Origin of the sequence: Nitratireductor indicus C115, assembly GCF_000300515.1 — a bacterium.
GTDB classification, from domain to species: domain Bacteria; phylum Pseudomonadota; class Alphaproteobacteria; order Rhizobiales; family Rhizobiaceae; genus Nitratireductor; species Nitratireductor indicus.
On the sequence record NZ_AMSI01000008.1, the window covers coordinates 1 to 57,671 of the forward strand.

50 protein-coding genes (1 of these 50 running past the window's edge) are annotated in these 57,671 nt (G+C 62.5%); 39 read left to right on the forward strand and 11 right to left on the reverse strand.

Annotated elements, in window-relative coordinates; translation table 11 throughout:
- Positions 1-226: 226 nt before the first annotated feature.
- The 13 genes from rplU (at position 227) to NA8A_RS12535 (ending at position 12,005) form a co-directional block, all read left to right on the forward strand.
- Entirely contained in the window at positions 227-838 is a 612-nt protein-coding gene (gene rplU / locus NA8A_RS12475; protein WP_009450662.1) for a 50S ribosomal protein L21, read from the forward strand.
- Positions 839-918: 80 nt separating this feature from the next.
- Positions 919-1,188, forward strand: a complete 270-nt coding sequence (rpmA, locus tag NA8A_RS12480) for a 50S ribosomal protein L27 (protein ID WP_009450663.1) — start codon at positions 919-921, stop codon at positions 1,186-1,188.
- 121 nt (positions 1,189-1,309) lie between these two features.
- Positions 1,310-1,897 (forward strand): GNAT family N-acetyltransferase, encoded by a 588-nt coding sequence (locus tag NA8A_RS12485; protein ID WP_009450664.1) that lies wholly within the window; start codon positions 1,310-1,312, stop codon positions 1,895-1,897.
- Between the two features lie 209 nt (positions 1,898-2,106).
- On the forward strand, positions 2,107-3,144 hold the full coding sequence (obgE, locus tag NA8A_RS12490) for a GTPase ObgE (protein ID WP_009450665.1): 1,038 nt from the start codon (positions 2,107-2,109) through the stop codon (positions 3,142-3,144).
- Between the two features lie 19 nt (positions 3,145-3,163).
- Positions 3,164-4,318 carry a glutamate 5-kinase gene (gene proB, locus NA8A_RS12495; RefSeq protein WP_009450666.1) on the forward strand — a complete coding sequence of 385 codons (1,155 nt, stop codon included), beginning with the start codon at positions 3,164-3,166 and terminating at the stop codon, positions 4,316-4,318.
- A 6-nt stretch (positions 4,319-4,324) separates the two neighbouring features.
- The gene (locus NA8A_RS12500; protein WP_420864577.1) at positions 4,325-5,605 is read left to right on the forward strand and encodes a glutamate-5-semialdehyde dehydrogenase; all 1,281 of its coding nucleotides are present in this window, start codon (positions 4,325-4,327) and stop codon (positions 5,603-5,605) included.
- 55 nt (positions 5,606-5,660) lie between these two features.
- Complete coding sequence (locus NA8A_RS12505; protein WP_040672573.1) at positions 5,661-6,251, forward strand: nicotinate-nucleotide adenylyltransferase; 591 nt, start codon at positions 5,661-5,663, stop codon at positions 6,249-6,251.
- Positions 6,252-6,453: 202 nt separating this feature from the next.
- Positions 6,454-6,828: a ribosome silencing factor gene (gene rsfS / locus NA8A_RS12510; protein ID WP_040672574.1), complete on the forward strand. Its 375-nt coding sequence runs from the start codon at positions 6,454-6,456 to the stop codon at positions 6,826-6,828.
- A 65-nt stretch (positions 6,829-6,893) separates the two neighbouring features.
- A complete protein-coding gene (gene rlmH, locus NA8A_RS12515) occupies positions 6,894-7,376 on the forward strand; it encodes a 23S rRNA (pseudouridine(1915)-N(3))-methyltransferase RlmH (protein WP_009450670.1) in 483 nt (160 codons plus the stop codon).
- A gap of 195 nt (positions 7,377-7,571) precedes the next feature.
- Positions 7,572-8,876: a murein hydrolase activator EnvC family protein gene (locus NA8A_RS12520; RefSeq protein WP_009450671.1), complete on the forward strand. Its 1,305-nt coding sequence runs from the start codon at positions 7,572-7,574 to the stop codon at positions 8,874-8,876.
- Positions 8,866-10,191 (forward strand): S41 family peptidase, encoded by a 1,326-nt coding sequence (locus NA8A_RS12525; RefSeq protein ID WP_009450672.1) that lies wholly within the window; start codon positions 8,866-8,868, stop codon positions 10,189-10,191. Before NA8A_RS12520 ends, NA8A_RS12525 begins: the two co-directional genes overlap by 11 nt.
- Positions 10,192-10,289: 98 nt before the next feature.
- The gene (locus NA8A_RS12530; RefSeq protein WP_009450673.1) at positions 10,290-11,468 is read left to right on the forward strand and encodes a divergent polysaccharide deacetylase family protein; all 1,179 of its coding nucleotides are present in this window, start codon (positions 10,290-10,292) and stop codon (positions 11,466-11,468) included.
- A 24-nt stretch (positions 11,469-11,492) separates the two neighbouring features.
- Positions 11,493-12,005 (forward strand): RNA pyrophosphohydrolase, encoded by a 513-nt coding sequence (locus tag NA8A_RS12535; protein ID WP_009450674.1) that lies wholly within the window; start codon positions 11,493-11,495, stop codon positions 12,003-12,005.
- Positions 12,006-12,163: 158 nt separating this feature from the next.
- On the opposite strand, the gene acs is transcribed toward NA8A_RS12535, so the two are convergent.
- Positions 12,164-14,119 (reverse strand): acetate--CoA ligase, encoded by a 1,956-nt coding sequence (gene acs, locus NA8A_RS12540; protein WP_009450675.1) that lies wholly within the window; start codon positions 14,117-14,119, stop codon positions 12,164-12,166.
- Positions 14,120-14,414: 295 nt separating this feature from the next.
- Between acs and NA8A_RS12545 the strand changes: the two genes are divergently transcribed.
- Entirely contained in the window at positions 14,415-14,687 is a 273-nt protein-coding gene (locus tag NA8A_RS12545; protein WP_009450676.1) for an usg protein, read from the forward strand.
- Positions 14,688-14,751: 64 nt separating this feature from the next.
- Here NA8A_RS12545 and NA8A_RS12550 read toward each other — a convergent pair whose 3' ends face one another.
- Complete coding sequence (locus NA8A_RS12550; RefSeq protein WP_009450677.1) at positions 14,752-15,786, reverse strand: aldo/keto reductase; 1,035 nt, start codon at positions 15,784-15,786, stop codon at positions 14,752-14,754.
- Between the two features lie 34 nt (positions 15,787-15,820).
- Positions 15,821-17,005: an MFS transporter gene (locus NA8A_RS12555; RefSeq protein ID WP_009450678.1), complete on the reverse strand. Its 1,185-nt coding sequence runs from the start codon at positions 17,003-17,005 to the stop codon at positions 15,821-15,823.
- Between the two features lie 120 nt (positions 17,006-17,125).
- On the opposite strand from NA8A_RS12555, the gene NA8A_RS12560 reads away from it, so the two are divergent.
- On the forward strand, positions 17,126-18,034 hold the full coding sequence (locus NA8A_RS12560) for a LysR family transcriptional regulator (RefSeq protein WP_009450679.1): 909 nt from the start codon (positions 17,126-17,128) through the stop codon (positions 18,032-18,034).
- Between the two features lie 151 nt (positions 18,035-18,185).
- Entirely contained in the window at positions 18,186-18,569 is a 384-nt protein-coding gene (locus NA8A_RS12565) for a hypothetical protein (protein WP_009450680.1), read from the forward strand.
- A gap of 49 nt (positions 18,570-18,618) precedes the next feature.
- On the opposite strand, the gene NA8A_RS12570 is transcribed toward NA8A_RS12565, so the two are convergent.
- Positions 18,619-19,239, reverse strand: coding sequence for a TetR/AcrR family transcriptional regulator (locus tag NA8A_RS12570; protein WP_009450681.1), 621 nt, complete (start codon positions 19,237-19,239; stop codon positions 18,619-18,621).
- Between the two features lie 67 nt (positions 19,240-19,306).
- Between NA8A_RS12570 and NA8A_RS12575 the strand changes: the two genes are divergently transcribed.
- Together NA8A_RS12575 and NA8A_RS12580 are read left to right on the forward strand one after the other, a co-directional pair.
- Entirely contained in the window at positions 19,307-19,762 is a 456-nt protein-coding gene (locus NA8A_RS12575) for a cupin domain-containing protein (RefSeq protein WP_009450682.1), read from the forward strand.
- Complete coding sequence (locus NA8A_RS12580) at positions 19,763-20,146, forward strand: hypothetical protein (protein ID WP_009450683.1); 384 nt, start codon at positions 19,763-19,765, stop codon at positions 20,144-20,146.
- Positions 20,147-20,169: 23 nt separating this feature from the next.
- Here the strand turns inward: NA8A_RS12580 and NA8A_RS12585 are convergent, their stop codons facing one another.
- Entirely contained in the window at positions 20,170-20,832 is a 663-nt protein-coding gene (locus NA8A_RS12585; RefSeq protein ID WP_009450684.1) for a YggS family pyridoxal phosphate-dependent enzyme, read from the reverse strand.
- A gap of 154 nt (positions 20,833-20,986) precedes the next feature.
- Between NA8A_RS12585 and leuS the strand changes: the two genes are divergently transcribed.
- The 3 genes from leuS to NA8A_RS12600 all read left to right on the forward strand — a co-directional run bounded on the left by leuS (position 20,987) and on the right by NA8A_RS12600 (position 25,325).
- Positions 20,987-23,617 (forward strand): leucine--tRNA ligase, encoded by a 2,631-nt coding sequence (gene leuS, locus NA8A_RS12590; protein ID WP_009450685.1) that lies wholly within the window; start codon positions 20,987-20,989, stop codon positions 23,615-23,617.
- Between the two features lie 46 nt (positions 23,618-23,663).
- Complete coding sequence (locus NA8A_RS12595; protein WP_009450686.1) at positions 23,664-24,209, forward strand: LPS assembly lipoprotein LptE; 546 nt, start codon at positions 23,664-23,666, stop codon at positions 24,207-24,209.
- A gap of 204 nt (positions 24,210-24,413) precedes the next feature.
- Complete coding sequence (locus NA8A_RS12600; RefSeq protein WP_009450687.1) at positions 24,414-25,325, forward strand: 1-acyl-sn-glycerol-3-phosphate acyltransferase; 912 nt, start codon at positions 24,414-24,416, stop codon at positions 25,323-25,325.
- Between the two features lie 113 nt (positions 25,326-25,438).
- On the opposite strand, the gene fsa is transcribed toward NA8A_RS12600, so the two are convergent.
- The gene (fsa, locus tag NA8A_RS12605; RefSeq protein ID WP_009450688.1) at positions 25,439-26,092 is read right to left on the reverse strand and encodes a fructose-6-phosphate aldolase; all 654 of its coding nucleotides are present in this window, start codon (positions 26,090-26,092) and stop codon (positions 25,439-25,441) included.
- A 93-nt stretch (positions 26,093-26,185) separates the two neighbouring features.
- Here fsa and NA8A_RS12610 point away from each other — a divergent pair, with 93 nt between their 5' ends.
- From NA8A_RS12610 to NA8A_RS12645, 8 genes are all read left to right on the forward strand, one after another.
- Positions 26,186-28,372, forward strand: coding sequence for a primosomal protein N' (locus NA8A_RS12610; protein ID WP_009450689.1), 2,187 nt, complete (start codon positions 26,186-26,188; stop codon positions 28,370-28,372).
- A gap of 55 nt (positions 28,373-28,427) precedes the next feature.
- Positions 28,428-28,904 (forward strand): hypothetical protein, encoded by a 477-nt coding sequence (locus NA8A_RS12615; RefSeq protein WP_143087985.1) that lies wholly within the window; start codon positions 28,428-28,430, stop codon positions 28,902-28,904.
- An 87-nt stretch (positions 28,905-28,991) separates the two neighbouring features.
- Positions 28,992-29,384, forward strand: coding sequence for an AGROH133_08824 family phage infection protein (locus NA8A_RS12620; protein ID WP_009450691.1), 393 nt, complete (start codon positions 28,992-28,994; stop codon positions 29,382-29,384).
- Positions 29,385-29,639: 255 nt separating this feature from the next.
- Entirely contained in the window at positions 29,640-30,170 is a 531-nt protein-coding gene (locus NA8A_RS12625) for a F0F1 ATP synthase subunit delta (protein ID WP_375295341.1), read from the forward strand.
- A complete protein-coding gene (gene atpA / locus NA8A_RS12630; RefSeq protein WP_009450694.1) occupies positions 30,170-31,699 on the forward strand; it encodes a F0F1 ATP synthase subunit alpha in 1,530 nt (509 codons plus the stop codon). Before NA8A_RS12625 ends, atpA begins: the two co-directional genes overlap by 1 nt.
- A gap of 12 nt (positions 31,700-31,711) precedes the next feature.
- Positions 31,712-32,596, forward strand: coding sequence for a F0F1 ATP synthase subunit gamma (locus tag NA8A_RS12635; RefSeq protein WP_009450695.1), 885 nt, complete (start codon positions 31,712-31,714; stop codon positions 32,594-32,596).
- Between the two features lie 80 nt (positions 32,597-32,676).
- Positions 32,677-34,251: a F0F1 ATP synthase subunit beta gene (gene atpD / locus NA8A_RS12640; protein ID WP_009450696.1), complete on the forward strand. Its 1,575-nt coding sequence runs from the start codon at positions 32,677-32,679 to the stop codon at positions 34,249-34,251.
- A gap of 94 nt (positions 34,252-34,345) precedes the next feature.
- Positions 34,346-34,753, forward strand: a complete 408-nt coding sequence (locus NA8A_RS12645; protein WP_009450697.1) for a F0F1 ATP synthase subunit epsilon — start codon at positions 34,346-34,348, stop codon at positions 34,751-34,753.
- 439 nt (positions 34,754-35,192) lie between these two features.
- Here the strand turns inward: NA8A_RS12645 and NA8A_RS12650 are convergent, their stop codons facing one another.
- From NA8A_RS12650 to NA8A_RS12660, 3 genes are all read right to left on the reverse strand, one after another.
- A complete protein-coding gene (locus NA8A_RS12650; RefSeq protein WP_009450698.1) occupies positions 35,193-35,459 on the reverse strand; it encodes an excalibur calcium-binding domain-containing protein in 267 nt (88 codons plus the stop codon).
- A gap of 65 nt (positions 35,460-35,524) precedes the next feature.
- A complete protein-coding gene (locus NA8A_RS12655) occupies positions 35,525-35,965 on the reverse strand; it encodes a thermonuclease family protein (RefSeq protein ID WP_009450699.1) in 441 nt (146 codons plus the stop codon).
- Between the two features lie 160 nt (positions 35,966-36,125).
- Positions 36,126-36,404, reverse strand: coding sequence for a DUF1674 domain-containing protein (locus NA8A_RS12660; protein ID WP_009450700.1), 279 nt, complete (start codon positions 36,402-36,404; stop codon positions 36,126-36,128).
- 62 nt (positions 36,405-36,466) lie between these two features.
- Between NA8A_RS12660 and htpX the strand changes: the two genes are divergently transcribed.
- From htpX to NA8A_RS12675, 3 genes are all read left to right on the forward strand, one after another.
- Positions 36,467-37,483, forward strand: coding sequence for a zinc metalloprotease HtpX (gene htpX / locus NA8A_RS12665; protein WP_009450701.1), 1,017 nt, complete (start codon positions 36,467-36,469; stop codon positions 37,481-37,483).
- Entirely contained in the window at positions 37,474-38,859 is a 1,386-nt protein-coding gene (locus NA8A_RS12670; RefSeq protein WP_009450703.1) for an RsmB/NOP family class I SAM-dependent RNA methyltransferase, read from the forward strand. The genes htpX and NA8A_RS12670 overlap by 10 nt, the downstream gene beginning before the upstream one ends.
- A gap of 220 nt (positions 38,860-39,079) precedes the next feature.
- On the forward strand, positions 39,080-40,801 hold the full coding sequence (locus NA8A_RS12675; RefSeq protein WP_009450704.1) for a heparinase II/III family protein: 1,722 nt from the start codon (positions 39,080-39,082) through the stop codon (positions 40,799-40,801).
- 54 nt (positions 40,802-40,855) lie between these two features.
- Here NA8A_RS12675 and NA8A_RS12680 read toward each other — a convergent pair whose 3' ends face one another.
- The gene (locus NA8A_RS12680) at positions 40,856-41,569 is read right to left on the reverse strand and encodes a DNA helicase (protein ID WP_040672578.1); all 714 of its coding nucleotides are present in this window, start codon (positions 41,567-41,569) and stop codon (positions 40,856-40,858) included.
- Between the two features lie 243 nt (positions 41,570-41,812).
- Positions 41,813-44,284: a membrane-bound PQQ-dependent dehydrogenase, glucose/quinate/shikimate family gene (locus NA8A_RS12685; RefSeq protein WP_051018006.1), complete on the reverse strand. Its 2,472-nt coding sequence runs from the start codon at positions 44,282-44,284 to the stop codon at positions 41,813-41,815.
- A 213-nt stretch (positions 44,285-44,497) separates the two neighbouring features.
- Here NA8A_RS12685 and NA8A_RS12690 point away from each other — a divergent pair, with 213 nt between their 5' ends.
- From NA8A_RS12690 to NA8A_RS24360, 7 genes are all read left to right on the forward strand, one after another.
- A complete protein-coding gene (locus tag NA8A_RS12690) occupies positions 44,498-44,941 on the forward strand; it encodes a MarR family winged helix-turn-helix transcriptional regulator (protein WP_009450707.1) in 444 nt (147 codons plus the stop codon).
- A 125-nt stretch (positions 44,942-45,066) separates the two neighbouring features.
- A complete protein-coding gene (purH, locus tag NA8A_RS12695; RefSeq protein ID WP_009450708.1) occupies positions 45,067-46,683 on the forward strand; it encodes a bifunctional phosphoribosylaminoimidazolecarboxamide formyltransferase/IMP cyclohydrolase in 1,617 nt (538 codons plus the stop codon).
- Positions 46,684-46,946: 263 nt separating this feature from the next.
- Positions 46,947-52,412 carry an alpha-2-macroglobulin family protein gene (locus NA8A_RS12700; RefSeq protein ID WP_009450709.1) on the forward strand — a complete coding sequence of 1,822 codons (5,466 nt, stop codon included), beginning with the start codon at positions 46,947-46,949 and terminating at the stop codon, positions 52,410-52,412.
- Between the two features lie 31 nt (positions 52,413-52,443).
- Positions 52,444-54,525, forward strand: a complete 2,082-nt coding sequence (gene pbpC / locus NA8A_RS12705) for a penicillin-binding protein 1C (protein ID WP_009450710.1) — start codon at positions 52,444-52,446, stop codon at positions 54,523-54,525.
- Between the two features lie 195 nt (positions 54,526-54,720).
- On the forward strand, positions 54,721-55,695 hold the full coding sequence (locus tag NA8A_RS24355) for an AraC family transcriptional regulator (RefSeq protein WP_009450711.1): 975 nt from the start codon (positions 54,721-54,723) through the stop codon (positions 55,693-55,695).
- Between the two features lie 171 nt (positions 55,696-55,866).
- Positions 55,867-56,871 (forward strand): hypothetical protein, encoded by a 1,005-nt coding sequence (locus tag NA8A_RS12715; protein ID WP_009450712.1) that lies wholly within the window; start codon positions 55,867-55,869, stop codon positions 56,869-56,871.
- Positions 56,871-57,671: the start of a vWA domain-containing protein gene (locus NA8A_RS24360; RefSeq protein ID WP_009450713.1), read on the forward strand. Its footprint extends 1,599 nt past the window's final position; 801 of the gene's 2,400 nt are visible here — the first part of the coding sequence; its start codon is at positions 56,871-56,873; its stop codon lies beyond the right edge, outside the window. Before NA8A_RS12715 ends, NA8A_RS24360 begins: the two co-directional genes overlap by 1 nt.

Genomic DNA, 57,671 nt, shown 5'->3' on the forward strand with positions numbered 1-57,671 from the left:
GTGCCGGCGCGGCGCACTAGATAACCGGTGATCGCTTCCGATACAAGGCCCAATCTGCGTCTATTTCGGCTCGCGGCTTGACCTTGTAGACAGGTTCCGTTATGGACACGCGACCTGCGGCGTGGGCCAGTCCCTGCGCCGTTTGTCATTTAACCCTAAAGACTGACAAAAAGACGGCGCACCGCGAAGCGGTTCAAGCCGGACCGGACACCGAAAGGCAAGAAAAATGTTCGCAGTCATCAAAACCGGCGGAAAGCAATATCGCGTTGCCGCCAACGACCTCGTGCAGGTCGAGAGGGTCGTCGGCGAGCCCGGCGAGATCATTCAGTTCGCAGAAGTTCTGGCCGTCGGTCAGGGCGATGACGTTACCTTCGGCGCTCCCCTCGTGGAAGGCGCCGCCGTGGCCGCCGAGGTTGTCGAGCAGGGCCGTGGCAAGAAGGTCATCGCCTTCAAGAAGCGTCGCCGTCAGAACTCGCGCCGCAAGCGCGGCCATCGCCAGCTTCTGACCACGGTGCGCATCTCCGAGATCCTCACCGGCGGCGCGAAGCCCTCGAAGAAGGCCGCTGAAAAGCCGGCGAAGAAGGCAGAGACGAAGTCGGAAGCGCCCGCAGCGGCTGCTCCCCTCTTCACCGCTCCGGCCGGCGAGCCCGACGATCTGACCAAGATCAAGGGCATCGGCCCGGTTGCAGCCGGTCAGCTCGCCGAGCAGGGCATCACCACCTTTGCCCAGGTGGCCGCCCTTTCCGACGAGGATGTGGTGCGGATCGACGAAGCCATGCCGTTCAGCGCAGACCAGATCAAGGACTGGCGCGAGCAGGCCAAGGAACTGTCGAAATAAGCCGGAAGGCTGTTTGAACAACAACGCGCTAGCGCGCGGCGATAATTCAGGCGTCCTGAGGGGCGCAAAGGAGTAAGCAAATGGCACACAAAAAAGCAGGCGGTTCCTCGCGTAACGGTCGCGATTCGGAGTCCAAGCGCCTTGGCGTGAAGAAGTTCGGCGGCGAGAACGTTCTCGCCGGCAACATCATCGTGCGTCAGCGCGGCACGAAGTGGCATCCCGGCGTCAATGTCGGCATGGGTAAAGACCATACGCTTTTCGCCCTTATTCAGGGCGCCGTTTCGTTCGCCAAAAAAGCCAATGGTCGAACCTACGTATCGGTCAACCCGATTACGGAAGCCGCGGAATAGCCGGTCCGCTCACCAAATGCCGGCGACCCATCTCGGGGGCCGGTGTCTGGACAGTCCGGAAAAGGTTCAAAGGGGAGATGGGTCGCCATCTCCCCTTTTTATTTTGCCCGGAGGAAGAAAGATGGTTGCCGAAAGTGAAGAGGTCGAAAGCGAAAGTATAAGGATCGAGTGCCCGGTTCTCGTCACCGAGCGTCTCGTCCTGCGCATCCCGCGCGATGACGATGTGACGGAGCTGGTGGAGCTGGCCAACAATCGGCGCCTCGCCGAGATGCTGGCCCGCATGCCTCATCCCTATCGTCTGCAGGATGCCGATGCATTCCTGACGCGCGTGCGAAATGGCGGAATGAAGGGCTGTACCTATGCGATCACGCTTTCGGAAAGCGGCGCCTTCATCGGCTGTGCGGGGCTCGAGAACCGCGAGACGGGGCTGGAAATCGGTTACTGGATCGGTGAACCCTATTGGGGGAGAGGCTATGCCACGGAAGCGGCCCATGCCCTCGTGGACCTTGCCTTCCGGGCGACCGATATCGATCGGCTCAATGTTTCCTGCCGGGTGACCAACACGGCCTCGCGCCGGGTCATTCACAAATGCGGCTTCCAGTATGCCGGACAGGGCATGATGGATTCCGCGGTGGCCGGCAAGGTTCCCGTCGAGCGTTATCAGCTCGACCGCCGGACATGGGTGAGCCTCAGAAGCTGGGGCGCCTGACCGGCAATCGAAACGTGAGTGCGGGCGAAGCAGATCGTCCGCTCTCGCACTTCTGCGCGCGATGCTGTACAGGGTTGCCGCAGAAAGAGCTCGTCTCGCCTTTTCATGGAAAAGCGTGGGAGGATGCATCTCATTGTTTCTCCCCATTCGTGCGGGGGCCAGGTGAAACCGCCTGGCTTTAGAGTGCTCTAGGAAAGACGGCCGAACCCATGAAATTTCTCGATCAGGCCAAGGTCTATATCCGCTCCGGCGATGGCGGGGCAGGCTCCGTTTCGTTCCGGCGGGAAAAATACATCGAGTTCGGCGGGCCGGATGGCGGCGATGGTGGCCGGGGCGGCGATGTCTGGGTTGAGGCCGTGGATGGCCTCAACACGCTGATCGATTATCGCTACCAGCAGCATTTCAAGGCCAAGACCGGCATGCATGGCATGGGGCGCAACCGGACGGGTGCCAAGGGAGCCGATACTGTGCTCAAGGTGCCTGTCGGAACACAGGTCTACGAGGAAGACAACGAGACGCTGATCTGCGATCTGACGGAGGTCGGGCAACGCTTCCGTCTGGCTGCCGGCGGCAATGGCGGTTTCGGCAACCAGCATTTCAAATCCTCGACAAACCGCGCGCCGCGCCGCGCCAATCCGGGCCTGCCCGGAGAGGAGGCCTGGCTCTGGCTGCGGCTCAAGCTGATCGCCGATGCAGGGCTCGTCGGTCTGCCCAATGCCGGCAAATCGACCTTCCTTGCGGCCGTCACTGCGGCCAAGCCGAAGATCGCGGATTATCCCTTCACGACGCTGCATCCGAATCTTGGCGTCGTGCGTGTCGATGCACGGGAGTTCGTGCTGGCCGATATTCCGGGCCTGATCGAGGGTGCGCATCAGGGCGTGGGCATCGGGGATCGTTTTCTCGGTCATGTGGAGCGCACACGGGCGCTCCTGCACCTGGTCTCGGCGCGCGAGGAAGACCCGGCCGTGGCTTATGAGACCGTGCGTGGCGAACTCGAAGCCTATGGTCATGGCATCACCGACAAGACCGAGATTCTCGCGCTGAGCCAGGTCGATCTGATCGACGAGGAAACCCGCGTGGAAAAACAGGCGGCGCTTGAGGCGATTGCCGGTCGCAAACCGCTCATGCTTTCAGCGGCAACCGGCGAGGGCGTTCAGGAGGTGCTGCGCGCGCTTATGCGGGTGATCGAGGAAGAGCGCGCAGAAGAGCAAGCAGCCGACACGGTCGATGACCGGTGGCAGAAATAGGCATTCAGGCAAGACAATCATGACCCGTTCCGAGCTTAAGGCGCATCGGCGCATCACGGTCAAAATCGGCTCTGCGCTTCTTGTCGACCGCAAGACCGGGCTCAAGCGGGAATGGCTTTCCGCTCTGGTGGACGACATCGCCAAGCTGCGGGCAGCCGGTGTCGAGGTGCTGGTGGTCTCCTCGGGCGCCATCGCGCTGGGACGCACCATTCTGGGCATTGAGCGGCGCAGCCTGCGGCTTGAGGAAAGCCAGGCCGCGGCGGCGGTGGGGCAGATCGCCCTGTCGGCGGCATGGGATCAGGAATTGCGCAAGCGCGGCCTGAAGTCGGGCCAGGTTCTGGTCACGCTGGGCGATACCGAGGAGCGCCGCCGCTATCTCAATGCCAGGGCGACGATCTCCACGCTGCTCAAGATGGATGTGGTTCCCGTCATCAACGAGAACGACACGGTCGCGACCAGCGAAATCCGCTATGGCGACAATGATCGGCTGGCTGCGCGGGTTGCGACCATGCTGGGTGCGGATCTGCTCGTGCTTCTGTCGGATGTCGACGGTCTCTACACCGCGCCGCCGGCCAGCAACCCGGATGCCGAGTTCATTCCTGTCGTGAAAGCGATCACGCCCGAGATCGAGGCGATGGCGGGGGCGGCTGCATCGGAACTGTCGCGCGGCGGCATGCGCACCAAGCTGGATGCGGGCCGCATTGCCACGGCTGCCGGAACGGCGATGTTCATTGCTTCCGGCACGCGGCTTCATCCTCTGTCGGCAATCGATGAGGGCGCGCGGGCGACGCTTTTCATGGCGAGCGAGGCTCCGGTGCGCGCCTACAAGACATGGATCGCGGGTCAGCTTGAGCCGGCAGGCATGGTGACGGTCGATGAAGGCGCTGTGCGCGCGCTTTCTGCCGGCAAGTCGCTTTTGCCCGCGGGCGTGACGAGCGTGAGCGGCAATTTCTCGCGCGGCGACACGGTGGCGATCCTCGGGCCTGACGGTCGCGAGGCGGCGCGGGGGCTTGTTGCCTATGATGCGGCGGATGCCGTAAGAATTGCCGGGCTGAAAACCGGAGATATCGCCGAGGTGCTCGGCTATGACGCGCGCGCGGCGATGGTGCACCGCGACGATCTGGTGTTGTCATCCCATATACGGCAGGGCCAGACGGAACAGGCGGAGGGATAGATGTTGATGGAAAACAGGCAGGAAGGCGCGGATATTGCCGCGCTCATGAACGATATCGGCAAGCGCGCCCGCGCTGCAGCCGGTCCACTGTCCATCGCATCTTCTGAGCAGAAGAACCTGGCGCTTGCTGAAATGGCTGCTGCGTTGCTGCGCAACGAGGACAAGATTCTCGCTGCGAATGCGGTTGATATGGCGAATGGCGAAAGGGCAGGGCTTTCGCCGGCACTGCTCGACAGGCTCAAACTCGACATGGGCCGCATCGCCGGCATGGCCGACGGTATCCGCGCCATTGCGGCTTTAAAAGACCCGGTGGGCGACGTGATCGCGGCCTGGGAGCGGCCGAACGGGCTCTCGATAGAGCGGGTGCGCACGCCGCTGGGCGTTATCGGCGTCATCTATGAAAGCCGCCCCAATGTGACGGCGGATGCCGGTGCTCTCTGTCTCAAGGCCGGCAATGCGGTGATCTTGCGCGGTGGGTCGGATTCCGCCCATTCCTCCGCGGCGATCCATGCTTGCATGGTGGAAGGGCTTGAGAAGGCGGGGTTGCCCGCCGATGCGATCCAGCGCGTGCCCGTGACCGATCGCGCGGCCGTGGGCGAAATGCTCAAGGGATTGTCGGGAAATCTCGATGTGATCGTACCCCGTGGCGGGCGCAGCCTCGTGGAGCGTGTCCAGAACGAGGCGCGCGTGCCGGTTTTTGCGCATCTCGAGGGCATCTGCCATCTCTATCTCGACAAGTCCGCAAAACCCGACATGGCGGTCGCCATCGCGGTCAATTCCAAGATGCGCCGGACGGGCATATGCGGTGCGGCGGAAACCCTGCTGGTGGATCGTGCCGCAGCGGATGTGCTGCTTGTGCCCGTATTGACGGCGCTTGAGGCGGCAGGCTGCGAAATCCGCGGGGATGCGGAAGTTTGCGCACGTTTTTCTGCGGCCAGGCCTGCCGTGGACGAGGACTGGAGCCGCGAATATCTGGATGCCATCATCTCCGTGAAACTGGTCGACGGGGTGGGTGAGGCAATCAGCCATATCGGGACATGGTCCTCGCACCACACCGAAGCCATCGTGGCCGAGGACGATGCGGCGGTGGAGCGGTTCTTCAACGAGATCGATTCGGCGATCCTGCTGCATAATGCCTCCACTCAGTTCGCTGATGGCGGCGAGTTCGGCATGGGCGGGGAGATCGGCATTGCCACGGGCAAGATGCATGCGCGCGGTCCGGTTGGCGTCGAGCAGTTGACCTCGTTCAAATACCGCGTGCGCGGCAACGGCCAGCTGCGGCCTTGATCTGCGTTTCGCTATGAGCGGGGGGAACAGGCCAGTGGCCGAGCGCTATCTGCGCATGCCGTATGTGGAGAAGGGAATGGCCGTCGGACTTTTCGGCGGCTCCTTCAACCCACCTCATGCGGGACATGCGCTCGTTGCGGAGACGGCGCTGCGACGGCTTCACCTCGATCAGCTCTGGTGGATCGTGACGCCGGGCAATCCCCTCAAGAATCATCGCGAGCTTGCGCCGCTTGCCGAGCGGATCGCGCTTTCGGAGAAATGTACCACCGATCCCCGGATCAAGGTGACCGCCTTCGAGGCGCGGCATCGTATCCGCTATACGGCCGACACGATCCGGCTCGTACAGCACCGCAATCCGGGCGTCGATTTCGTATGGATCATGGGCGCCGACAGCTTACGCGACTTCCACCGCTGGGAACGCTGGCGGGAGATCGCACAGTCCATACCGATCGCCGTGATCGACCGGCCCGGAGATACGCTGGCATTTCTCTCTTCCACCATGGCCAAGACATTCGATCATGCGCGCATCGATGAGAACGATGCACCGGTCCTCGCGCATCGTCGACCACCCTCCTGGACCTTCATTCACGGACCGCGTTCCTCGCTGTCCTCAACCGCGATCCGCGATGCGGCGCGCGAGGTTTAGGGGCACGGTTTGATCGTGCGGCGGCTCCCTCGCCGCCCTATCGGGAATGGGCCGGGCAAAACATGTGATTGGCCCATGTCTTGAAAGTGTTAAGAGACTCTGCCTATCTAAAAGACGTCAGGCGGTATTAAGCGCATGACGAGCTTGTTCTTATGGGAAAGGAAAGACGCTGAGAACAGCACTTACGAAGAAGGCTGACATGATGCCTTCGCCGGCCGGAGCCAGCGGCAATCTGGTGGCCCGGGCCGTAGAAACAGCCATCGCGAGTCTCGAAGACTCCAAGGCGGAAAACATCGTATCCATCGATATCCAGGGCAAGTCGCCCCTCGCCGACCACATGATCGTGGCGTCGGGTCGTTCGCATCGCCATGTTGCGGCGGTGGCGGACCACCTGCTGCGTGCGCTCAAGGAAGCCGGTCTGGGCACGGCGCGCGTCGAAGGTCTTTCGGGCGCGGACTGGGTTCTGATCGATTCGGGCGACATCATCGTCCATATTTTCCGCCCCGAAGTTCGTGAGTTCTACAACATCGAGAAGATGTGGCAGGCTCCGGACCTGGAGGATGAGACGGTTCACTGATCGCCTGCCCGTAAGGGCGGCGGGACTTTGAGCCAGCTTTGCCCCCATGGGGCGGAGAGGCTGGAATGCGCGTTGGAATTTGCGCCGTGGGCCGGATGAAGGCCGGCCCCGAAAGGGATTTGGCGGGCCGTTATCTCGACCGTTTCGCCAAAAGCGGCCCGGCTGTCGGGCTGGAGTTTTCCGGCCTCAACGAGTTTGCCGAGAGCCGTGCGCGCGGCACCGACGAGCGCCGCCGCGAGGAAAGCCGCAAGATCAGGGAGATGCAGGCCGATGGCGCCGCGATCTTCCTTCTCGACGAGCGCGGGAAAAACCTGACCTCAGAGGCGTTCAGCACGGCCATCGCGGATTTGCGCGATCAGGGCCGGCGCCAACTCGTTCTGGTGATCGGCGGGCCTGACGGGCACGACCCGGAATTCCGCCAATCGGCCGAGCGTGCCATCTCGTTCGGTGCGCAGACCTGGCCACACCAGCTGGTGCGGGTCATGCTCGCCGAGCAGCTCTATCGCGCGGCCACCATTCTTTCGGGGCACCCCTATCATCGGGCGTGAGAAACGTCGCTCCATCTTCCCTCTGCCCCGCAATCATGCGGAGGGCGGACGATTTCAGCTTGATGCAAAATACTCAGATTGTTGACAGGTTGAAAAATACAACCGATGATTGATCTAAAGGCGCATCATGGTTGATGGTTCCTTAACGAAAGGGGCCTTAATGTCGCTCGTGGTTTCTTCCGGGAAAGACGAAGGATGATAAAGGCGCCGGATTCGGCAAAGCTTGGGTTCTCGTTGCGCGCGGCGCTGGCTGCGGCGCTGCTTCTGGGTTCGGCGCTTGGATCGCCGGCGCAGGACGGCATCGAGGTGCTGGAAAGCGAGCGGGAAAAAACCAGCGCGGAATATCAGGATGTCAATCGCGAGATCGAGCTTTCCCAGCAAAGGCTGGACGAGATCACGGCACAGATCGCCAGCATCAAGAATGACAACGCATCGATCACCGCAGCGCTGATCCAGGCGGCCAAGACCGAGCGCAAGCTCAGCGAAGACATCGACGAGATTTCCCTGCGCCTGACGACGCTGCGGCACGAGGAGGGATATCTGCGCGAATCGCTCCAGGCCCGGCGCGGTGTTCTTGCCGAGGTGCTGGGCGCTCTTCAGCGCATGGGCCTCAATCCACCTCCGGCCATTCTGGTGCGGCCCGAAGATGCGCTGGCTTCGGTTCGAAGCGCCATTCTTCTGGGCGCCGTCGTGCCGGAGCTGCGCGAAGAGACGGAGGTGCTTCTGGGGGACCTTCGCGATCTTTCGCGCATCGTCACTTCCATCGAGAGCGAGCGGGACAAGCTGCAGAAGACGGTGACCGAACAGGTTGAGGAAAAGGAGCGGCTGACGCTGCTGCTCGACGAGAAGAAACGCCTTCAGGACGAGGCGGAAAACCGCATGGCGGAGGAGCGCAAGCAGGCTGAGACGCTGGCCGCGCGTGCTGGAAGCCTGCAGGAACTCATCGGATCGCTTGAAACCGAAATCACGTCGCTGCAAACGGCTGAGGAAGAACGCAAGAAGCGCGCCAGCGAGCCAACTTCGCCTGAGCATCGGCTGGGAGAATCCGTGCCTTTCGCTCGCCGTGTGGGCGGATTGTCTTTGCCGGCTTCCGGCCAGTTCGCAGCGCGCTTCGGCGAGGATGATGACACGGGCGCTGCGCTCAAGGGCGACATTCTAAGAACACAATCGGGGGCAATCGTAACTGCACCAGCGGGGGCGACGGTGCTTTATGCCGGGCCTTTCCGTTCCTATGGTCAGCTATTGATACTGAATGCCGGCGACGGTTATCATATCGTGCTTGCAGGGCTGGGGAAGGTCAACGTTTCCCTTGGTCAATCGGTGTTGGCGGGCGAGCCTATCGGAACGATGGGTGAAACGCGGCTGGCAAGCATTGCAGGCCCGGTGGGCGAAGGCTCCATGCCGGAATTGTATGTGGAATTCAGGAAGAACGGGAAACCGATCGACCCCAAAGCCTGGTGGGCTCCGGGACACTCTGGAAGGACAGGAAATGAAACGTAACTTGTCGCTATTGTTTGCCGGCGCCCTGATGGGTGCGTCTGCGGTAACGCTTGTGCACAGCGTTGGCGGCTTCGCGGCAAACGCGGCCGGCTCCGACACCTACCGGGAACTCGCCATTTTCGGCGATATCTTCGAGCGTGTGCGCGCGCAGTATGTCACGCCGCCGGACGATAAGAAGCTGGTAGAGAGCGCCATTAACGGCATGCTCTCCTCGCTTGATCCGCATTCCTCCTATCTCAATCCCGAAGCCGCCAAGGACATGCGGGTGCAGACCAAGGGCGAATTCGGCGGGCTTGGCATTGAAGTCACCATGGACAGCGAACTGGTCAAGGTCGTTTCGCCCATCGACGATACGCCTGCCGCCCGTGCGGGCGTTCTGGCCGGCGATCTGATTTCCAAGATCGATGGCGACGAAGTGCGCGGCATGTCGCTCAACGATGCGGTCGACAAGATGCGTGGCGCCGTCAACACCCCGATCAAGCTGACGATCCTGCGCGAAGGCGCGGACAAGCCGATCGAGCTGACCATCGTGCGCGATATCATCAAGGTGAAGGCGGTGAAATTCCGCGCAGAGGGCGATGTCGGCTACCTGAAGATCACCTCCTTCACGGAGAAGACCTTCGACGATCTGATGAACGCCATCGACACCATCGGCAAGGACATTCCGAACGACAAACTGAAGGGCTATGTGCTCGACCTGCGGCTCAATCCGGGCGGTCTGCTCGACCAGGCGGTCAGTGTGTCCGACGCCTTCCTCGACCGGGGTGAAATCGTCTCCACCCGCGGGCGTGAAGCGAATGACATTTCGCGGTTCGATTCGCGGCCCGGTGACGTGGTCAATGGCAAGCCGATCATCGTATTGATCAATGGCGGCTCGGCGAGCGCTTCGGAGATCGTGGCCGGTGCGCTGCAGGATCACCGCCGTGCGACCGTGCTCGGTTCGCAGTCCTTCGGGAAAGGCTCGGTCCAGACGATCATTCCGCTCGGCGAGAGTGGCGCGTTGCGTCTGACGACCGCGCTTTACTACACGCCATCGGGTGAATCGATCCAGGGCAAGGGCATCACGCCGGACATCAAGGTCGACCAGCCGCTGCCCGAGGAATTGCAGGGGCGCGACCTGCGCCGTGGCGAATCGGATCTGCCGGGCCACATCAAGGGCGCTGAGGAGAACGACGAGGGATCGGGCTCCATCGCCTATGTGCCGCCGGATCCGAAGGACGATGTTCAGCTTGCAGCTGCACTTGAATTGCTGCGCGGCGAGAAAACAGATCCGGCCTTCCCGCCTAACCCTGACAAGGCGGTCATGAATCAGTAGAACAGGTGCATCGCCGGCGGGTTTCCTGCCGGCGATGACATCAGGGTTTCATGAAGGCCCTGCAGGATTTGTGACCTTGACGGTTGTCACGGGTGGGTATGACTTCGGGCAAAAAGGATATTGACCGGCCGCTTGGGCGCGATGCCAAGCCTTCCAGGAAGAGCCGTGGGCGCTCTTTCGGCAAGGGGAGCATTCTGCTTGGTCTTGCTGCCGTTGCAGTGGTTGGCGTTTCGCTTGCCGTTTCATTGCGTGAGCGTCCTTTCAGGACGCCGGTCCCGGTTGCGGTTACAGAGCCTGTCGAAACAACCACGGTGGCCGAGACCAAGCCGGAGGCGACCTCGGTGCGCACCGGGGCTCCAGACGCCGCCATCGTGAAGGTGACACCCCAGGAAAGCGAGCCAGCTTCAGGCAATGGCGTTATCGTCATTCGCGATCCTTCGGCGATGGGGCAGCACCCACGCCTTGCCCATCTGCCGGACCGCGCGCTTATCGAGGAATCGGAGGCCGGTCCTCTGCCGGTGCGCCAACCGGGCGGGCGTCGGCCGTTCGATGTTTATGCACGCAGCTGGTCGGGCGCTCGGGGCGCCCGCATTGCAGTTGTGATCGGCGGGCTCGGGCTTTCGCAGACGACGACGCAGCGGGCCATCGAGGCGTTGGGGCCTGAAGTAACGCTGGCCTTCGCGCCCGCAGGCAACAGCCTGTCGCGGTGGATGCAGACGGCGCGCAAGGCCGGGCACGAGATCATTCTTCAGGTTCCGATGGAACCCTTTGGGTATCCGAACGAGAACCCCGGGCGTAACACGCTGACCGTCGATTCCGGCGAGGGACAGAATCTCAGCCGTTTGCGCTGGGCGCTGTCGCGAATCACAAACTATACGGGCGTCATGAACTATATGGGCGGGCGCTTCACGGCCGATGAGGGCGCGCTTGAGCCGGTCATGGAAGAGCTTTCCAAACGGGGCCTGATGTATCTGGATGACGGCACCTCGGCGCGCAGCAAGGCGCAGGATCTGGCCAGCAGTCTCTCGGTACCGTTTGCTGCGGCCGATGTGCTCATCGACCCCATCGGCGGAAACCGCCGCCCGGCCCCGGCAGATATTTTGAAGAAACTCGATGAACTCGAGCGTATCGCGCGCGCCAAGGGCTATGCAATCGGTACGGGTTCAGCTTTCGACGAGACGATTGACACCGTGGCCGGATGGGCCAATGAGGTGGCCGGGCGCGGCATTGAGATCGTGCCGATTTCAGCCGTCGCCTTCGATCCAGAGGCGCGGTGAAACAAGGCGGGGCCAATCGACAGAATGAGCAAGAAATCAGGTGAACTCCCCTACCGGCCGTGTGTCGGCATCATGGTTCTGAATGGGGATGGACTGGCCTGGGCCGGTCGGCGCATTGTCAACGAAGGAACGGACGAGCTGTCGGGTTCAACACGCCTGTGGCAGATGCCGCAGGGCGGTATCGACAAGGGCGAGGAACCCCGCGATGCCGCCTATCGCGAGCTCTACGAGGAAACCGGCATGAAAAGCGTCGCGCTGCTTGCTGAAACACCGGACTGGATCACCTATGATCTGCCTGAGCATCTGGTGGGCGTTGCCCTGAAGGGCAAGTATCGCGGGCAGAAGCAGAAATGGTTCGCTTTCCGCTTCGAGGGCCGCGACAGCGAGATCGCCATCAACCCGCCACCCGGCGGACATGAGGCGGAGTTCGACGCCTGGGAATGGAAGCCGATGCTGGAGCTGCCGGAACTTATCGTTCCTTTCAAGCGGCCGGTCTATGACAGCGTCGTCGCCGCTTTCCGGCATTTGGTTCCGTAGATTGGCGGGTACCCTTCATCCCGCCCTCGTGGTTCGACAAGCTCACCATGAGGGCGGGATGAAGGATGAAGGCACGACCTCGGGATCAGGAGGAATGCGTGGCAAGACAGGCGGCGCGCCGCCTGCTTGCCCGTCCGCGTGAGGCCAACAGCGAACGGTCAGGCCTTCTTGTTCTGGCGATTGTCGATGAGGTCGTCGACGACGGCGGGATCGGCGAGTGTCGATGTGTCACCAAGCGCACCGTAATCGTCCTCGGCGATCTTGCGCAGGATGCGTCGCATGATCTTGCCGGAACGGGTTTTCGGCAGGCCGGGCGAGAACTGAATCTTGTCCGGTGAGGCGATGGGGCCGATCTCGTTGCGCACATGCGTGACCAGCTCCTTCTTGAGCTCGTCCGACCCCTTAACTCCGGCCATCAGGGTGACATAGCAATAGATGCCCTGGCCCTTCACATCGTGCGGGTAGCCGACCACGGCGGCCTCGGACACCTTGTCATGGCTGACGAGCGCGGATTCCACCTCCGCCGTCCCCATGCGGTGGCCGGACACGTTGATGACATCGTCCACGCGGCCCGTGATCCAGTAATAGCCATCCTCGTCGCGGCGGCAGCCGTCGCCGGTGAAATATTTCCCCTTGTAGGTGGAGAAATAGGTCTGGATGAAGCGCTCGTGGTCGCCATAGACGGAGCGCATCTGACCGGGCCAGGAATCGGCGATGCACAGATTGCCGCTGGTCGCACCTTCCAGAATCTTGCCGTCGCCATCCACCAGTTCAGGCTGAACGCCAAAGAAGGGGCGGGTGGCGGAACCGGCCTTCAGGTCGGTCGCGCCGGGCAGCGGGGTGATGAGGATGCCGCCCGTCTCCGTTTGCCACCAGGTGTCGACGATGGGCGACTTCTTCTCGCCGACCACGTTGTAATACCATTCCCAAGCCTCGGGATTGATGGGTTCTCCCACGGATCCGAGAATGCGCAGCGACTTGCGGGAGGTGCGGGTGACGAAGTCGTCGCCGGCGCCCATCAGCGCGCGGATCGCGGTGGGCGCAGTGTAGAAGATGTTGACCTTGTGCTTGTCGACCACCTGCCAGAAGCGGGAAGCATCCGGGTAGTTGGGTACGCCCTCGAACATGAGGGTGATGGCGCCATTGGCAAGCGGGCCATAGAGAATGTAGCTGTGGCCGGTGACCCAGCCCACATCGGCGGTGCACCAGTAGATGTCGCCTTCATGATAGTCGAAGACGTATTCATGCGTCATCGAGGCGTAGACCAGATAGCCGGCCGTGGTGTGAAGCACGCCCTTGGGCTTGCCCGTGGAGCCGGAGGTGTAGAGGATGAACAGCGGGTCTTCCGCTTTCATCTTCTCCGGCTTGCAGTCGGGCTTGGCCTTTGCCGTCTCCACATCGTACCAGAGATCGCGGTCCTCGAACCAGTTGATCTTGCCGGCCGTGCGACGGACCACCAGCACATGGCGAACCTTCACGCCCGCCTTCTCGGCGATGGCGATGGCCTTGTCGGTGTTTTCCTTGAGCGGAATCTTCTTGCCACCGCGCAATCCTTCGTCCGCGGTGATGACGAAGTCCGACTTGCAGTCCTCGATGCGGCCGGCAAGCGAGTCGGGCGAAAAGCCGCCGAAGACCACGGAATGGATCGCCCCGATACGCGCACAGGCGAGCATCGCGTAGGCCGCCTCGGGGATCATGGGCATGTAGATGGTGACGCGGTCGCCCTTCCTGACGCCGCGCGACTTCATCACATTGGCAAGACGGCACACATGCTCGTAGAGCTCGCGATAGGTGATCTTGCGGTCGTCATAGGGATTGTCGCCTTCCCAGATGATCGCCGTCTGGTCTGCGCGCTTCTTCAGGTGGCGGTCGATGCAGTTGTAGGCGACGTTGGTGACGCCGTCCTCGAACCATTTGATGGAAACCTTGCCCTTGAAGGAGGTGTTTTTCACCTTGGTGTAGGGCTTGAACCAGTCGATGCGCTTACCGTGCTTGTTCCAGAATTTCTCCGGGTCCTTGATGCTGTCCTTATACCACTTCAGATAGGTGTCGTTATCGATCAACGCGTTCTTCTTCCACGCGGATTTCACGCGGTGAACATGCACTTCGGACATTTGCTCCTCCCGGTATGCGCTCGCTGGAGACCGGGCACGCGCTGAACGGCGCGGGGCCTCCTGGCTCGCGCGCATTATTACCATTCTGTTGTCGTCGACAACATTAGACATTGGGTGGCGGCAAAAAGTGACGCGAAAATGCGACATGGATTGTGTTAGCACTTGTCGTAAATCGCTGCTAACATTCTGTATTTAAATAATAAATGATGGCTTTTAAGCTAGTTTACCATGGACCATCAAGTCCTTTCCCTGCAGAATTTCCCGGTGGCTTGAACGCGATTCGGAAAGGCAAGGCATGCAGCATGCGAGCGAATTCGAGCTGATGCTCAAGGGCTACGGGATGACAACGGCCGAGTTTCTGTACCACATGCCCGATCATCCTCATCTCCTGCAGAGTTTCATCTGGCAGGACTATGATCTTGCGCCGGATTTTCCGGCGCTTCATCGCTTTATCGGTTTCTGGAAAGCGAAACTCGATGGGCCCTTGCATTCAGTGGTCTACACGCATCGCCGTCTCATATCGGCGAGCGAGTGGCGCAGCGTGAAGGGTGAGCTCGCCCTTCACTGAGAACCGGCGTCGTGAAGGCAAGGTGCCGAAGGTTTTTCGCAACCCTCCGGCACCTGTCCTGTTTTCAAACGGCGGGCGGGTTGAGCTGTGCGAAAGCTGCCTGCCGGCGATAGGGGAAGTAGGGGTAAGGGGCATCCACCAGACTTGCCGCGTCGAGGCGGGCGACCTGCTCTGGAGTGAGCGACCAGCCGATGGCACCGAGATTCTGCCGAAGCTGTTCCTCGTTTCGGGCTCCGATGATGACGGATGAAACGCTCGGGCGCCCGATCAGCCAGTTTATGGCAATCTGCGGCACGGTCTTGCCCGTTTCGGCGGCCACTTCCTCAAGCGCGTCGACAACACGATAAAGCAGTTCGTTTGGAACCGGAGGGCCGAAGCTCGCCGTATCGTGCAGGCGGCTCTTTTCGGGCAGTTCTTCACCGCGGCGGACCTTGCCGGTGAGGCGGCCCCAGCCGAGGGGGCTCCAGACCAGCGCGCCCAAACCCTGATCCAGGCCAAGCGGCATCAATTCCCACTCGTAATCCCGACCGACAAGCGAGTAGTAGACCTGATGTGCCACATAGCGTTGCCACCCGTGGCGATCGGCAGCGGCAAGGGACTTCATCACCTGCCAGCCGGAGAAGTTGGAAATGCCCGTATAGCGGAGCTTGCCGGTGCGGGTGAGGTCATCGAGCGTGGACAGCACCTCCTCGACCGGTGTCGCGGCATCGAAGGCGTGAAGCTGGAGGAGATCGATATAATCGGTACCAAGCCGTGCGAGGGCCGCATCGACGGCGCGGATGAGACGAGCGCGCGAGGTGCCTGCTTCATTTGCCCCGTCACCCATCGGCAACGCGGTCTTGGTGGAGATCAGCACCTTGTCGCGCCTGCCCCGGATGGCCTCGCCGAGCACTTCCTCGGATGCGCCGTCCGAATAGACATCCGCGGTGTCGAAAAGATTGAGGCCGGCCTCGAGGCAGATGTCGATCAACCGTCGTGCTTCCGTGGCGTCGGTGTTTCCCCAGGCGCCGAACAATGGGCCTGTGCCACCGAAAGTGCCGGTGCCGAAACTCAATACGGGTACCTTGAGGCCGGACGCCCCCAGATTGCGGTATTCCATTGTCATTCTCCTTGTGTGTCGGGGTGAGACAGATTCAGTGTGCCTGCTCGCATGCGGGAGATGCGATGCGGGACGGGTGACCGAGGCGTCGGGCGAAGAGGGCAGTTGCAAGGGCTGCCAGCGGAACGAGCCCTGCAACCCAGATCACCGCATCGAGACCGGGACCCTTGTCGATCACCGTGCCGCCAAGCCAGGCGCCGATGGCGTTGCCGAGGTTGAAAGCGGCTATGTTGAATGAGGAAGCGAGGCCCTGGCCTGCGCCGTCGGCCTTTTCCAGTACCCACATCTGCAGGGGTGGAACCGTTGCGAAGGCTGCGGCGCCGAACAGGCCGATGGCAATTACGGCCGCGACCTTGTCGTGCATGGCAAAGCTCATGGCGAAGAGGACCGCCGAAAGGGCGGCGAGCGAGCCGAGCATCGCAGGCACCAGCCGCCAGTCGGCGAGGCGACCGCCGAGAAGGTTTCCGGCGATCAGGCCAGCGCCAAATACGAGCAGCACGGGGGAAACGGCACTCTCCGAAAAGCCGGTGATCCGGGTCAGGATCGGAGCGATGTAGGTGAAGGCGGCAAAGACGCCGATCCAGCTCAGAACCGTAGTGAGGAGGCCAAGCAGCACTTGTGGGCGGCGCAGAACGGCAAGTGAATTGTCTTCGGCCTCCTGGCTTTGGGGAGCGTCGTCGCGCGGCACGAGCAGGGCGATGACGGCAAAGGCTGCAAGGCCCACCAGCGTGACAGCCAGAAAGGTGGAGCGCCAGCCGAACGCCTGTCCGAGCCAAGTGCCGAACGGCACACCCAGAATGTTCGCCACGGTCAGGCCGGTGAACATGACCGCGATTGCCGAGGCTTTGCGGTCAGGGGCTACGAGCCCGGTGGCGACAAGCGAGCCGACGCCGAAAAATGAGGCATGCGCGAAGGCCGTCAACACTCTTGCAGCCATCAGTGACCAGTAATCGGGCGCCAGCGCACAGGCGAGGTTGCCAAGGGTGAACACCACCATCAGCGCCAGAAGCAACGTCTTGCGTGACCAGCGTCCGGTCAGGGCGCCGAGGATGGGGGCGCCGACAACGACCCCGAGCGCATAACCGGAAATGAGCAGGCCAGCTGCGGATATGGTGACGTCCAGATCGGCGCTCACCTCCAGAAGCAGGCCCATGATGACGAATTCGGTGACGCCGATGCCGAAGGCACCGGCGGTGAGCGCGTAAAGGGCGAGGGGCATATCTTGTCCTTGGTCGTGATGGCGCCGGTGACGGGACCGGCCTTCAAGGACTAGATGGACCTCACGTCACTGATGAAATAGATTGCGATAATTCAAAACACCTGGGATTTGATTTCAACAATGCCGCGCACGGACATCAATCGTTCCGGAGAGATGGAGGTTTTTACCCGGGTGGTGGAGCTGCAGAGCTTTTCGGCTGCGGCGCGTGACCTGAAAATGACGCCCTCGGCCGTGAGCAAGCTCATTGCCCGGCTGGAGGCGCGGCTGGGGACGCAACTTCTGCGCCGTTCCACGAGACGTTTGCAGATAACGCCCGAAGGCAATGCATTTTACGAGAGCGGGCTGCGGATTCTGGCGGATATGGAAGCGGCCGAGAAGGCCGCTGCAGCCGGCGCTGCGCCGCGCGGACGGTTGAAGGTCAACAGCAACGTGCCTTTCGGCCAGCACAGGCTGGTGCCGCTCGTGCCTGCCTTTCAGGAGCGCTATCCCGAAGTCGCGGTCGATCTTGTACTCACCGACCATGTGGTCGATCTCCTGGAAGAGCGTGCCGATCTTGCGATCCGCGCGGGGCCGCTGGCGGATTCCAGTCTCATCGCGCGCAAGTTGGGGGAGACGCGCATGGTGCTGGTGGCTTCACCCGCCTATCTTGCCAGACACGGCAAACCGGACGTTCCGGCCGATCTGGAAAAGCACAATCTTTTGGGTTTCTGCTTTTCGCGTATGCACGAAGGCTGGCCGTTTCTTGGAAAGGACGGGCAACCGTCTTCCATCAGCCCTTCGGGTCGCTCGCTTGTCAGCGACGGAGAGACCATGCGGCTGATGACGCTGGCAGGGGCGGGGATCGCTCGGCATGCACTCTGGCATGTGGGGGCGGATATCGCCGCTGGAAGGCTGGTTCCTCTGCTGGAGGCCTTTAATCCGGGCGATGTGGAGACGGTCCACGCCGTCTATGTGGGGCAGGGGCCGTTCCTGCCTGCCCGGGTGCGGGCGTTCCTTGATTTTCTCGTGGAGAGAATTCAGCTGGAATGAAGCCGGCTTATTTCTTTTGTTCAAGCCCTGACCTCCCGGGTGTATGATGCGACTTCGCCGAAACGGTTTCGAGGAGGCGGAAATCGGGAGGAGTCAAGCGGGCTCGGGCTCATCCCCTGGGGCAGGCCTTTATAGGCAAAAGGGGTTAAACATGAACGGATTGGCAAAAATCTGCTGGATTACGGCGCCCATCTACGCCGTGCTTGGAATGATCTTCGGTGTCGTGATGGCGGCGTCGGGCGACCATACGCTGGCGCCCGCGCACGGGCATCTCAACCTGCTCGGTTGGGCGACCATCGCGCTCTACGGCACATTTTACACGCTCGTTCCCAAGGCGGCGGAAAGCCGCGTTGCGAAATTGCAGGTTCTGTTGGCCGAGCTTGGGGTTCTGGTCATCGTGCCGGGCATCGCCATGGCAGTGATGGGGCAGGGCGAAGGGCTCGCCAAGGCAGGCTCCCTGCTGATACTTGCGGGAATGCTTTTATTTGCAGTGACGGTGATGCGTTCGGTGGGAAGTGGGCCGGTGCGCGCCTGATTTTCATCGCTGATGCGGCGGAGCGCCGGGATCTTTCCCAGCGCTCTTTTCATTCGCGCTCGATCTTTTCCCATATGGCATCGACGATCCATTGCATCGCCGGAACAATCTCCTTGCGTTCCATGTGGCAGCTGTCGACGCCTGAAATGAAAAGCTCGGGTCCCACAACCAACGCCAGCATGCGAATCAGCTTGCGCCGCTGTTCCTTCTCCAACTCCGTGTTCTCCAGCGCTTTTTCCAGGAGGCCGAAGCGACGGCCGCCACGCCGGTAGACGCGCTCGGAGCCCGTCGACAATGCATTGGCGCTGTCAAGCAGGGTGGCGGCCAGAAAGCGCCGAAACTTCACCTCATCGTTTTCAACGATGCCGAACAGGAGTTCGGGAACACGGTGCAGTCGCTCGCGCACGTCCGCCCCGGAAAGCTGGGCGAAAAAATCATCTGTCGCAGGCATCGCCGCATCGAAGCCTGCTTCAAGGATCATGGTTTCGATATTCGGATAATAGCGATAGGCCGTGGCGCGTGACACCAGCGCCCGGTCGGCGACTTCCTCCATGGAAGGCGCGCCACCCTTTTCGAGAATCTCACGCAGAGCAGCCAGAAGCGCGCGGCGGGTCCGCAGGCGCTGGTTCTGGCGCTTGTCGGTCGGCGGCTTCATCTTTTCAGTTGACATTTTTTCTCCTTGTGAGACAAAATCTCATTATAAGAACATGTATAGCACCGGTTGGGGGCAACCATCAATGACAATCCTGGAAATGAACGGCCTGACGGGGCCGGGCTTCGTGCTGGGGCATCGCGTGACGCTGTTGCCGTCGCCCGAAACGTTCTCGCTGCTTGAAGTCATCACGGATCCCGGCGTGGCGGGGCCGCCCATGCATCATCATCCCGATTTCAGTGAGTTCTTCTACATCTGCGAGGGAACGCTCGATGTTCTCCTGTCGGGCGGACGCAAGAGGCTCGATGCACGCATGGGGCTGAGCATCGGCCCCGGTGTGGCGCACAGTTTCATAAATCCCGGCGACCGGGCGGTGCGTTTCATCACCGGGTTTTCACCACGCGGTTTCGAAGCATTCTTCGAGGCGGCGCGGATACCGGCGCACGAACCCGCCGCGCAAAAACGCTCAATGGCCGCCGACCGCCTCGAATGGGTGGCGCGGCATGGCCGATCCTTTGGCATGATCATCTGTGAGGACTGAATGAACACCCTTTCCAAAACCTGCTGGCTGGGGGCGGCGATCTATGCGCTTCTGGGCATGATCTTCGGCATTGTCATGTCGGCATCCGGCGACCACACGCTTGCTGCTGCCCACGGACATCTCAACCTTCTGGGCTGGGCGTCGCTGGCATTGTATGGTGCTTTCTATTCACTTTACCCGCAGGCCTCGATGGGCCTGCTGGCGCGCGCGCAGGTAGCTCTAGCGCATCTGAGTGTCATCGTGCTGACCCCAGGCATTGCCCTGGCTGTCCGGGGAGAGGGTGAAACCCTCGCCAAGGCAGGCTCCATCCTCGTGCTTTTATCCATGGCGGCGTTTCTGGCGGTTGTCGCATTCCAGACGCGCCGCGCGGTGCGGCCCGCCTGACTGGAAAATGCGCCAGCCCAGCCTCAGCGCGTGCCGAAGATCGCCGATCCGACGCGCACGCTGGTGGCGCCGAAGCCGACAGCAATTTCATAGTCGCCGGACATGCCCATGGAGCATTTCTCGACGCCGGCTTCACGGGCGAGCTTTTCCAAAAGCGCGAAATGCGGGCCCGGGTTCTCGTCGAAAGGGGGAATGCACATAAGCCCCTCGATGGCCAGATCGTGCTCCTCTCGGCACCGCTTGACGAAAGCTACTGCCTCACGCGGGTCGATGCCCGCCTTCTGCTCTTCCAGACCCGTATTAACCTGGACATAAAGCCGCGGGCTCCGGCCCTGCTTCTTCATTTCGTCCGCCAGTGCGCGAGCGATCTTTTCGCGGTCGACCGTTTCGATCACGTCGAACAACGCCACGGCATCGGCGGCCTTGTTCGATTGCAGCGGGCCGATGAGGCGCAGCTCGATATCGGGGAAATCCGCCTGCATCGCAGGCCATTTGCCCTGCGCTTCCTGAACGCGGTTTTCGCCGAACACCCGCTGCCCTGCCTCGATCACAGGCCGGATTGCATCGGCGTCAAAGGTCTTGGAAACGGCCACCAGCGTTACCGAACCGGCGGGCCGGCCGGCGGCCGTTTCGGCCTTCGCGATTGCTTCCTTCACCGCACGCAGATTTTCGACGGCCTTGCTCATGATGCCCGTTCATTCCTCGCTTCTGGCCCAGACCGAGCGACAGGCGGGGCTTTCGCCGCCTGTCGCAAGAGTGCTTAGGAGTTGACGCTCCGGCGAAACCATGGTGAAGGTCCGCCGTCAAAGTTTCTGCTTCTTATCATGTGAAAATCCGGCCATGGCAACCGAACGTTACAACCCCCGCGTCTCCGAACCTCGCTGGCAAAAGGCCTGGGACGAAGCCAAGCTGTTCGAAGCCCGCAACGACGATGCGCGGCCGAAATATTATGTGCTTGAGATGTTCCCTTATCCGTCCGGGCGCATCCATATCGGCCACACGCGCAACTACACGATGGGCGACGTGGTGGCGCGCTACAAGCGGGCCAAGGGTTACAATGTGCTCCACCCGATGGGCTGGGATGCATTCGGCATGCCGGCCGAGAACGCGGCGATGCAGAACAAGGTGCATCCCAAGGAGTGGACCTACCAGAATATCGCGGTGATGCGCGACCAGCTGAAGACCTTCGGCCTGTCGCTCGACTGGAGCCGCGAATTCGCCACCTGCGACGTGGATTATTATCATCGCCAGCAGATGCTGTTCGTCGACTTTTTCGACAAGGGGCTGGTCGGCCGCAAGACCTCCAAGGTGAACTGGGACCCGGTCGACCAGACCGTGCTCGCCAACGAACAGGTGATCGACGGGCGCGGCTGGCGCTCGGGCGCGGAGGTGGAAAGCCGCGAACTGGCGCAATGGTTCTTCAAGATCACCGATTATGCCGAGGATCTGCTCGAAGCCATCGACGGTCTCGACCAGTGGCCGGAGAAGGTGCGCCTGATGCAGCGCAACTGGATTGGCCGCTCGGAAGGCATGCTGGTGCGCTGGGCGCTGGTTGCCGAAACCGCACCCGACGGGGCGAGCGAACTGGAAGTCTACACGACGCGGCCCGACACGCTGTTCGGTGCGTCCTTCATGGCGATTGCTGCCGACCATCCGCTTGCGAAGCAACTGGCCGAGACGAACGAAGCGCTCGCCAATTTCTGTGACGAGTGCCGGCGTATCGGTACCTCGGCGGCAGCGCTGGAGACCGCCGAGAAGAAGGGCTTCGATACGGGTCTGCGTGTGCGCCATCCGCTCGATCCGGAATGGACGCTGCCGGTCTATGTGGCCAATTTCGTGCTGATGGACTACGGCACGGGCGCGATTTTCGGCTGCCCTGCGGGCGATCAGCGCGACCTGGATTTCGCCAACAAATACGGTCTGCCGGTCATTCCTGTGGTAATGCCCGAGGGCGCGGATGCCGCGACCTTCCAGATCACCGAGGAAGCCTATGCCGATGACGGCGTGATGATCAATTCGCGCTTCCTGGACGGTATGACGCCGAAGGCAGCGTTCGATGAGGTGGCAAACCGCCTTTCCTCGATGGCCATCAACGGACGCCCGGTGGGCGAGCGCAAGGTGAATTTCCGCCTGCGCGACTGGGGTGTTTCGCGCCAGCGCTACTGGGGCTGTCCGATCCCGATGATCCATTGCGAGGCCTGCGGCATCGTTCCGGTACCCAAGGCGGACCTGCCGGTCAAGCTGCCGGACGATGTGGAGTTCGACCGTCCAGGCAACCCGCTCGACCGGCACCCCACATGGAAGCATGTGAAGTGCCCGAAATGCGGCTCCGACGCGCGCCGCGAGACGGACACGATGGATACGTTCGTGGATTCCTCCTGGTATTTCGCCCGTTTCACGGCCCCCTGGGAGAACAATCCGACCGACCCCAAGGCCGCCAATGAATGGCTGCCGGTGGACCAGTATATCGGCGGCATCGAGCATGCGATCCTGCATCTGCTCTATTCCCGCTTCTTCACCCGCGCCATGCGCGATACCGGGCATGTGGCCCTGGCCGAACCCTTCAAGGGCCTGTTCACGCAGGGCATGGTGGTTCACGAGACCTATCGCACGGCAGACGGGCGCTGGCTCGCGCCGGGCGAGATCCGCATCGAGGGTTCGGGCGATGCCCGCATCGCCACGGAGCTTGAATCCGGCAAGCCGGTGGCCATCGGTGCGCTGGAGAAGATGTCGAAATCCAAGAAGAACACGGTGAGCCCCGAGGACATCACCGAGTCCTTCGGCGCGGATACCGCCCGCTGGTTCATGCTGTCGGATTCGCCGCCCGAGCGCGATGTGGAATGGACCGACGATGGTGCGGCGGGCGCGCATCGCTTCGTCCAGCGCGTCTGGCGTCTGGTTGGGGAAGCCGCCGATCATATTCGCGGCGTGGCGCCTGAGGCTGCACACGAAGGTGCAGCACAGGCGACGTCAAAGGCCGCGCACAAGGCGCTGAAGGCCGTCGGCGAGGATATTGAACGCCTGGCTTTCAACCGCGCCATCGCGCGCATCCACGAACTGGTCAACGACCTGCAGGAGCCGGTTTCCGCGCTTGGCAAGGGGGCGGACGAGGGTGTGAACGAGCCTGCGCGCAAGGCTGCGCGCGAGGCGGTCGAGATTCTGATCCGCCTGGTCGCTCCTTTCATGCCGCACCTGGCGGAAGAGTGCTGGGTGGCCATGGGTGGAGAGGGGCTGGTGGCTGCCGGCGCCTGGCCTGAATTCGATCCCGCGCTTGTCGTCGACAATGAAATCGTGCTGCCGGTCCAGATCAACGGCAAGAAGCGCGGTGATTTGACAATTGCCCGCGACGCGGATCAATCTGCGGTCCAGGATGCGGTGCTGAAGCTCGATTTCGTGCAAAAAGCCTTGGACGGCGCGACGCCGCGCAAGGTCATCGTGGTTCCACAGCGTATCGTCAACCTGGTTGTGTGATTCGCTGCCGGTCTCTTACGAATTGGATTGCAAACAGGGGGTATCCTTGAACCCGACGTCTCGTGTCTCGCTTCTGGCCGGTCTGGCGCTCGCTCTCGCGGTGGCTTCCGGCTGCACGGTGCGCCCCCTTCTGGCAACGCCCGATGTGGCGCCGGGCAGCGCCGCCTCGACGCCGGCGCTTTCCTCGATTGCCATTTCGCCGGTCGACACGCGATATGGGCAGCAGGTTCGCAATCACCTGATCTTCCTTCTGAACGGTGGTGCCGGGCAACCCGCCAATGCGCGCTATACACTCGATCTGACAGTCACCCGCTCCACGTCCACCGCCGCACAAATCCAGGTCGGCACGGATAACGAGCCGACGGCTGCCACGCTCACCATGGTTGCAACCTATACGTTGAAAGACAGCGCTACAGCGCAGCCATTGGCTTCGGGAACGCGGCAGGTGACGTCCGCTTACGACGTTCCGCGGCAGGAATTTGCGGCGCTGCGCGCGGTTCGCAATGCCGAGGACCGTTCCGGGCGCGAACTGGCCGAATTGTTGCGCCTTGCACTGGGCCAGGACTTGGCGAAGGCCGGCGGGCGGCTTTAATATACTTGTCGGCAGCAATCCTTGCGGGAAGGAAATCTGCGGCCTGTTGCGTGGCGCGTCATTGCGGCGTCACACTCTTGGTCGAAACAGCCGCCTGAGGCTGGCGTTTGATTTCGAGTCCGCGCAGACGAAGCCGACCAGGAAGGGCGGGGGCAGAATGGCGGTTGATAGGGAAGCCACTATGCTTCAGGGAGCACATTGCCGATGGACCTGCACACTGCATTAACATCGGTTGCCGCAGTGCTTGGAAACCGGGTTCTGGGCCGCGAATTCTACGCGGCTGATACCCCGCACGTGGTCGATCAGCTTATCGCCGAGCGCACGACGCATCTTTCGCAGAGAGCGTTGTGGCCGCTCGCCCAGCCTTTTCTCTATCGCTTTTTTCACTATCGCCAGGCCGTTCGCATGGCCGACGAGGTTGGCGAATTATCGGGTTGGGACTCGTTCTCCTATATCAGCCGTCTGTTGTCTCTCGACGTGACATCACAGGGACTTGAGAACATTCCCGCAAAGGGCGGTTTCATTCTGGCGCCGAATCACCCGACCGGCATCGCCGACGGGATTGCCGTTTTCGATCTCATGAAAACGCTGCGCAAGGATCTGGCGATCTTCGCCAACCGCGATGCGCTTCGGGTCAATCCGCGGTTCCGCGATATCGTCATTCCCGTGGAATGGCGAGCGGCGGAAAAATCTCACGCAAAGAGCCGCGATACGCTGGAGATGACAGCCAAGGCCTTTTCAAACGGCAAAGCCGTCGTGCTGTTTCCGTCGGGGCGTATCGCCTACTGGAACAAGGACAAGCTGACGGAACGCCCCTGGCAGCCATCCGTGGTGGCGCTGGCGCGGCGCTATGAAGTGCCGGTCATCCCGGTCAATATCACGGCGCGCAATTCGGGATTGTTCTATCTTCTGTCACGCTATTCGACGGAATTGCGCGACATGACGCTGTTTCACGAGCTTCTGAACAAGAAGGGCCGGGCGATCAACATGATCATCGGCAAGCCCATCGAGCCGGACGCACTGGGAGGAGGGGAGCCGGCCGATGTGGCCGCGCGCCTTCAGGAGCACACAGTGCACCGGCTGCGCGAGGATGCCAGCGCAATGTTCGAAGGCTGACGGCTCGGCTACCTTGTCCAGATCATCCGGGCGGATGCTGTTGGGGGCTTGACCCGAGGATTCATGCCGGATCGCCGATGCAGTGCCGGCGATCCAACACATATGTCGTTTGCTCAGCCGATCTTCTGGCCGGTCTTCGCCCAGTCGGCGAGGAAGGCTTCGAGACCCTTGTCGGTCAGCGGGTGCTTGACCAGCGCCTTGAGAACGGACGGGGGAACCGTGGAAACGTCGGCGCCGATCAACGCGGCCTGCTTGACGTGGTTCACGGAGCGGATGGAGGCCGCGAGAATCTCGGTGCCGAAATCATAGTTGTCGTAGATGGTGCGGATTTCGGCGATCAGATCCATGCCGTCGATGCCCATGTCGTCGAGGCGGCCGATGAAGGGCGAGATGAAGGTGGCACCGGCCTTGGCGGCAAGCAGGGCCTGATTTGCCGAGAAGCAGAGCGTCACATTGACCAGACGGCCCGAGGAGGTGAGCGCCTTGCAGGCCTTGAGGCCATCCATGGTGAGCGGCACCTTGATGCAGATATTGTCGGCGATCTTCGACAGGACCTCCGCTTCCTTCATCATGCCGGCAAAGTCGGTCGCGGTGACTTCTGCCGAAACCGGTCCTTTGACCAGGTCGCAGATTTCCTTGGTCACTTCCAGGATGTCGCGGCCCGACTTCAGGATCAGCGACGGGTTGGTCGTGACGCCGTCGACGAGACCCGTTTCGCTCAGATCGCGAATTTCGTTCACATCGGCCGTATCGACGAAGAATTTCATGGCAAACTCCTTGGCAGGGAAACGCGGGGGAACTCATCCCCTCCATATGTTGGGTCTTTGCTCTAATGCAAGAACAGGGCAAGGTCACGCCCAATGAGAGAAGATTCGTCCGCAAAACGTGTCGTGCCCGTCATGGTGCCGATGCCGGCCGACCGGCCCTATTCCTATGCCGTTCCCGAAGGCGCGCGTGTCGTGCCGGGCTCCATCGTGCGTGTGCCGCTGGGTCCGCGCGAGGTGGCGGGCATCGTCTGGGACGGGCCGGGCGGTGAAGTGTCGGCAAAGAAGCTGCGGCCGATTTCCGAGGTGTTCGACTGTCCACCGGTCGGCGAGGAGGTGCGTCGGTTCGTGGACTGGGTGGCTGCCTACACGTTGTCGCCACCCGGCATGGTGGCGCGCATGCTGCTGCGCGCGCCGGCGGCCTTCGATCCGGAGCCTCCCATCGAGGGGATGCGGTTTGTCGACGGAGCGGGACCCGACCGCATGACGGCAGCGCGCGCGCGGGTTCTGGAAATGGCGCGTGACGGCCAGGCATGGACGCGGGCGGGGCTGGCCCATGCGGCAGGCGTTTCCGCAAGCGTTATCGAGGGATTGCGCGAGCAGGGTGTGTTCGAAACCGTCGCCATCCCGCCGCAACCGGTTGTGGCGCCGCCCGATCCGTCCTATGCCGGTGCGGAATTAACAGCGGACCAGGAGCGTGCGGCCGAGCGCCTGCGCGAAAAGGCCGGCGCGAACGCTTTCACCGTGACCCTGCTCGACGGCGTGACAGGCTCGGGCAAGACCGAAGTCTATTTCGAGGCGGTGGCGGCCGCGCTTGAGCGCGGCAAGCAGGTGTTGATCCTCATTCCCGAGATCGCGCTGACGCAAGCCTTTCTGGAGCGCTTCCAGGACCGCTTCGGGGCGAAACCCGGCGAATGGCATTCCGACCTTGCGCCGCGCAAGCGCGAGCGCGTCTGGCGGCAGGTGGCCGAGGGGCAGGTGCGGGTGGTGGCGGGCGCGCGCTCGGCACTTTTCCTGCCGTTTCGCGAGCTTGGGCTGATCGTCGTCGATGAAGAACATGACCCCGCCTACAAGCAGGAGGACCGGGTCTTCTACAATGCGCGCGACATGGCGGTGGTGCGCGGCCACATCGGCAATTTCCCGGTCGTGCTCGCCTCGGCCACACCATCGCTCGAAAGCCGGGTCAATGCCAACCAGGGGCGTTATGAGCGTATAGTGCTCTCGGCGCGTTTTGCGGATGCGGCCCTGCCGGACCTTGCCACCATCGACATGCGCAAGGCGCCGCCCGAGCGCGGCGGCTTTTTGTCGCCGGTGCTGATCGATCAAATGAAGAAGACGCTGGCGCGAAAGGAGCAGTCCCTGCTCTTCCTCAACCGGCGCGGCTATGCGCCGTTGACGCTTTGCCGGGTCTGCGGACATCGCTTCCAGTGTCCGGACTGTTCCAGCTGGCTGGTGGAGCACCGTTTTCGCGGGCAGCTCGTCTGCCATCATTGCGGCCACAACGAACCGCGCCCCGAAGCCTGCCCGGAATGCGGTGCGCTCGATCACCTCGTCGCCTGCGGGCCGGGGGTGGAGCGCATTGCGGAAGAGGTGGACCGGCATTTCCCGGACGCACGCACCATTGTCCTGTCGTCGGACATGCTGGGCGGGGTGAAGCGATTGCGGCTCGAGCTCGACGCCATCGCCAAGGGTGAGGCCGACATCATCGTCGGCACGCAGCTTGTCGCCAAGGGGCACAACTTTCCCGCCATGACGCTGGTCGGTGTGATCGATGCCGATCTGGGGCTTGCCAATGGCGATCCGAGAGCGGCAGAGCGCACCTTCCAGCTTCTCGCGCAGGTGACGGGACGCGCCGGCCGCTCGGGGCGGAAGAGCCTTGGCCTGTTGCAGACCTACCAACCGGACCATCCGGTGATGCGGGCGATCGTCACGGGAGACGCCGAAGCGTTTTATGAGCGCGAGATCGGCGAGCGCGAGCGTGCCGGCCTGCCGCCTTTCGGTCGGCTTGCCGGCATCATTGTCAGCGCTGCGACAAGGCAGGAAGCCGAAGGCCATGCCCGCGCCCTGCGCCGCGCCGCGCCGCGCTCCGACACGATAGACGTCCTGGGACCGGCGGAGGCGCCCCTGGCGCTGGTCGCGGGCCGTCATCGTTTCCGTCTTCTGGTGCAAGGCACGCGGCGCTGCGACCTGCAGGGTTATCTGCGGGCGCTGCTGACGGCAGGGCCGAGGCCGCGCGGCTCGATACGCGTCCAGGTGGATATCGATCCGCAGAGCTTCCTTTAAGATGCAAATCGGTGAATGATGGAGCGTGGAGCCTAAAGCGCCGAAAGGGGAGCGCATGATGGCGTTGAACGCAAAACGATTGTGGAAGGCAATGCTTCCCGCGATGCTGATGGCAGGTGCGGCATTCGCACAGGAGGATGCCCTGAGCATCGACGAAATCCATTGGCCGCAGATCGACAGCTACTGCACCTTTCTCAAAAAAGGGCAGGACTTCCACTTCGACGATCCGGATACATGGCGATTCGTCGCTTTCACCAACTTGCCGCGAGAGGCGGAGGCCGATCCGATGGAGCGCGTGTTCATGCGCATCAATGGCGATCTTCTCGAACTAGGGTTGGAGACACTGGAGAAGAGCAAGGGCGGAACGGAAATCCGTCTCTATAAAAGCCATGATGCGGACCCCTATGCCGTCACCTTCGAAATCGAGGAAGGCGAGCAGGGAAGCGAGTCCACCAATTATAGCGGTACGATCCGCGTGCAGCGTGGCGAACAGGAGGCGAGCGTCAACTTCGAGGGTGACTGCGGCGTATAGTTCAGGTTTGCCTCTGATTTGCGGGCCGTCTATCTATTTGGCGCGGCACGATTCGGGTGCCGGAACCGTGTATGAGGAAGCCTCTTCATGATTGAGTTTTACTGGCCGGGATCTTCAGGCGAGTGGCTGGCCTGGTCATCGGCGGCCGCGACTGGCCTGATCGGCTTTTTCGTCATGTTCATGCCCCGCCTGGCGCTCCGGCTGTTCGGCTTGCAGGCGAAGAACGAGCGTAGCGAAGTTCTGGTCATGCCGCGCTCGGTCATCGGCGGCTTCTATGTCGGCTTTGCCATGGCTGCGCTGTCGATGGCGCAGCCGTTCATCTATCTGACGCTCGGAGCTTCCTGGGCACTGGCCTTCTTCGGCTGCATCATCTCAATGCTTTCCGATGGCGCGCGTGCACTCTACAGCTGGATTTTCCTGCTGCTTTCGGCGGTGCTGGCCACCCTTCCTCTGGCCTTTGTGCTCGGATTCATTCCCTGACGGTATCAAAATACGTCAAAAGTGCGACAAAACCTCCCCTTCTGCGAGGGCTATGCGTGTTGCGACTCTTGGAAGCCTGTGATAGACGGCAATCGGCTTCCAGCAGGTGGGCGCTGATGGTGTCTGTCTGCGAGGGGAAAATTTCAATCAGGTCAAGGATTTAGCCAGAGCTAAAAGCTCCAGCTGAAAATTTTGTGGCCTTCATGCGTGAGAGAAGACCATCCCGTGGCACAATCTGGCTCGATTATCTCCGGAATGGCAGGGCGATACGCAGGCTCTCTTTTCGAGCTTGCGAAGGAAGCCAAGGCGATTTCCACAGTTGAGGCCGATCTCGGCCGTTTCGAGAAAATCCTCTCCGAGAGCGCCGATCTGCAGCGCCTCGTCGAGAGCCCGGTTTTCTCCGCCGACGATCAGTTCAAGGCCATCGGCGCCGTTCTCGACAAGGCCAAGATCGGCGGCCTTGTCGGCAATTTCCTGCGCGTCGTCGCGAAGAATCGGCGTTTGTTCGCCGTTCCGCAGATGATCCGCGCCTTCCGTCTCATCGCTGCAGAAGATCGCGGCGAGGTCTCGGCAGAAGTTACCTCGGCGCACGCTCTCAGCGCGGCCCAGGAAAAGGAACTCGCAGCCACGCTCAAGGACGTGGCCGGCAAGGACGTTGCGGTCAATCTCACGGTTGACCCCTCCATTCTCGGCGGGCTTGTGGTCAAGATCGGCTCTCGCCAGATCGACACTTCGCTCAAAACCAAACTCAATTCGCTCAAGCTTGCACTGAAAGAGGTCGGCTGATGGACATCCGCGCGGCGGAAATTTCCGCAATCCTGAAGGATCAGATTAAGAACTTCGGCAAGGAAGCCGAAGTTTCAGAAGTTGGCCAGGTGCTCTCCGTGGGCGACGGCATCGCCCGTGTCTACGGCCTCGACAATGTTCAGGCCGGTGAGATGGTCGAGTTCCCCGGCGGCATCCGCGGCATGGCTCTGAACCTTGAAGTCGACAATGTCGGCGTCGTTATCTTCGGTAGCGACCGCGACATCAAGGAAGGCGACACGGTGAAGCGCACGGGCGCCATCGTGGACGTTCCGGTCGGCCCAGAGCTTCTTGGCCGCGTGGTCGACGCCCTCGGCAATCCGATCGACGGAAAGGGTCCCATCAAGGCGAAAGAGCGTCGCCGCGTCGACGTGAAGGCGCCGGGCATCATTCCCCGCAAGTCGGTGCATGAGCCGATGTCAACGGGCCTCAAGGCCATCGACGCCCTGATCCCGATCGGCCGTGGTCAGCGCGAGCTCGTCATCGGCGACCGCCAGACCGGCAAGACCGCCATCATTCTCGACACGTTCCTGAACCAGAAGCCGCTCAATGACGGCGACGACGAGAGCGCCAAGCTCTATTGCGTCTACGTGGCTGTCGGCCAGAAGCGCTCCACCGTCGCGCAGCTGGTGAAGGTTCTCGAGGAGCGCGGCGCGCTCGAATATTCGATCATCGTCGCCGCAACCGCGTCCGATGCCGCTCCCATGCAGTTCCTGGCTCCGTTCGCCGGTTGCGCGATGGGCGAGTATTTCCGCGACAACGGCAAGCATGCCGTGATCGCCTATGACGATCTGTCCAAGCAGGCCGTCGCCTATCGTCAGATGTCGCTTCTGCTGCGCCGCCCGCCGGGCCGCGAAGCTTATCCGGGCGACGTGTTCTACCTGCACTCCCGTCTGCTCGAGCGTGCGGCCAAGATGAACGACGAGATGGGCTCTGGTTCGCTCACCGCTCTGCCGGTCATCGAGACGCAGGCCAACGACGTGTCGGCCTACATCCCGACCAACGTGATCTCGATCACCGACGGCCAGATTTTCCTTGAGACCAACCTGTTCTTCCAGGGTATCCGCCCGGCTGTGAACGTGGGTCTGTCGGTGTCGCGCGTCGGCTCCGCCGCCCAGATCAAGGCGATGAAGCAGGTTGCCGGCTCGATCAAGGGCGAGCTCGCCCAGTACCGCGAAATGGCGGCCTTTGCGCAGTTCGGCTCGGATCTCGATGCCGCTACGCAGCGCCTGCTCAATCGCGGTGCCCGCCTGACGGAGCTTCTGAAGCAGCCGCAGTTCTCGCCGCTCAAGACGGAAGAACAGGTTGCCGTGATCTTCGCCGGCGTCAACGGCTATCTCGACAAGCTGTCGCTCAAGGACGTCACCCGTTTCGAACAGGGGCTGCTTTCGCACCTGCGCGCCGACGGCAAGGCCGTTCTTGAAGGTATCCGCAAGGAAAAGGCGCTTTCCGACGATCTGCGCGAGAAGCTCAAGGCCCAGATCGACGCATTCGCCAAGAACTTTGTCTAAGGCCGATCGAGCATGGCTTCCCTAAAGGACCTTCGCAACCGGATCGCCTCCGTCAAGGCGACGCAGAAAATCACCAAGGCGATGCAGATGGTCGCCGCGGCGAAACTGAAGCGCGCCCAGGAAGCGGCGGAAGCCGCGCGCCCCTATGCCGAGCGCATGGGGGCCGTTCTGGCGAACATCGCTGCGGCGGTCTCGGGCAATGACGCCCCGCCGCTGATGGCGGGAACCGGTAAGGACGAGACGCATCTTCTGGTCGTCTGCACGGCCGAGCGCGGCCTTTGCGGCGGCTTCAACAGCCAGATCGCAAAGCTTGCCCGCGAGCACATCCGTTCGTTGCTCGGCCAGGGCAAGACAGTCAAGGTGCTGTGCGTCGGCAAGAAGGGCTATGATGTCCTGCGCCGCGATTTCGCGCAGAACATCATCGACCGTGTCGACCTGCGCGACGTCAAGAAAATCGGCTTCGAGAACGCCAATGAGATCGCCCGCCGGGTGATCGGCATGTTCGACAAGGGCGAATTCGACGTCTGCACCCTGTTCTACTCCGAGTTCCAGACGGTCATGTCGCAGATTCCGACCGCGCAGCAGATCATTCCGGCCTCCGTGCCGGCTGCGAGCGATGCGGCGGATGCAAGCGGCGCCGATGCGGTCTACGAATACGAGCCGGACGCTGCCGCGATCCTGACCGATCTCATCCCGCGGAATATCGCGGTGCAGATCTTCCGTGCGCTGCTTGAAAACGCAGCGGGCGAGATGGGCGCCAAGATGACCGCCATGGACAGCGCGACGCGCAACGCGGGCGAGATGATCGACAAGCTGTCGATCACCTATAACCGCCAGCGCCAGGCGCAGATCACCAAGGAACTCATCGAAATCATTTCGGGCGCGGAAGCGCTCTAAACCTGGACTCGCAATTCCGGATGGAAAGCCGGTCTCCACTTTCCTGGAATTGCCTAACGGACCGAAGAGGTTAAACGAACATGGCCAAAGCAGCGACCCCGAAGGCGGCGCCCGCGACCGCCGCCAAGAAGGCGGCCCCGGCGCGCAAGACGGCTTCCACCCGGTCGGCATCGACCACGTCCACCCGGTCGGCATCGACCGGCAGTGCGGCGAAGAAGGCAACCGGCGCTGCCGGTACCATCCGTCAGGTTATCGGCGCCGTCGTCGACGTGCAGTTCGAAGATCATCTGCCGGCGATCCTGAACGCTCTTGAGACCGAGAACCAGGGCAACCGCCTCGTGTTCGAGGTTGCCCAGCATCTCGGCGAGAATACCGTTCGCTGCATCGCCATGGACTCGACCGAAGGTCTCGTTCGCGGCATGGCCGTTCGCGACATGGGCGCTCCGATTTCGGTGCCGGTGGGCGACGCCACGCTCGGTCGCATCATGAACGTTGTGGGCGAAGCGATCGACGAAGCCGGTCCGGTCAAGGGTGACGGCACCCGCGCCATTCACCAGCCTGCTCCCGAATATGTCGACCAGTCGACGGAAGCCGAGATTCTCGTCACGGGCATCAAGGTCGTCGACCTGCTCGCGCCTTACGCAAAGGGCGGCAAGATCGGCCTGTTCGGCGGCGCCGGCGTGGGCAAGACGGTTCTCATCCAGGAGCTGATCAACAACGTCGCGAAGGCGCATGGCGGTTACTCCGTGTTCGCCGGCGTGGGTGAGCGTACCCGCGAAGGCAACGACCTCTATCACGAGATGATCGAGTCGGGTGTGAACAAGGACCCGGCGAAGAACGACGGCTCCACCGAAGGTTCCAAGTGCGCCCTCGTGTTCGGCCAGATGAACGAGCCGCCCGGCGCTCGCGCCCGCGTTGCTCTGACCGGCCTGACGGTCGCCGAGCACTTCCGCGACCAGGGCCAGGACGTGCTGTTCTTCGTGGACAACATCTTCCGCTTCACGCAGGCAGGTTCCGAGGTGTCGGCTCTTCTCGGCCGCATTCCCTCCGCCGTGGGTTATCAGCCGACGCTTGCCACCGACATGGGCGCCCTGCAGGAGCGCATCACCACGACCACCAAGGGCTCGATCACCTCGGTGCAGGCCATTTACGTGCCCGCCGACGATCTGACCGACCCGGCGCCGGCCACTTCGTTCGCCCACCTGGACGCGACGACCGTGTTGAACCGCGCCATCTCGGAAAAGGGTATCTACCCGGCCGTGGATCCGCTCGACTCCACCTCGCGCATGCTCGACCCGATGATCGTCGGCGAGGAGCACTATCAGGTGGCTCGTCAGGTGCAGGAAATCCTCCAGCGCTACAAGTCGCTGCAGGACATCATCGCCATTCTCGGCATGGACGAGCTTTCCGAAGAGGACAAGCTCACGGTTGCCCGCGCCCGCAAGATCGAGCGCTTCCTGTCGCAGCCGTTCCACGTGGCTGAAGTGTTCACCGGCGCGCCGGGCCTGTTCGTCGAGCTGGAAGACACCATCCGCTCGTTCAAGGGCCTTTGCGACGGCGAATACGATCACCTGCCGGAAGCTGCCTTCTACATGGTCGGCACCATCGAGCAGGCCGTCGAGAAGGCACAGAAGCTCGCTGCTGAAGCGGCCTGATCCGAAGCGAATAGGGAGTAGTGGACAGGAATTGCGGTGATGCCGGATACGAAGTCTCCTTCGTCGCAGGCAATTCGCTGTCCGCTGGTTAAACATGGCTGACGCTTTCAAGTTCGATCTGGTCTCGCCCGAGCGGCTCCTCGTCTCGCAGGAAGTCGAATCGGTTGTCATCCCCGGCACCGAGGGTGAGCTGACCGTGATGGCCAATCACGCTCCGACGATGACCAGCGTCAAGCCGGGCGTCCTGACGGTGAAGGCTGCCGGTGGCGGTACCGAACGCTATGTGGTGTTCGGTGGCTTCGCGGACATCCTGCCGGAAGGTTGCACGGTCCTGGCTGAATCGGCTGTACATGTCGATGACATCAATCGCGAGGACCTTGCGCGCCGCATTCAGGATGCGCGCGAGGACGTGGCCGATGCCGAGGATCATGAGACCCGGCTACGGGCTGAAGATTTCCTCCACCAGCTGACCACGCTGGAAGGCGCGATCATTCCGGCCTGATTTTCAGAGACAGTGTCGGGGGACACTTAGAGCGGATCGGCGTTTCATTCTATCTCTTTATTTTCTGCATTCATGCGGGTGTCTGGCGGCACCGCCTGACTGCAAAATCCTGCAAGCCGGGCCAATGGCCCGGCTTTTCTGTTTCAAAGCCGGATGATTTCTTGAGAGATTTCGCTCGTAAAGGTGCCGGGGCTTGAACCGCCCTTAAGGCATGACCATATCGGGGCTGAGTTCAACAAACCGAAAGGAGGTGGTCCAATGTCGAGTGATTTCCGTTCCAGCGCGGTTTCGACGGATTGCCTTCACGGAGAGCAGTCTCTCCGCTGAAGGCACGAAGCGCGGCCTGCCTTTGCCTGTAAGGTCGGTCAGAGCCGTGCGGGAACATGAAAACACGGGGCCGCTTCTTCGGAAGCGGCCTTTTGTTTGGCGTCGACGCCTCTCAACAGCCGATTTCCGCCCGGATTTCATCGACGAGCTTCTTGTTGGGGCAGACATTCTCACAAGGGATGCCGTCTTTGTCGGCATCGGCCCTGCTGTAGCCCTCGCGCCACATGATGACCGCTTCCCGGCAGGAGCTGACCGTCTTGCAGGTGCGCCGAGCCTGCGCAATGACAAGGGACTGACCGACGTTTGCGTCACGCGCAATGCCATTGTCAGCGCCAAACAGAGCCAGGCCCGCAATAAAGATGAAAAATCCCCTGCCCATTGGATACCCCTATCCAGGGGGTATTATGGGCGAGGGTAATTAGCCGTGCAACTCCTGGGCGGCGCTCAGCAGTAAAGCGATATCCGCCGGCCGCCGCCATAGGCTGCGACCAGCCTTGTTTCCAGAAGCCTCCTGCCTATGTCCAGGCCATCCGACGTGCGGACATCGGCCAGCACACGACCATAATATTTGCCGCCGCTGATGGCGCTGATCGATACCTCGCCTGCTTCCAGCAGGGAGGTGAGTGCATCCCTTGCTTTGCGGGCGGCATTTCGTTCAGCAGGGCATTTGCTTCGCATTTCGGGAGCATCTATTCCGCGCAGACGCACGCTCACCTGTATATGCTGACCCGGCCACATATGCGCTTCAGCCACGAACGTGTCGCCGTCGATCACGCGAAGAACCCGCACCTGCACAGGGCCGGAAACGATATCACGACGGCCTGCCTCGACCGGCGTCGGGATTTGCAGAAGACTGAATAGAGCAATGAAGGCACAACGGATCATTAGAGGAATATATTCCTCTAATGAGACCAAGGCAAGCGATCAAGGTTTGTGAGGCGGCGGGAATGCCTGATGTCGGCGTGCAAGCGGAAGAACGCAAAGGTGAGACGGTGCAGCGTTTTCGTAAAACGGAGAGAGCCGCTGAACAGAACCGTCGGGCGCTTCAGAAATCCGTCGCGATGCCCTTCACTTCCCAATCGCCATAGCGTGCGGGGTCATGGCCGCCCCGGCCGCCGAGTTCCTTCGGGTTTGCATCGGCCTGGCGCTTGTAGTCTTCGCGTCGCGCCTCCGCTTCTGCAAGCGCGCGCCTTGCGGCAGCCGAAAGTGTCTTCGCCGGGGCAGGGGATGAAGCAGCGGATGCGGGATTTTCCGTGTCTTCGCTCACGATCGATCTTCCTTCCGAAACAGGAATATTGAATACACGCAGCGCGTTACCCATCATATAATCGATTGGTCGCGCGCTTGAAGACGCGATGACGCGGAATTTTGGAGCCCGTTACGACAATGAACATGATACGCACAGCGATGCTTCTGGCCCTGATGACGGCCCTGTTCATGGGGGTGGGCTATCTGATCGGCGGTACCGGCGGCATGATGATCGCCTTCTTCATTGCCGCCGCGATGAATCTTTTCAGCTATTGGAACGCCGACAAGATGGTGCTGAGAATGCACCATGCTGTCGAGATCGACGAGCGGACCGCACCGGAATATTTCGGCATCGTGCGGGATCTCGCCGCGCGCGCCGGCTTGCCCATGCCGCGTGTCTATCTGATCCAGAACGACCAGCCGAATGCGTTCGCGACGGGCCGCAATCCGCAGAATGCTGCCGTGGCGGCCACGACCGGCCTTTTGCAGCGTCTTTCCTATGAGGAGGTCGCGGGCGTGATGGCGCATGAACTCGCGCATGTTCAGAACCGCGATACCCTCACGATGACGATCACGGCAACGCTCGCCGGCGCGATCTCGATGCTTGGCAATTTCGCCTTCTTCCTCGGCGGCAACCGCGACAACAACAATCCATTCGGCTTCATCGGCGTGCTGGTGGCCATCATCGTTGCGCCGTTCGCCGCCATGATGGTGCAGATGGCGATCAGCCGCACCCGTGAATATTCGGCCGACCGGCGTGGTGCGGAAATTTGCGGCAATCCGCTGTGGCTCGCCTCCGCGCTGAAGAAAATCGCCGCCCGCGCGCATGAGATCGTCAATCCGGATGCGGAGCGCAATCCCGCCACGGCGCATCTCTTCATCATCAATCCGCTCTCCGGCGAGAGAATGGACAATCTCTTTTCGACCCATCCCAACACGGAAAACCGCGTTGCGGCGCTTGAAGCCATGGCCCAGCATATGAGCGCCGCAGCCCCTCGCTCCACACCGCGGCAAGCGCCCGAAGCAAGGGCGGACGAGGCCGCGGGACCCTGGGGCGCACGACCGGCCGAGCCTCGACGGGAACCTTCCAAGAAAGCCAGTGAGCCGCGTTGGGGGCGGGATGCGGGCGACGGGTCGAAAGGCCCTTGGTCGTGAGCCGCTCCGCGCGACGGCCGGACGTTCACAAACACAGCGCAGCAGAACAGGAGCCGGAAAAACCTGGCCTGGCTGCTCGTCGTGTCGCCGCGAAGCTCCTCGCTGCCGTGGTCGATGCGAAGGCATCCCTCGACGGATTGACCGATCCGGCGCATGGACAACCGAATTTCCGCGCGCTCGAGCCGCGTGACCGGGCGCTGGTCCGGGCAATCCTCATGAGTGCGCTCAGGCACCGGGCGACCGTCGAGGCGTTGCTGGCAAAGCGGCTGGAGCGCCCATTGCCGGCCAATGCGCGTGCCCTGTCGCACACCTTGCATGTGGCGGCAGCGCAGATCCTCTTTCTCGACGTGCCTGACAGCGCTGCCGTCGACCTTGCCGTCGCGCAGGCCAAAAGCGATCCGCGCCTGTCTCGTTTCGCAGGGCTGGTGAATGGTGTCTTGCGCAATCTCATCCGCGTCAAGGCGCGGGCGCTGCCAGCCGCTCTCGCGCAGACGCGGGAAGCGCCCGATTGGTTTGCCGAGCGGCTCGAGGCGGCTTATGGCGCGGAGAAGACGGCAGCAATCCTTGCCATGCACAGGCTTGAGCCGCCGGTGGACTTTACCGTCAAGAATGATCCCGAGCGTTGGGCGGAGGCTTTTGGCGGTTTTGTTCTGCCGACCGGCTCCGTACGGGTCTCGAAGCTTGAACATTCGGTCGATCAATTGCCCGGCTTCGCAGAGGGCGAATGGTGGGTGCAGGATATGGCTGCCAGCCTTCCCGCACGGCTGTTTGGCGATGTGAAGGGCAAAAGAGTTGCCGATCTTTGTGCCGCACCCGGCGGCAAGACCGCGCAGCTGGCGCATGCGGGTGCGCTGGTGACGGCGGCCGATCTCTCCGCGAGCCGGCTGAGGCGTTTGCGCCAAAATCTCGACCGTCTGGGATTGTCTGCCGAGGTGGTGGAGACGGACATTCGCAAGTTTGAACCGGACCAGCCCTTCGATGCGGTGTTGCTCGATGCGCCTTGTTCCTCCACGGGCACAGTGCGGCGGCATCCGGATGTGCCCTGGACCAAATCGCCTGAAGACATCGACAAGCTCGCAGCTCTGCAACGTTCCCTGCTCGACCATGCGGTCAAGCTGGTGAAGCCCGGCGGATGCATCGTCTTTTCCAACTGCTCGCTCGATCCGGCGGAGGGGGAGGCCATGCTCTCCGGCTTTCTGGCGCAGACACCGGAGGTGATGCTCGATCCCGTCGGGTCCGACGAAATCCCCGGTATCGCACCCTTCATCACAAAAGAGGGAATGCTGCGGACCACGCCGGCGGACCGCTTCGGTGAAGGCGAGGAAATGCGGGGGCTCGATGGATTCTTTGCCGCACGGCTTGTTCGCAAAAGCTGAGTTGCCGGCTGCGTTTGTCGGGCTTGTTTTCAAGCCGCTGTTTGAGATAATATTTCGACTTCGCACAAGCCTTTGAATCAACTAGACTCTCGCGCGGCCTGAAAGCATGCGGCACGGGGGCTTTTTCACCGTTGGCCAGAGTGCGAGGGCGCCAAGCGGTGGCATGGCCGGCTTTCGCGAGGGTCGTTCATGTATCGGTATTGGAAGAAGATCGCTGCCTGTGGACACAGTGAGGGGGCATTCCCCCTATCAGCTATGGGGACTTGTCACGCGGCAGGCCTGGACGCGCCTGCGGCGGCGCTTGCGCGCGGGTCCGTCCTATCGCTGGCGTTATTCCGGCCGCACGCCTGAACGTGTGCTCATCGCGCCGCCGGATCTGCGTCTTGCGGATCCTCAGGTGGCGCGCGACATCTATCATGGGCAATTCCTGCTTGCCGGACAGCTTGTCGAAACGCGCGGACAGTCGCCATTCCTCGTGCCGGTGCAGAATCGCGCCTGGCAGGAGTCCCTGCACGGTTTCCGATGGCTGAGGCACATGCGCGCCGCCGACAGCGAGCTCGCGGCGGCCAATGCGCGTGCCCTGGTCGAAGACTGGATATCGCTTCATGGCAAGCGTATCGCCGGGCTGCCCTGGGACCCTGCCGTCACGGCGCGTCGCATTATCTCATGGCTGCAGCATTCCTCCGTCGTGCTGCAAGGGGCCGAACTCTCCTTCTACCGTCAGTTTCTCAAGCTCATTGCGGTGCAGATGCGCTATCTGCGCAGCGTTGCGTCGGAAATGCCGGATGGCGAGGAAAGGCTGCGCGCTCGCGTTGCACTCGCTTTCTGCGCGCTTTCTCTGCCCGCACCCGCGGCAGCGCTCAAGGCGGCCAGCCGCAACCTCGTTTATGAGCTGGAGCGGCAGATTCTGCCGGATGGCGGGCATGTCTCGCGCAATCCCCGTGCGGTTCTGGAGCTTCTTGCCGATCTTCTTCCGTTACGACACACCTATGCCAACCAGGCGGAGCAACCGCCGCAGGCGTTGATCGACGCGGTGGAGCGCATGCTTCCGGCATTGCGCTTCTTCCGCCACCGCGATGGCAGCATCGCGCGCTTCAATGGTATGGGGATCACCTTGCACGACCGTGTGGCGGCGATCCTGCGATATGACGACACCGGTGGCGCGCCGCTTCTCCATGCGCCGCACTCGGGCTATGAGCGCCTGGCGCTCGGTTCCACTACAGTGATCGCCGATACGGCGCCGCCGCCGCCGAACGATCTTTCACATTTCGCGCATGCGGGGTGCCTCTCCTTCGAGATGTCGTCCGGGCGGCACCAGTTCATCGTCAACAGCGGGGTGGACTGTTTCGGGGATGACAGTTTCCGTCCACTGGCGCGCACGACAGCCGCGCATTCCACGATGACACTCAACGACACGTCGCAGGCGCGTTTCAGCTTGTCGCCGCAATGGAGCGACCTGATCGGCACGCCTCTTCTTTCCGGACCGCGCAAGGTGGAGTGCCAGCGCGACGATGGCGATGGCGAACATCGTTTCGCGGCGAGCCATGATGGTTATGTGGCGCGGTTCGGACTGATGCATCAACGCCGTCTCAGCCTCTCTGCGGGAGGAAACCTTCTGGAGGGCATGGACAGTATTCGCAAACCCGACGGAACGCGGACACTCGCCGAGGGCAAGGACATGGCGGCGCTGCGCTTTCATGTGCATCCCGACATCGACATCTACCGCGACCCCGAAGGCCGGTTGATCCTGACGGGAGAAGCGACGGACACCTGGCTGTTCACTTCGGACGATGTGGAGCCGGTGGTGGAAGAATCCATTTTCTTCGCGGGACTGGGCGGCCCCCGCAAGAGCCGGCAGATCGTTCTTTATGCCGATCCGGCACAGTATCCCGATATACGATGGCGGCTGCGCCGGACCCACGCCATCAACGGTGAAGGTTGAGCGCCTCTCCTCGGCCAGTGGCAGACAGGCGCTCGTCCTGGCAATGATGGGCGGTCAGGTCACCGACTGAAAGCGTACTTCGCTGCCGTGCAGAAAACAGCTTCTGTCGAAGAGCCTGAGATCGAGCGGATTTGGCAATCGCACATCATCCAGCCCCGGACATGCCCGCCTGGACGGGTCGTAGCTGCGATCGATCTGGGTGATGAAGACGAAGGTCACCCCGCGTTCGCGGGCGAAGGACCGTAATGCCGTGACCTGGCTCATGAGGTCGGGGTTTTCCCGTTTCTGGTCGAGCAGTTGCAGATAGTCGATTACGGCGATTGTTCCCCGAGGGACATCGGCGAGCGCGGCAATGATATGTTCCGCATTGATGGTGTCGGACGTATCGAGGGTGAGAAGCTCCTTGAAAGGGGCTAGGTCTATGTCCAGTGCCCGGAAGCGGGCGAGCACGTCGGAACCGGAATATTCCAGCGTGAAGAAAAAGGCCCTGTTGCCTGCCTTCATGGATTGAACCGCAAGTTCCAGGCTCATCAGGGTCTTGCCCTGCCCCGGGCGCGCACCCAGGAGAAGAAGATCGCCGGGAACGAGCCGGGAGAAGAGCTTTTGTGCGGGCGAGACAGTGGCGGCCTTCTGCGCGAGAAGGCTCCAGCGGGCAAAACCCTCTTCGCGGGCAATGCGGTCAAGCGCCCCGGAGAGCGGGAGCTTGTCCTTTCGGGCAAGGTCTCTGGCACGGCGTTTAAGGTGATAGACGGGCGCGGACAGTTTCATCGGCAAACCTCCTGTGGCGGGCGAATGCCGCAACCCCTCCTCATGCGTTCCTGCCCGGACAGTCGGTTCGGTTTTTCGAATGCGCCCTGCATGCCTTTTGCTTTCCCAGTGGAGGGGGGAGACGCGGGCCGCGCCAGAATCGAAAGGATAGACGAATTCCGCCAGCCCATAAAGCAAACCGCCCGCGAATTTCTTCGCGGGCGGTCGATCTTCAATCGCAGCGCAGCTGGCGCCGGATACGGGTCAGTTCGCCTTGGGCAGCGCGTAGGCGATGATGTAATCGCCACGGTCCGGCGATTGGCGTGCTCCGCCTGCCGAAACGATGATGAACTGCCGTCCGGTCTCCGGCGATACGTAGGTCATCGGAGTGGCCTGCGCACCCACGGGGAGGCGGCCCTTCCAGAGTTCCTCGCCCGTGCGGGAATCGAAGGCGCGCAGGTAATAGTCCTGCGTACCCGCATAGAAGACGAGGCCGCCGGCGGTCGTCATCGGTCCGCCCAGCGAGGGCATGCCGATGGGGATCTGCAGACCGGTCTTCATGCCGAGCGGGCCGGTGTCCTGCAGCGTGCCGGCGGGAACCTGCCAGGCGATCTGGCGCGACTTCAGGTCAATGCCGGTGATCGTGCCGTAAGGCGGCTGGTGGCAGGGAACGCCGAGCGGGGACATGAAGCCGTTCTTCCAGGCCGCGTAGGGCGTGCCCTTCTGTGTGGAAAGGCCGTCATGGGCGGCCGAGCCGCCGCGTGCTTCCACCTGGTCCTGAGGGATGAGCTGGATGAACTGCGGCATGCGGATGTCGTTGACGATCAGCATGTCGTTGTCCTCGTCCACCGAAGCGGAACCCCAGTTCATGCCGCCGTAGTAGCCGGGGAAGATCAGGCTCTTGTCGGTTCCAGGAGGCGTGAACTCGCCCTCATAGCGCATCTTCTTGAATTCGATGCGGCAATAGAGCTGATCATAGGGCGTGGCGCCCCACATGCGGGTTTCGGTGAAAGGCTCGGTGCCGATGGCCGGCATGCCGACCGAGTATGGCTGGGTGGGTGCAACGAAGTCTTCCGGTACACCGCCATCCTGCGGGACCGGTTTTTCCTCGACTTCGGCGATCGGTGTTCCGTCGCGGCGGTCCAGCACGAAGATCTGGCCACGCTTGGTAACCTGGATCAAAGCGGGAATGCGACCGCCCTTGCCGTCGGGCACATCATAAAGCGCCGGTTGCGAAGGAACGTCATAGTCCCAGATATCGTGATGAACGGTCTGGAATTTCCAGCGCTCGCGGCCCGTCTCGATATCGAGCGCGACCACGGCGGCGCTGTATTCTTCCGCCGCCTTCGAGCGGTGTGCGCCGAAGAAGTCGGGTGTCGCATTGCCCGTAGGCAGATAGACGAGGCCGAGGTCCGCATCGAAGGCGGGCGTCGACCAGACATTCGGCGTGCCGCGTGTGTAGCTTTCGCCGGCGGGCGGGAGCTTGGTGATCGATGGATTGCCGAGGTCCCAGGCCCAGACCAGTTCACCGGTGACGGCGCTGAATGCGCGAACGGCGCCGGAAGGCTCACCCGTCTCGACATTGTCCCAGACCCAGCCACCGATCATGACCAGATCGCGCATCACGGTGGGGGCGGAGGTCTGGAAGTAGAAACCGTCCTTCACCTCGCCCATGCCCTGTTTCAGGTCCACCGTTCCGTTGTCGCCGAAATCGGGGCAGGGTTCGCCGGTCCTGGCATCGATCTCGATCAGGCGGGCATCGATCGTGGTCATCACGATGCGCTGCGCGCAGACGGATGCCTCAGCCGTTTGCGCCGGTGCGGCGGGGATGGCAGGTGCTGTGGCCTCGGGAGCGGCAGTTTCGCCCGCGTCTTGCGCGGGGGCAGCCGTCTGCGGTGCGGGGGCCGCTGCCGCAAGAGCATCGGCCGTGGATTCGTAGTAACTCACGCCCCGGCAGCGTTGCCACAAGGGAGCGCTGGCCTTGGGATCAAAGGTCCAGCGAGGTTCGCCGTTTTCTGCGTTCAGTGCGTGCACGATGTTGTGCGGCGAGCAGGTGTAGACCGTGTCGCCGACCTGAAGGGGCGTGTTCTGGTCCTGCGCCATGGCATCGGGCGCATCTCCGGTGCGGAAGGTCCAGGCGACTTCCAGGTCCTTCACGTTGTCCGCGTTGATCTGGTCGATGGGAGCGAAACGCGTGCCGCGAGAGGTGCGGCCATAGGCGCGCCAGTCTGTATCGTCGGAAGCCGTAAGGCCAGCCGGCGGCACGGTGTCGCTGGCAATCTCGTTGCGGATCAGGCCATGCGGCTTGAAGGCATAGAAACCGGTTGCAGCCAGACCGGCGACCAGAAGTGCTGCAACGGCAAAGGGAAGTCCCTTTGACGTTTTGCCCCGGCCGGCAAAAAGCGGAACACAAAGTGCCACGACAACGGCGATGACCGTGGGGGCAACGAGGCGGGGAACGAGCGGCCAGAACGAAAGGCCGGCTTCCCACAGCGCCCAGGCGATGGTTGCCAGATAAATGAGCGCATAAAGCCAGACGCCGGCGCTGCGGCGCATGAAAAAGAGAATGCCCGTCAGCACAAGGCCGATGCCGGCAAGAACGTAATACCAGGAGCCGCCGAGGCCGGCGAGCTCGACACCGCCCCACACAAGGGGCAAGCCGATCAAGGCAATGATCACGCCGACGACGGGCAGCAACCATCCGGCCTTCCGCGTCGGTGTCGTATTGCTAGACATGAGAAATTCCTCGTTGGTGCTTTTCGCCGGATCCTGTTTCAGGGAACCGCGCGACAGGCTGTTGCTTTCCCGCGCAAGGGGATATGAAATCCTCCATGGGAGAAGTCGATTTCGCGGGGAACGGGATCAAGCGGGCTGATCAATATGGCGAGGCTGACCGCTCGGCGCGACAATTCGATTGCATATTAATAGATAATATATGAACAATAATCAATGTCACACAGCGAGTACGAAGGCCGGGCGCGTCTCGGACAACGCATCCAGAATGTGAGCCGGCTTTGGCGCAGGGCCGCCAATCAGCGTCTTGACGATTACGGGGTGTCGCATGCAACGGCGGCGCCGCTGCTTGCTCTCTGGCGGATGGGCGGTGAGGCCCGGCAGGGCGTCGTGGCGGAAATGGCGGGGCTTGAAGGCCCTTCCATGGTACGGCTTGTCGATGTGCTTCTTGCCGAAGGGCTCGTTACACGGCGCGAGGATCCAAGTGACCGCCGCGCCAAGATACTTCAGCTTACGGCACGGGGCGAAGCCCGCATGGAGCGCATCATGGCCGTGCTTGATGATCTGCGCGAGGAGCTGCTTGCAGGCATCGAGGAAAGCGAACTGGCAAGGGCTTCTGCTGTTCTGGAGCAGCTGGAGGCCACCCTGGAACATATCTGAGACTTTGCGGGCAGAATGCGCGGAAAAGCCCGGCAAAATGGCCTGCGGAAGTGCTGCGCGCTTGATTTGCCGGACGCCTGCCGGTACCTCCCCTCCATTCCTTCCTGAAGCCGGAGCCGCCAGCCATGTCTGTTGCCGCGAAAAACATTCCCGCCCCCGATCTCGTTCCCGTCAAGCGCGCCCTCCTGTCGGTTTCCGACAAGACCGGCATTGTCGATTTTGCCCGTGCTCTCGTTGCGCGGGGCGTCGAGATCGTGTCGACCGGGGGAACCTCTGCGGCTCTTTCCAAGGAAGGTATTCCGGTTCGCGACGTGTCGGAACTGACGGGCTTTCCCGAAATCATGGATGGCCGCGTCAAGACGCTGCATCCGGGTGTGCATGGCGGTCTTTTGGGCATTCGCGACGATGCAGACCATGCGCGCGCGATGAAGGAACATGACATTGCGCCGATCGACCTTCTGGTGATCAATCTCTATCCGTTCGAGGAAGTCCGTTTCGGCGGCGGCGATTATGCGACCACGGTCGAGAATATCGATATCGGCGGTCCGGCCATGCTGCGCGCGGCGGCCAAGAACCACGCCTATCTGGCCGTAGTGACAGAACCCGCCGATTATGCGGGTATTCTGGAAGCGCTTTCCGAGAACGACGGAAATCTACCCTATCGCCTTCGTCAGGAGCTGGCGGCGAAGGCCTTCGCGCGCACCGCCGCATACGATGCCGCGATCTCCGGCTGGTTCGCCGAGACGCTTCAGGTCGAAAGCCCGGCTTTCCGCGCCGTGGGCGGCAAGCTCAAGGAAGTGATGCGTTATGGCGAGAACCCGCATCAGAAGGCGGGCTTCTATGTGACCGGAGAAGCGCGGCCTGGCGTTGCCACGGCGACCCAACTTCAAGGCAAGCAGCTTTCCTACAACAACATCAACGATACGGATGCCGCCTTTGAGCTGGTGTCCGAGTTCGCACCGGAGCGCTCTGCCGCCGTCGCCATCATCAAGCATGCCAATCCCTGCGGTGTTGCCGAAGGCGGAAGCTTGCGCGAGGCGTATGAGAAGGCTTTGGCCTGCGATCCGGTTTCGGCCTTTGGCGGCATCGTGGCGCTGAACCGTGCCCTGGACGCGGAGGCCGCCGAAGAGATCGTGAAGATCTTTACCGAGGTCATCATCGCGCCGGAAGCGAGCGCGGAAGCCCGCGCCATCGTTGCCAGCAAGAAGAATCTGCGCCTTCTGGTGACGGGCGGCCTTGCTGATCCGCGCGCGCCGGGCCTTTTCGTGAAAAGCGTTGCGGGTGGCCTCCTGATGCAGTCGCGCGACAATGGCGTGGTGGACGATCTCGATCTCAAGGTGGTGACGAAGCGTGCGCCGACGGAAAAGGAAATGGCCGACCTGATCTTCGCCTTCCGCGTGGCCAAGCATGTGAAATCGAACGCCATCGTCTATGCGCGGAACGGCGCGACCGTTGGGGTGGGCGCGGGCCAGATGAGCCGTGTCGATTCAGCCCGCATCGCCGCCCGCAAGGCGGAAGACGCCGCACAGGCCGGCGGTTACGCCGAGCCGCTGACGAAAGGATCGGTGGTTGCGTCTGATGCCTTCTTCCCCTTCGCAGATGGTCTTCTTTCGGCGGTGGAAGCTGGCGCCACGGCGGTCATCCAGCCGGGCGGTTCGATGCGCGACGAGGAAGTCATTGCCGCGGCGGATGAGCATGGCATCGCCATGGTGATGACCGGCATGCGCCATTTCCGTCACTGACAAACAATTGTCATTGTTTTAACCGCTCCGTTTTCCCGGAAAGGAAAGCGGGGCGGTTTTCATTTTTCGTGTGTGTTTGGCCGTTTGCTCCCTGTTGACAGTGACAGGCAAAGCTGACCGAATATTCGCGAGCGGTTTCCCGTTCTGATCGAACTCATGACCCGCTCTCTACTTTTTTGACCCCGTTACTGATCCGCCATGGCAGGCAATGCCGCCTGTCTGTTGCGGGTCAGGGGGCGAACGGGCAGCCCTGGAGGAACGCTATGCGTACGGCACGCCAAATCTCGCTCTTTCTGTTCGCGTTTTTCGCGCTTGTCGTAAGCGCCGGCGCACAGGATGCGCGACGGATCGTTACCACCCAGAACGGGGATTATTTCGGTTTCGACCTGCGCACCGAGCAGAATGTTTCGCTCGAGCAGTGCAAGAATGTGTGCCTTGGCGACGCGCAATGCCGCGCATTTACCTACAATACGCGCGCCGAATGGTGCTTCCTCAAGTCCGACTTCAATCGGCTGAATACGTTCGATGGCGCGGTGGCTGGAAAGGTGGTCGTCAACGGTGCGGCAGCCGATATCGGCGCACCGCCGCCTCTGCGCTTCGTTGCGGACTACGTGATCCAGGAAGCACAGCAGTTCAAGGCGGATACGCTGAAGGGAGCAAGCGCTGGCGAGGAGGGTTTCGTCTCGCTGGTCTCGTCTGCCGGCGAACGGCTTGCCTCGGGCGATCCGCATTCGGCGATGCGCGCCTATCGCGCCGCCATTGCCATCGAACCGCAGGATGCCCAATTGTGGAGCGGGCTTGCCCGCGCAGCCATTGCTGCCGACCCTATTCCGAACGTCACCTCCTATGCCCTGCAGCGCACGGGTACGGGAGCGGCGATTACCGCCTACACGCTTTCGCGCAGCACCGACGATCGCGCGGAAGCCCTGGCGGCGCTTGCCGCCGCCCTTGAAAAACGAAACATGTTCCGCCCGGCAATCAGCGCCTATGAGGCAAGCCTTGCCCTGCGCGGCGTGCCGGAGGTGCCGGCGCTCTATGCGGACCTCAAGAGCCGCAAGGGATTCCGTATTCTCGATCACACGGTCGATTCCGACAGCGCCTCGCCCCGCATTTGTGTTCAGTTCTCCGAGGACCTCGTGAAGAGCGGGGTCGATTATGCCCAATACATGACGGTGGAAAACGAGCGGAATGTCGCCATCGACCGTTCCGAGCGCGAACTGTGTGTGAGCGGACTCAAGCATGGCGGGCAATACCGCGTGGTCGTGCGTCAGGGGTTGCCTTCGGCAATTGGCGAGGTGATTGCCCAACCCTCGGCGCTGGAAATCTATATCCGCGACCGTGCGCCCTCGCTGCGGTTTACGGGCGATAATTTCGTGCTGCCTTCCACAGCGCGCCAGGGCATTCCGTTCGTCTCCGTCAACACGAAGAGCGCCAAGCTTGCCCTTTACCGGGTGGGGGATCGGGCGCTGACTCGGCTCCTGACGGAAGAGAAGTTCCTGCGCCAGCTCAATGAATACGAGGCGGATGAAGTCATCGGCTCGATGGGCGAACCGGTCTGGAAGGGCGAGGTGGAAATCGCCTCCGAACTGAACAAGGACGTGGTCACCAGCATTCCGGTGGACGAGGCTTTGCCGAAACGCGAACCGGGCATCTATATGCTGAGCGCGGTTCCCGATGGCGATACCAGCAAGAGCTGGGATGCGCAGGCGACGCAGTGGTTCCTCGTTTCCGATATCGGCCTGTCCACCTTCACCGGCGATGACGGGCTTACGGTTTTCGCGCGTATGCTTTCGAGTGCTGCGCCTGCCAAGGGCGTGAAGCTCCAGCTTCTGGCGCGCAACAATGAAGTGCTGGGCGAGGCGGAAACCGATGCGGATGGCCGCGCGGTTTTCGCGCCGGGGCTTTCCCGCGCGACGGCGGGGCTCGCGCCTGCCGCGATTCTCGCCGAAAGCGGGGAGCAGGATTTCGTGTTCCTCGACATGACGCGGGCCGGTTTCGACCTTTCGGACCGGGGTGTCACCGGTCGCGCTTCGCCGGGGCCGCTCGATGCCTTCGCGTGGACCGAACGCGGCATCTATCGCGCCGGCGAAACGGTGCATGCGGCTGTGCTTCTGCGCAACCCTGCCTCGGAAGCCGTGGACGACCTGCCGCTGACCTTCATCTTCTACCGGCCAGATGGCGTGGAATCGGGGCGTATGGTCTCCAAGGGAGCGGAGCTGGGCGGACATGCCATCGATCTTGCCCTGCCGACCACGGCCATGCGCGGCACATGGCGCATGGCGGTCCACTCCGATCCGAAGCAGCCGGCCATAGCGGAAAAGATGTTCCTGGTGGAGGATTTCGTCCCGGACAGGACGGAGTTTGATCTGACGGCGGCTGATGAGGAAGTGCCGGTCGGCGGAGAGACCCAGGTGACAGTCGATGGCCGCTATCTCTATGGCGCCCCGGCGGCGGGGCTTGGCCTTGAGGGCGAACTCAGCGTCTTTGCTACGCGCGAATGGGAAGCCTTCCCCGGCTATGTGTTCGGTCTCGAGGATGAAGAGGACGTGGAAGCAAGCCGCACGCCGCTTGCGGGCCTGCCGGACACGGATATCGAAGGTAAGGCCGTGTTCCCTGTAGGCATCGATGCTGCGCCGTCGACCACGCAGCTTCTTGCCGCGGAACTGACCGTGCGCATGCGTGAGGCGGGTGGGCGCGCCGTGGAGCGTTCGCTCGATATCGGGATCGCCGCGCAGACCGACATGATCGGCGTGAGACCGGAATTTTCAGGCGGACAGGTGCCTGAGGGCGGTACGGCGAATTTCCGGGTGATCGCCGTCGATCCGGACGGCGAGCGCATCGTCATGCCGGGCGTGAAATGGTCGCTGCTCAGGGTGGAGCGGCGCTACCAGTGGTATCGCAATGACGGCTCCTGGAACTACGAACCGATCACCTCCACAAGCCTCGTGCGCGAGGGCACGGTGGATGCGGCAGAAGGCAGCGAACCGCAGATCGGCGTTTCCGTCGACTGGGGCCGCTATCGTCTGGAGGTCGAGAGCCCCGATCCCGACGGTCCGGTGACGAGCGTCGAATTCAGCTCCGGCTGGTATGTGGCGGCGGGTTCCACCGAGACGCCGGACGGGCTGGAAGTGGCGCTCGACAAGGAGAGCTATGCAGTCGGCGACACGGCGGAACTGAAAATCTCGCCACGTTTTGCGGGCGAGGTGCTCGTTACCGTCGGTACCGAGAGCCTGATCGAGACGTTCACCGCGCATGTGCCGGAGGGCGGTGCGACGGTTGACATACCGGTGACGGAGGCGATGGGTGCGGGGACCTATGTCACGGCCACATTGTTCCGTCCCGGCGAGGCTGCGGAGAACCGCCTGCCCATGCGGTCGATCGGGCTGCGCTGGCTGAAAGTGGACCCCGCCGCTCGCAATCTCGCCGTGGAGCTCGGCGTGGAAGACAAGGTGCGGCCCAATGAGACGCTGGTGATCCCGGTTTCGGTCGCGGGTGCCGCGGGGGAGGAAGCCTATGTAACGGTCGCGGCCGTCGATGTGGGCATTCTGAACCTTACGCGCTACCAGGCGCCGGATCCGGCGGGATGGTATTTCGGCCAGCGCATGCTCGGTATCGAGATGCGGGACATTTATGGGCGGCTGATAGACGGATCGCTCGGCGCGACAGGCCGGCTGCGCACGGGTGGCGATGGCGGCGGCATGACGCCGTCCGGCAGCCCGCCCACTGAAAAGCTGATCGCCTTCTTCTCGGGCGTCGTCCGGCTCGATGCAGAGGGCAAGGCCGACGTTGCGTTCGACATTCCGCAGTTCAACGGCACGGCGCGCATCATGGCCGTCGCCTGGTCGAAGAAGGGCGTCGGCAGCGCATCGAAGGATGTCATCATCCGCGACCCGGTGGTGCTGACGATGAGCCAGCCGCGTTTCATGGCGCCGGGCGACGAAACGCGCGTCCTGCTCGAGGTTGCCAATACGGACGGGCCGGCCGGCGATTATACGCTGACCGTCTCTTCTGAGGGCGAGCTCAGTGCCGACCTGCGGTCCGTTCCGGCCACGCTGACGCTTGCTGCGGGCGGCAAGGCCAATCTCGCCATTCCCGTCTCGGCAAAGAATGCGGGCGCGGGCGCGGTTTCCGTCGCGCTTACGCATGCGGACGGGCTGACGGTCGACAAGTCGGTCAGTCTGCCGGTGCGGCCGGGCGTCATGCCGGTTGCCGAACGGCGGACGGTTTCGCTTGCGCCCAATGGGGGCAGCATCAGGGTGGACCGGGAGCTTTTGGCCGACAGTTTCATCGACGGGGCTTCGGTGACGCTCAACGTGTCGCGGAACGACGGTTTCGATATTCCCGCCCTGCTCATGTCGCTCGATCGCTACCCTTATGGCTGTGCCGAGCAGACCACGAGCCGCGCGCTGCCGCTTCTTTATGTGAGCGAATTGTCCAAAGCCGCAGGAATGGACGAGGATCCCGAGATCAAAGGTCGTATCGAGGATGCGATCAAACGGGTGCTGTCCTACCAGTCCGCTTCCGGCAGCTTCGGCCTCTGGGGGCCGGGGTCGGGCGATCTCTGGCTGGATGCCTATGTGACCGATTTCCTGACACGGGCCCGGGAGCAGGGATTTGTCGTGCCTGAACTTGCCATGGATCAGGCTCTTTCAAACCTGCAGAACTCGCTCGCCTATGACACGGACGTTCAATCGCGCGGCGGCGAGATCGCCTATGCGCTCTATGTCATGGCCCGCAATCGCAAGGCTTCGGCAGGCGACCTGCGCTATTATCTCGATACGCGGATCAATGAATTCACGACGCCGATCTCGCGGGCTCAGATCGCGGCGGGGCTTGCCCTCTATGGCGACGCACAGCGCGCGGAGACGGGCTTCAGCTCGGCCTTCCGGCTGGCGCAGGGCATGAAGGATGGCTACACGGCGCGCAGCGACTACGGGTCCCGGCTCAGGGACGGCGCGGCGATGCTGGCTCTCGCCGCCGAGAGCCGGCCCGAGCCGGCGCTCGTGCCGCAGATGACGCAGCTTGTCGCCTCCATTCGCGGGTCGACACGCTATATGAGCACGCAGGACGAAGCCTGGATGCTTCTCGCCGCCCGCGCGCTCAGCCAAACGAGCCAGGAGCTGCGCCTGACGGTGGACGGTGCGGCACATGCTGGCGCCTTCTCGCGGCGCATCCCAGGGGCTGATCTTCTCGACATGCCGCTGACGGTGGCCAATGCGGGAGCGGAACCGGTGGATGCGGTCATCACCACCATCGCTGCGCCGCAACAGCCGCTTCCCGCAGGCGGCGAGGGCTTCACCATCGAACGCACCTATTACACGCTGGACGGGGAGGAGGCGAATGTCTCCGAGGCGCGCCAGAACGAGCGCTATGTGGTGGTGCTGAACGTGACCGAGAGCAACAAATGGCCCTCGCGCGTTCTGGTTTCCGATCTTTTGCCTGCCGGTTTCGAAATCGACAATCCGCGTCTGGTCAACAGTGCGGATATCTCGAATTTCGACTGGCTTGGAGAGACCAGCGCCGTGCACACCGAATTCCGGGACGACCGTTTCATCGCGGCCTTCGACCGCAGCTCCGGCAGCGACCGTAGCTTCCGGCTTGCCTATGTGGTGCGGGCGGTGACACCCGGCGTCTACACGCATCCTGCAGCGAGCGTCGAGGATATGTACCGCCCGCAGCTCAACGCACGGACGGCGACCGGCTTCATGGAGGTGCTGGGGCAACAGTGAGGCTCGCTTTGACGTAGAGCGGAATCAGGACATGAAACGGCTTCGCACGGTTCTCGTTTGCGGATGTGCGCTGGTCGCGATGGGGATCGCGGCCGGCGTGGCGCTCGACCGTCTCGACAAGGCGTATCCACCGCCGCTGGCCAAGCTCTCGCTGTCGCAGGAAGTCATCGACCGTGACGGCGCGCTGTTGCGGGCCTATGCGGCGCCCGATGGGCGCTGGCGGCTGCAAGCCCGCATCGACACGCTCGATCCGCAGTTCCTGGCCATGCTCGTCGCCTATGAGGACAAACGGTTCTGGAGTCATTCAGGCGTCGATCTTCGCGCCATCGCCCGGGCGGCGTTCCAGCTTGCGACAAGCGGGCATATCGTGTCGGGCGCCTCGACGCTTTCGATGCAGCTTGCCCGGCTGATCGAACCGCGCGAGGAGCGCAGCTTTGGCGCAAAGCTGCGGCAGATGGCGCGGGCCCTGCAGATCGAAAGGCGATTGTCGAAGCGCGAAATCCTTGAGCGCTATCTCACGCTGGCGCCCTATGGCGGCAATCTGGAAGGCATTCGCGCGGCCAGCCTCGCCTGGTTCGGCAAGGAGCCGCACAAGCTGGGGCTCGCGGAGGCCGCGCTTCTCGTCGCTCTGCCGCAATCGCCGGAGGCACGTCGGCCCGACCGGCATCCCAAGATCGCAAAAGCTGCGCGAGACCGGGTGCTGTCGCGCATGGCGAGCGCCGGCGTCATCATCGAGAGCGAGGTGGAGCGAGCCTCTGAAACGAAGGTCATGGCAAGGCGTTTGCAGATGCCCGCCTTCGCTGCCCATCTCGCCGATGCCGCCTTGAAGGCCGAACCGGATAAAACCCGCCACGAGCTTTTCATCCGCCGGTCCGCACAGGCCAATCTCGAAGCCGTCGCAGCCGATGCCGCGCGCCGCATCGGCCCCCGTATCTCGGTGGCGATGATCCTTTCCGATGCCGCTACGGGAGAAGTCCTGGCACGGGTCGGGTCGGCCGGTTATTTCGATGCTCGCCGCGCCGGCTGGATCGATATGAGCGTGGCGCAGCGCTCGCCCGGCTCGACGCTGAAGCCCTTCATCTATGGCCTCGCCTTCGAGGAAGGCCTGGCGATGCAGGAAACCATGATCGAGGATCGGCCGGGCAATTTTTCCGGATACCGGCCACGCAATTTCGACCTTGCCTATCAGGGCGATGTCAGTGTGCGCACGGCGCTGCAGATGTCGCTCAACGTGCCGGCGATCCGGCTGCTCGATGCCGTGGGGCCGGTGCGGCTCGTTTCCCGGATGCGTCAGGCGGGAGCGGAACCGATCCTTCCTCCCGGCGAAACGCCGGGTCTCGCTATCGGGCTGGGCGGCGCGGGCATGACGCTTGAGGGGCTTGTGCAGCTTTACGGAGGGCTTGCCAATCGCGGGCGGGTCCGCCCCTTGCGTTACCTTGCGGCAAGCGAAGCGCTGCCCAATCCGCCGACGATCCTGACACCGCAAGCCACGTGGCAGGTTGCCGATATTCTGTCGGGTGTCACCCCGCCGGAAGGTGCGCCGCGGCTCGGCATCGCCTACAAGACCGGCACATCCTATGGATATCGCGATGCCTGGGCCGTCGGTTATGACGGGCGTCATGTGCTGGGCGTATGGGTGGGCCGTCCCGATGGAGGTTCGGTGCCGGGGCTGACCGGCTATATGGCGGCAGCACCCATTCTGTTCGAAGGGTTTGCAAGGTCGGGTGCGGGGCTGACCCCGTTGCCTTCTGCGCCGGCTGGTGCGGTGCGGCTTGCAGCAAGCGAATTGCCGTTTCCCATGCGCCGTTTTTCGCTCGGGTCGCCTGGCCATATGGCCGGCGCACCGACCGAGCCTGCGCCTGAGATCGTGTTTCCACCTCAGGGCGCGCGCATCGATCTCGGCTTGCGGTCGGGTGGCGTGGACAGCATGCCGCTGGCACTCAAGATCAATGGCGGGCGGGCACCTTTCCGCTGGCTCGCCAATGGCGCGCCGCTGCCTGATACATTCCGCCGGCGCACCGCCTCTTGGGTGCCGGACGGTGGTGGAGCCTCCACGCTTACCGTCATCGACGCGGCCGGTCGCTCGGCGACTGTTCAGGTTTTTTTGGAATAGTTTGCCTGTTTACGTTGGGTAAGGGGTGATTTCGCCAGGCCAGAAAATCCGTTACAATTCTTGAGCGCGCATGTGCCCGGAGAGGGGTGCCGAGGGCGCTTTGGCTTCTTGCTTGCCGCATTCATTTGGACGTCAAGGGAGACTGCCAGGCATGCAAAATGCTCTGGGGGGAACGGGAAAAGTGCTCGGCTCAAGATGAACACACTCAGCCTGCGGGCATCGGATTTCGAGCCGGGACACAGGGTGGCGGCCTTTCAGGACGCTGTTTCCTCCATGTGTAAGCTCGACATCACGCCGGCCGACCCCGAAACTTTTCAGTCGCATACCGAGATCGGCCTTCTGCCCACATTGATGACCGGACAGACCATGCATTCCGCCTGCACGGTGGTGCGCACGCCGACACTGGCGGCCGAAACCGGCGACAACATCATGTTGCATGTGCCGGTGAAGGGCGCGTTCTCCATGCACCAGCGCGGCGGGCAGGATGTGGTGTGCGGGCCCGGCCAGATCTATGTCGATCCCAATGAGATGCCGGGCATCGCGGAGTTCGGCGAGGGACGGACGGAAGTGTTCTATGTGTCGATCCCGCGCGGTTGCCTGCAATCCAGTGCACGGGGTCTCAATGCAGTCATGCGCGACACGGCGGCGATGACGCCGCAATGGCGGCTCTTTCTAAGATATGCCCAGTCGCTGCATGCGGAATTGCGGCTCCTGCCGCCGGACCAGGCGCTGCAATGTGCTGCACACGTGCAGGATCTTGTTGTCATGGCGCTGGGGGCTGCGAATGAGCGCATGGAGATTGCGCGCGGACGCGGCGTGCGCGCGGCGCGGCTCAAGGCCATCAGGGACGATATCGAACAGCATCTCACCTCGACGGAGCTTTCCGTGGACTGGATGGCTGCCCGCCACGGCATTTCGCAACGGTATATCCGGTCGCTCTTTGCAGGTGAGGAAACCACTTTCCGCGATTATGTGGCAGTGCGCCGGCTGCGCCTTGTTCATCGCATGCTGACCGATCCGGCGTGTAGCGGTTTGACCGTCAGCGAAATCGCCATGAGCGCGGGCTTCGGCGATCTGTCCTGGTTCAACAATTGCTTTCGCAGGACCTATGGCCGGACACCGAGCGATATCCGTGCGGAAGCTCTGGCGGTGGCCTTTTCCCGCAACTGACGCAGGATTCGGGATGAGTGACGCGGGAAAATCGGGTCAGTGCCGTCGCCCCCGCATCGGGTGCCGTCCAGCCCAAGAACGGCAGGGCAAAGCGCAATAGGATTGTGCGGACGGCTTCGATTCGGGCGTCGCTCTGCAAGGGACATGTAATTAAGAACGAGGAGCCCCTTGATGTGGGATTTCAGCGTCACGAACGCGTTTCGCCTGATGGCGGCGACGACGCCCTTTCTGCTGTTTCGCGCGATGGTCTATTTCGGTATCGCCGTGGCCTATGTGCTGGCGACGGGTGTCGGCGCCGGGGTCGGCTATGGCATTGGCGGCTTCGCCGGACCTGACGATCAGGCAGGCTATGCCATATGGGGCGGGGGGATCGGTTTTTCGCTGACAGCGGGCGTTCTCTACTTCCTGCGGGAATATATTCTCTACACTGTCAAGGCGGCGCACATCGCGGTGCTCGTGGAGAAGATGGATGGCCGCCCGTTGCCCGAAGGACGCGGCCAGATGGCCTATGGTGCCTCGGTGGTAAAGGAGCGGTTCGCGCAGGCCAGCGTGCTGTTTGCCGTCGATCAGCTGGTCAAGGGGGTGATCCGGGCGATTACCGGGCTGGTGCAGGGTATTCTTTCTTTCCTTCCCATTCCGGGCCTCGACAACATTGCGCGCATCCTGCGTGCGTTTCTCAACGTCGCGGTCGGCTTCATCGATGAGGTGATCCTTGCGCATGCCATCCGCACCCGCAGCGACAATGCATGGGCTTCGGCCCGCGAGGCGCTGGTGCTTTATGGCCAGAACCATAAGGCCATGCTCAAGAATGCCGCGTTTCTTGCCGTCATCGTCTATGGTCTTTCCTTCCTCGTCTTTCTGGTGATGCTCGCTCCCGCCGCAGCAGTGGTTTATCTGATGCCGGGTGCATGGAGCGCCGGCGGCATGATCTTCGCGCTGCTGTTTGCCTGGGCGGTAAAGGCTGCGCTGATCGAGCCTTTCGCCATCACCTGCATGATGCAGGTCTTTTTCAAGGTAACGGAAGGCCAGGTTCCCGATCCCGCCTGGGATGCGAAGCTGGAGCAGATGTCCGGGAAATTCCGCGCACTGAAGGACAAGGCGGTGGGCGCTATGGGCGGTCGCCCCGCGGGAGGGCAACAAGGCCCGGGTGCTGCGGGCCACGAAGGGGCTCTGTGATGCGCTGTTTCTTAAAGCAGCGACAGGCCGGGGGCTCTTCAGGACGTGAACACCCGATCTGTGTGGCGGTCGCGGGCCTTGCCCCGCTCGCACTTGCCGCAGCGCTCTCCGCCGCACATCCGGCACGTGCGGCGGAGAGCGACCATGCCGCCGTTCTCGTGCTCGACGCTTCGGGTTCCATGTGGGGGCAGATCGCGGGAGGGCAAACCAAGATTGAGGTTGCCCGGGACGTGCTCGGCGATTTTCTTGCGCTTCGCGATCCTCAGGTGCCGCTTGGCTTCATCGCCTATGGGCACAATCGCAAGGGCGATTGCTCGGACATCGAGGTTATCGCACCGACAGGAATTCAGCGTGGCGGCGGTCTGGCGACGCGTCTCAATGGCATCAGTCCCAAGGGCAAGACGCCGCTCGGCCAGTCTCTGCGGCTGGCGGCAGGGCAGATACCGCGTACGGCGGAATCTGCCGATATCGTACTCGTCACCGACGGTCTGGAAACCTGCGGTGTCGATCCCTGTGCCGTCGCCGAAGAGTTGATGGCCGAAGGGATCCGCATTCGTGCGCATGTGGTGGGGTTCGGCCTCACGGAACAGGAGGCGCAAAGCCTTTCTTGTGTGCCGGAGAAGACCGGCGGCCTGCTTCTGCGGCCTCAATCGGGCGACGAACTCGCCGAAGCGTTGACGCGCACGGCGGAGCGCGTGGAACGGCAGCCGCCCGTGCCGGGCAAGGCGGTGCTCAACCTGGCGATCAAGGCGGATGTCGCCGGACGGCCCGATGCAGTCGAGTGGCACGCGCGCAACCTG

Coding starts and splice junctions, on each gene's coding strand:
- rplU (WP_009450662.1), top strand. CDS start 227: ATGTTCGCAGTCATCAAAACCGGCGGAAAGCAATATCGCGTTGCCGCC.
- rpmA (WP_009450663.1), top strand. CDS start 919: ATGGCACACAAAAAAGCAGGCGGTTCCTCGCGTAACGGTCGCGATTCG.
- NA8A_RS12485 (WP_009450664.1), top strand. CDS start 1,310: ATGGTTGCCGAAAGTGAAGAGGTCGAAAGCGAAAGTATAAGGATCGAG.
- obgE (WP_009450665.1), top strand. CDS start 2,107: ATGAAATTTCTCGATCAGGCCAAGGTCTATATCCGCTCCGGCGATGGC.
- proB (WP_009450666.1), top strand. CDS start 3,164: ATGACCCGTTCCGAGCTTAAGGCGCATCGGCGCATCACGGTCAAAATC.
- NA8A_RS12500 (WP_420864577.1), top strand. CDS start 4,325: ATGGAAAACAGGCAGGAAGGCGCGGATATTGCCGCGCTCATGAACGAT.
- NA8A_RS12505 (WP_040672573.1), top strand. CDS start 5,661: ATGCCGTATGTGGAGAAGGGAATGGCCGTCGGACTTTTCGGCGGCTCC.
- rsfS (WP_040672574.1), top strand. CDS start 6,454: ATGCCTTCGCCGGCCGGAGCCAGCGGCAATCTGGTGGCCCGGGCCGTA.
- rlmH (WP_009450670.1), top strand. CDS start 6,894: ATGCGCGTTGGAATTTGCGCCGTGGGCCGGATGAAGGCCGGCCCCGAA.
- NA8A_RS12520 (WP_009450671.1), top strand. CDS start 7,572: ATGATAAAGGCGCCGGATTCGGCAAAGCTTGGGTTCTCGTTGCGCGCG.
- NA8A_RS12525 (WP_009450672.1), top strand. CDS start 8,866: ATGAAACGTAACTTGTCGCTATTGTTTGCCGGCGCCCTGATGGGTGCG.
- NA8A_RS12530 (WP_009450673.1), top strand. CDS start 10,290: ATGACTTCGGGCAAAAAGGATATTGACCGGCCGCTTGGGCGCGATGCC.
- NA8A_RS12535 (WP_009450674.1), top strand. CDS start 11,493: ATGAGCAAGAAATCAGGTGAACTCCCCTACCGGCCGTGTGTCGGCATC.
- acs (WP_009450675.1), bottom strand. CDS start 14,119: ATGTCCGAAGTGCATGTTCACCGCGTGAAATCCGCGTGGAAGAAGAAC.
- NA8A_RS12545 (WP_009450676.1), top strand. CDS start 14,415: ATGCAGCATGCGAGCGAATTCGAGCTGATGCTCAAGGGCTACGGGATG.
- NA8A_RS12550 (WP_009450677.1), bottom strand. CDS start 15,786: ATGGAATACCGCAATCTGGGGGCGTCCGGCCTCAAGGTACCCGTATTG.
- NA8A_RS12555 (WP_009450678.1), bottom strand. CDS start 17,005: ATGCCCCTCGCCCTTTACGCGCTCACCGCCGGTGCCTTCGGCATCGGC.
- NA8A_RS12560 (WP_009450679.1), top strand. CDS start 17,126: ATGCCGCGCACGGACATCAATCGTTCCGGAGAGATGGAGGTTTTTACC.
- NA8A_RS12565 (WP_009450680.1), top strand. CDS start 18,186: ATGAACGGATTGGCAAAAATCTGCTGGATTACGGCGCCCATCTACGCC.
- NA8A_RS12570 (WP_009450681.1), bottom strand. CDS start 19,239: ATGTCAACTGAAAAGATGAAGCCGCCGACCGACAAGCGCCAGAACCAG.
- NA8A_RS12575 (WP_009450682.1), top strand. CDS start 19,307: ATGACAATCCTGGAAATGAACGGCCTGACGGGGCCGGGCTTCGTGCTG.
- NA8A_RS12580 (WP_009450683.1), top strand. CDS start 19,763: ATGAACACCCTTTCCAAAACCTGCTGGCTGGGGGCGGCGATCTATGCG.
- NA8A_RS12585 (WP_009450684.1), bottom strand. CDS start 20,832: ATGAGCAAGGCCGTCGAAAATCTGCGTGCGGTGAAGGAAGCAATCGCG.
- leuS (WP_009450685.1), top strand. CDS start 20,987: ATGGCAACCGAACGTTACAACCCCCGCGTCTCCGAACCTCGCTGGCAA.
- NA8A_RS12600 (WP_009450687.1), top strand. CDS start 24,414: ATGGACCTGCACACTGCATTAACATCGGTTGCCGCAGTGCTTGGAAAC.
- fsa (WP_009450688.1), bottom strand. CDS start 26,092: ATGAAATTCTTCGTCGATACGGCCGATGTGAACGAAATTCGCGATCTG.
- NA8A_RS12610 (WP_009450689.1), top strand. CDS start 26,186: ATGAGAGAAGATTCGTCCGCAAAACGTGTCGTGCCCGTCATGGTGCCG.
- NA8A_RS12615 (WP_143087985.1), top strand. CDS start 28,428: ATGATGGCGTTGAACGCAAAACGATTGTGGAAGGCAATGCTTCCCGCG.
- NA8A_RS12620 (WP_009450691.1), top strand. CDS start 28,992: ATGATTGAGTTTTACTGGCCGGGATCTTCAGGCGAGTGGCTGGCCTGG.
- NA8A_RS12625 (WP_375295341.1), top strand. CDS start 29,640: ATGGCAGGGCGATACGCAGGCTCTCTTTTCGAGCTTGCGAAGGAAGCC.
- atpA (WP_009450694.1), top strand. CDS start 30,170: ATGGACATCCGCGCGGCGGAAATTTCCGCAATCCTGAAGGATCAGATT.
- NA8A_RS12635 (WP_009450695.1), top strand. CDS start 31,712: ATGGCTTCCCTAAAGGACCTTCGCAACCGGATCGCCTCCGTCAAGGCG.
- atpD (WP_009450696.1), top strand. CDS start 32,677: ATGGCCAAAGCAGCGACCCCGAAGGCGGCGCCCGCGACCGCCGCCAAG.
- NA8A_RS12645 (WP_009450697.1), top strand. CDS start 34,346: ATGGCTGACGCTTTCAAGTTCGATCTGGTCTCGCCCGAGCGGCTCCTC.
- NA8A_RS12650 (WP_009450698.1), bottom strand. CDS start 35,459: ATGGGCAGGGGATTTTTCATCTTTATTGCGGGCCTGGCTCTGTTTGGC.
- NA8A_RS12655 (WP_009450699.1), bottom strand. CDS start 35,965: ATGATCCGTTGTGCCTTCATTGCTCTATTCAGTCTTCTGCAAATCCCG.
- NA8A_RS12660 (WP_009450700.1), bottom strand. CDS start 36,404: ATGATGGGTAACGCGCTGCGTGTATTCAATATTCCTGTTTCGGAAGGA.
- htpX (WP_009450701.1), top strand. CDS start 36,467: ATGAACATGATACGCACAGCGATGCTTCTGGCCCTGATGACGGCCCTG.
- NA8A_RS12680 (WP_040672578.1), bottom strand. CDS start 41,569: ATGAAACTGTCCGCGCCCGTCTATCACCTTAAACGCCGTGCCAGAGAC.
- NA8A_RS12685 (WP_051018006.1), bottom strand. CDS start 44,284: ATGTCTAGCAATACGACACCGACGCGGAAGGCCGGATGGTTGCTGCCC.
- NA8A_RS12690 (WP_009450707.1), top strand. CDS start 44,498: ATGTCACACAGCGAGTACGAAGGCCGGGCGCGTCTCGGACAACGCATC.
- purH (WP_009450708.1), top strand. CDS start 45,067: ATGTCTGTTGCCGCGAAAAACATTCCCGCCCCCGATCTCGTTCCCGTC.
- NA8A_RS12700 (WP_009450709.1), top strand. CDS start 46,947: ATGCGTACGGCACGCCAAATCTCGCTCTTTCTGTTCGCGTTTTTCGCG.
- pbpC (WP_009450710.1), top strand. CDS start 52,444: ATGAAACGGCTTCGCACGGTTCTCGTTTGCGGATGTGCGCTGGTCGCG.
- NA8A_RS24355 (WP_009450711.1), top strand. CDS start 54,721: ATGAACACACTCAGCCTGCGGGCATCGGATTTCGAGCCGGGACACAGG.
- NA8A_RS12715 (WP_009450712.1), top strand. CDS start 55,867: ATGTGGGATTTCAGCGTCACGAACGCGTTTCGCCTGATGGCGGCGACG.